The organism is Streptomyces sp. NPDC014656 (assembly GCF_043084305.1).
Lineage (GTDB): Bacteria > Actinomycetota > Actinomycetes > Streptomycetales > Streptomycetaceae > Streptomyces.
Genome location: NZ_JBIBZN010000018.1, coordinates 53958 through 109960 on the forward strand (window position 1 = coordinate 53958; position 56003 = coordinate 109960).

Consider the following 56003-nt stretch of genomic DNA (forward strand, 5'->3'; position numbering starts at 1 on the left):
TGCCGGTGATCTCCAGCGGGGCACCGACGGCGGGCAGGACGGCGGCACGGATCACGGGACTCCCTTTCTGCGGGGTCGGGGCGGGGCGCGGGCCGGGGCTCAGAACTGGAGGGACTTCGTCTGGAGGTACTCGGCCAGGCCGTGCTCGCCGAGCTCGCGGCCGACGCCGGAGCGCTTCCAGCCGCCGAAGGGGGCGAGCGGGTTGAACCGGCCGCCGTTGATGTCGACCTGGCCGGTCTCCATGCGGCGGGCGAAGGCGACGGCCTCGGCCTCCTCGCCCCAGACGGCGCCGCCGAGGCCGTACTCGGTGCCGTTGGCGATCGCGAGGGCCTCCTCCTCGTCCTCGTACCGGAGGATCGAGAGGACCGGGCCGAAGATCTCCTCCTGGGCGATGGTCATCTCCGGGGTGACGTCGGCGAAGACGGTCGGGGAGACGTAGTAGCCGGTCTCCAGCGGGGCTTCGGGGCCGCCGGTGACGAGCCGGGCGCCCTCCTCGACGCCCTTCGCGATGTAGCCGCGGACGCGGTCGCGCTGACGGGCGCTGACCAGCGGGCCGAGGCGCTCGCCGGGGACGTACTTCGCGGCGGCCTCGGCGGCGAGGGCGACGGCCTCCTCGTACCGGTCGGCGGGGACCAGCATCCGGGTCCAGGCGCTGCACGTCTGGCCGGAGTTGGACATGACGTTGCCGACGCCGACGGCGACGGCCTTGGCGAGGTCGGCGCCGGGCAGGATGACGTTGGCGGACTTGCCTCCGAGTTCGAGGGCGACCCGCTTGACCGCGCCGCCGGCGAGGGCGCCGATGCGGCTGCCGACGGCGGTGGAGCCGGTGAAGGAGACGAGGTCGACGCCGGGGTGCTCGGCGAGGGCCTGTCCCGCGACCGTGCCGAGGCCGGTGACCAGGTTGAAGACGCCCGCCGGGAGGCCCGCCGCGTGGACGGCCTCGGCGAAGAGCTGGGCGGTGAGCGGGGTGTCCTCGGCGGGCTTGAGGACGGTGGTGCAGCCGGCGGCGAGGGCCGGTGCGACCTTGGCGACGATCTGGTGGAGCGGGTAGTTCCAGGGCGTGATGGCGGCGACGACGCCGACCGGCTCCGCGTAGACGGTGGAGTTGCCGACCTTCTCCACGAAGGGGTGGGTGGCGGCCAGTTCGGCGTACGAGCCGGCCACGGCGACCGGCAGCCCGGCGTGCACCGTCGCGGCGAGCTTCGGCGGGGCGCCGAGCTCGGCGGTGACGGTGGCGGCGATCTCCTCGGCACGGGCGGCGAGGGCGTCGCGCAGGGCGGCGATCCGGGCGGCCCGCTCGGCGGGCGGGGTGGCGGACCAGCCGGGCAGCGCTGCGCGGGCGGCGCGCACGGCGGCGTCGACGTCCTCGGCGGTCCCGGCGGGGACCTGTGCGATGACCTGCTCGGTGGCGGGATCGACCACGGGGATCGTGCCGGAGGAGGCCGCGGGGCGCCACTCCCCACCGATGTACATCGCGTCGTGGGCCTTCATCCGCTTCCCCATTCCCTCTGCACTCGACCGCTCGCCTGCGGCGGGGCCGATCCGTTCGGCCCCGCCGCCCCAAACTAGCGCCGTTAGTTTTAGGGCGCCAGGGCCTGTCGGAGTGGGGCGGATCTCATCGCGGGGCGGATCGGGCGGAGCGCGCGGGAACGGCCCCGCGCCGGGCTCCGTCCGGCCCCCGACGGGGGCGGCGGTACCCGACGCGGGGCCGGCGCGGTCCCCGTCGTTCAGATCGTCTTGTCGACACCGGTGAGGTGGGCGAAGACGACGATGTTCGCGTCGTAGCCGGACGCCCGCTCGTAGGCTCCGCCGCAGGTCAGCAGGCGCAGCTCGGGCCGGCCGGTGGAGCCGTACACCTCCTTGTCGGGGAAGGCCGACTTCCGGTAGGTGCGCACCTTGTCCACGGTGAAGACGGCGACCCGCCCGTCGGCACGGGCGACACGGACGGTGTTCCCGGGGCCGAGCGAGCCGAGGTCGAGGAAGACCGCCGGGCCGGTGAGGGTGTCCCGGTGGCCGACCATCACGGCCGTGCCGCGTTCGCCGGGCGCCGGGCCGCGCGCGTACCAGCCGACCTTCTCCGGGTCGTCGACCGGGGGCACGCCCAGCTGCCCCTTCCGGTCGAGCGCGAGGTCCAGGACGGGTGCCTCGATGGTGATCGCGGGCACGGCGAGGGCGGTGGGGCGCGAGCGGGAGAGCGGGGCGGGGGCCCGCGCCGGTTTCGCGGGCCGGGCGCCGGACGCCGGGGCGGGAGGGCGGGCCTCGCCGCCGCCGGCACGACTCCGGGCGCCGTCCTTCGGGTCGGCGCCCCGCCCGCCGCCGGCCGCCGGGGCGTCGGCGGCCGCGGGGACGGACTTGGCGTCGGCCCCGGCGACGGGCCGCCGGTCAGCGGGGTCTTCGTCCCCGCTCCACCACACGCCCCCGGCCATCAGGACCGCGGCCAGTGCCACGGTCCTGGCGAGCCGGAAGAGCCGTCGTCGCCGGCGCGTGAGACGGGCCTTACGCCGCGCCATTGCTGCGGCGGCGCGAACGGCGGATCAGCACCACGCCGGCGAGGCCCGCGAGGCCGGCGGCGGCGGCCGCGCCGGCGCCGAAGGCCGAGGACTCCTCCTCGGCGGCGAGCTGGGCGACGCCACCGCCACCGGCGCCGACCGGGCCGTGCGGGGGCTTGTGGTGGCCGTTGCCACCGTTGTGGTGACCGCCGTTGCCGTTCGGCGGGTTGGTGAAGTGGTCGCAGTCGACCTTGAAGACCTTGCTCTTCTTGGCGCCCATCTGGCCCGTCCAGGTCCACTCGACCTTGTACATGCCGTCGGGGAGCTCGATGTCCGGGGTGTAGCCGTTGCCGGTGGGGTCGACCATGATCGCCCCGCTCTTGACCGTGCCGCCCTTGGGGGGCTGGGGCGCGATCGTCCAGTTGAGCGTCTGCAGGCCGTCGAAGCCGAGGGCCGCGATGTAGAACGTGCAGACCCTGGGCTCGTTGCGCTGGTCGGTCTCCGACGTCCGCGGCGGCTCGTCGGCGCGGCCGGCGTGGTGGATCTTGACGTCGCCGTTGTCACCGGGGGCGGCGTAAGCGGCCGGCATGCCCGCGAAGGCCAGGCCGCCGAGGACGGCGGTGGCGGCGGCGGTGCCGACGAGGGGACGGAAGGTACGGACAGTCATGCGGGTTCCTCCAGGAAGAGCACGGTCGGTAATCTTTGGAGATAATCCGACTATCCGTCACAAACCGTGCACACGCGGTAGCGACATGCTCGCGCCGCGCCGACATCGCCCGTCCGGCTCAGACGATCCCGAAGAGGACCGCCGCCGCGAGGACGACCAGCGAGGTGAGGGCGGCCCACTTCACGGTGAAGCGGGTGTGGTCGCCGAACTCCACCTTCGCCATGCCGACCAGCACGTACACCGCCGGGACCAGCGGGCTCGACATGTGCAGCGCCTGGCCTGCGAGCGAGGCGCGGGCGATCTCCAGCGGGGAGACGCCGTGCGCGGCACCGGCCTCGGCGAGGACGGGCAGGACGCCGAAGTAGAAGCCGTCGTTCGACATGAAATAGGTGAGTGGCAGGCTCAGCAGGCCGGTGACCAGCGCCATGTGCGGCCCCATCGCGTCCGGGATCGCGCCGACCAGCCAGTCGGCCATGTGCTTGACCATGCCCGTGCCGGTGAGGACACCGGTGAAGACGGCGGCGGCGAAGACCATGCCGGAGACGTTGAGGACGTTGTCCGCGTGGGCGGCCAGGCGCTCCTTCTGTTCGGCGGGGCGCGGGTAGTTCACGGTGAGGGCGAGCGCGGCGCCGATGAGGAAGAGGACCGGGATCGGCAGCAGTTCGAGGATCATCGCGGTGAGCAGGCCGACGGTGAGCGCGGCGTTGAACCAGTACAGCCCGGGCCGGAGCGTGGCCCGGTTCGGGTCGAGGCCCTGGAAGCCGGGCGCTCCGGCGTCCCCGGCCGCCGCGCCGGCGCCCTTCTCGGCCGGGACGTCGCCGGCCGCCCCGCCGGTCCGTCGCGCCGCGCCGCCCCCGACCTTTCCGCCGCCCGAGCCCACGAGGACGGTCTCGTCGGCGGTCTCGGGCGCGAGGGCCTGGTCGAGGGTGAGGTAGCCGATCCGCTTCCGCTCGCGGCGGCCGAGGACGTACGCGAGGGCGATCACGAAGAGCAGGCCGACGGCGAGGGCCGGGATCATCGGGACGAAGATGTCGCCGGCGTCGAGCTTGAGCGCGGTCGCGGCGCGGGCGGTGGGGCCGCCCCAGGGCAGGGTGTTCATCACGCCGTTGGCCGTGGCCGCCACTCCGGTGAGGACGACGAGGCTCATGCCGAGCCGCTTGTAGAGCGGGTACATCGCCGAAACGGTGATCATGAAGGTGGTGGAGCCGTCGCCGTCGAGGGAGACGATCGCGGCCAGCGCCGCCGTACCGACGACCACCCGGACCGGGTCGGCCTTGCAGAAGCGCAGGATGGCCCGGACGATCGGGTCGAAGAGGCCGACGTCGATCATGACGCCGAAGTAGACGATCGCGAACATCAGCATCGCCGCGGTCGGGGCCAGCTTGCCCACGCCGTCGATGACGTAGTCGCCGAGCTGCGCGCCCTGCCCGACCGCGACGCAGAACAGGGCGGGGATCAGGACGAGCGCCGCGATCGGCGACATCTTCTTCATCATGATCAGGACCAGGAAGGTCGCGATCATGGCGAAGCCGAGGACGGTCAGCATGGAGGCACCTCACGTTCACCGTTGAACAGCCGCCGAGCGGCGGTCCGGATGACCGTAGGTGCCCCCTTCCGGCCTCAACAAGGGGTCGGCCCGTGAGCAATACGAGCAAAACCCCAGGTCACAGCGGCCTCCTCAGTCCAGCGGGGTCACCTCGACCCGGAAGCCGTTGAGGACGGCGGTGCCGGAGAGCGGGTCGAGGAGGGAGCCGTCGAGGAGCTGGTTGACGTTGACGCCGGGCCGGGCGGCGGCCACGGTCAGCCGGGTGCCGGGGCGGTCGTGGCCCCAGCCGTGCGGCAGGCTGACGACCCCGGGCCGCACCGCGCCGGTGACCTCGACCTCCGCCGTCAGCTCGCCGCCCGCGCCCTTGATCCTGGCGGGGGCGCCGTCGGCGAGCCGCAGCCGGGCGGCGTCGTCCGGGTGCACCTGGAGGGTGCAGCGGTTCGAACCCCCGTTGAGGGCCGGGGTGTTGTGCAGCCAGCTGTTGTTGGACCGCAGGTGGCGGCGGCCGACCAGCCGGAGGACGCCCGGCTCCGGTGCGGCGGCGAGGGCGGCGCGCAGCCGGGGCAGGTCGGCGGCGATCGGGGCCGGGAGGAGTTCGATCCGGCCGCTGCGGGTCTTCAGCACCTCGTCCAGGCGGGGCTTGAGCGGGCCGAGGTCGATGCCGTGCGGCCGGGCCTTCAGCTCGTCGAGCGTGAGCCCGTACGGACCGAGGCGCAGCATCAGGTCGAGCCGCCGCTCGGCCCCGCTCTCCCCGGTGAGCCCGGCGGCGAACTCCTTGGGGTCGGCGCCGTACGCGGGCGAGTACGGCTGGGTGACGGCCTTGGCGAGGACGGTGTCGACGGCGAGGTCGTCGACGGCGGAGGGCGGCGCCCCGTGCATGCCGGACGCGGCGAGGACCAGCCGGGCGTGGATCTCGCACTCGTCCATCCCGCCGGGCTCCAGGGGGACGGCGGCCGGGGTGTAGCGGACCTGGTCGCGGACGGCGAAGCCGTTGAGGGCGAAGTCGAAGTGGGCGCTCTGGGAGGGCGGCGGCGGGGGCAGCAGGACGTCGGCGTGGCGGGTGGTCTCGTTGAGGTAGGGGTCGACGCAGACCATCAGGTCGAGGGTGCCGAGGGCCGCGTCGAGCCGGAGTCCGTCGGGGGCGGAGAGGACGGGGTTGGCGGCGATGGTGATCAGGGCCCGGATACGGCCCTCTCCCGGGGCGTCCGTCCCCGGCGTGTCGATCTCCTCGGCGAGGGCGGCGAGCGGGAACTCCCCCTTGACCTCGGGGTGTCCGGAGACGCGGCTGTGCCGGCGGCCGAGGAGGAAGCCGCGGCCGGGGCCGGCGGGGCGGGGCGCGGGGGCGGTGGCGGAGCGGGGGAAGAGGACCCCGCCGGGCCGGTCGAGGTTGCCGGTGAGGACGTTGAGGACGTCGACGAGCCAGTTGGCGAGGGTGCCGTGGGCCACGGTGGAGCTGCCCATCCGCCCGTAGACGGCGGCGGTGGGCGCGGCGGCGAGCTCCCGGGCGACGGCGCGGATCGTGCCGGGGTCGAGCTCGCAGGCGGGTGCGACGGCCTCGGGGGTGAACTCCCTCACGGCGTCCCGGACCTGGTCGGCGCCCTCGGTGCGGCCGGCGAGCGGGCCGGGGTCGGCGAGGTCCTCGGCGAAGAGGGTGTGGACCAGGGCGGCGAGGAGGAGGGCGTCGGTCCCGGGCCGGGGGGCGAGGTGGCGGTCGGCGAGGCGGGCGGTGCGGGTGCGGCGGGGGTCGACGACGGTGAGGGTGCCGCCGCGCCGGCGCAGCGCGGTGAGGCGCCCGGGGAAGTCGGGGGCGGTGCACAGGCTTCCGTTGGAGTCCAGCGGGTTGGCCCCGACGATCAGGAGGTGGTCGGTGCGGTCCAGGTCGGGCACGGGGATGGCGAAGGGGTCGCCGAAGAGGAGGCCGGCGGCGACGTGCTTGGGCATCTGGTCGAGCGTGGAGGCGGTGAAGAGCCTGCTCGTGCCCGTGGCGCGGAGGAGGAGCGGCGGGTAGAGCGCCCCGGCCATCGTGTGCACGTTGGGGTTGCCGAGGACGATACCCAGGGCGTCGGGGCCGTAATCCTCGATCAGCGGCCGGAGTCTCGCGGCGATCGTGTCGAAGGCCTCTTCCCAGCTCGCTTCCCGGAGCCGGCCGTCCTCGCGGACGAGCGGGACGCGCAGCCGGTCCGGGTCGCCGTCGATCTGGGGGAAGGCGGCGCCCTTCGGGCAGACGAAGCCCCTGCTGAAGATGTCGTCGCGGTCCCCGCGGGCGCCGGTGACCCGGCTGCCGTCGAGGGTCAGGACGAGTCCGCAGGTCGCTTCGCAGAGCGGGCAGATGCGCGGGGCGGTGGGCATGACGACTCCCGTGGGCGGTGGCGGGACGGCGGCTCGCGGCGAGCATACCGACCGGTAGGCACGGTGGGGAGGGGAACGACGGACCGGGATGCGACGGCACGGGAGGGGCGGGGAGCACGCCCTCGGCGAGAGACGGGGTCCGGGCAGGAGGGCGCGCCCGCGGTCAGGCGGCGAGCGAGGGGGCAAGGTAGGCGTGCAGCAGCAGCCGCGTCTCGGCGATGAGCGCCGGGTCGCCCCCGGGGGCGGCGCGGAAGGCGAGGCGGACCAGGGTGTCGGCGGTCTCGACGCCGACGAGCACCTTGCGGCGCAGGGTCTCGTCGGCGGCGCGGCCGAGATGGATGGCGAGGAGTTCGCAGATCCGCTCGGCGACCAGGCCGTTGGGGTCCTCGGCGGTCCCTCCCCCGCCCTCCTCGGGCCCGGGGACGCCGAAGTCGACGAGGGCGAAGCCGGGGACGCTCCGCTTCATCGCGATGAACTCGTCGAGGACGCCGTCGATCGCGGAGTGCGCGTCGAGGGCGGGCGTCCGCTCGAAACGGGTGGAGATCCGCTCGGCGTACCGGTCGAGGTTGCGGTGGGCGAGGGCGGCGACCATGGCCCGCTTGTTGCCGAAGAAGCGGTAGACCGAGCCGATCGGGACGCCGGCGCGGACGGCGACGGCCCGGGTGCTCAGCTGTTCGTAGCCGGTCTCGTCGAGGAGGCCCGCGCAGGCGTCGAGGATGCGGGCGAGCCGCTCGGCGCTGCGCTGCTGGACGGGCGTGCGGCGGAGTGCGGGGGGCGCGTCGTGCGGGCTGGTCTGGGGCACGGGGTCCATGATGCCGCTCCGATCCTGTTCAGGCGATGAGCAGTCCGATGCCGCCGAGGGTGTACGCGATCATCAGCGCGAAGAGCGGGAGTTGGCCGACGACGGCGCGGGCGGGCGGGAAGAGGCGGACGGACCGGTCGTGGGCGGCGACGACGCCGAGGACGTGACCGGTGACGATCGCGGCGATCTGGAGGACGGCGAGGCCCGCGGGACCCAGGGGTGGAGCGGGCGAGGGGGCGTTGTCAGTGCCCGCTGCCATCATGACGGTACGTGGTCCTTCGACCACGAGGAGTGAGAAGTAGTGGGCGGTGAGATAGCCGAGCGCGATGGGCAGCAGTGAGTGGGCGAAGGAGGTGAGGGGCGTGGTGAGTCCGCGGTTCAGCAGCCGGAGGGTGCCGGCGCAGAGCCCGTAGCAGGCGGCGGCGAGGGCGACGGCGGCGAGGAGGCCGAGGGTCGCGGTGGTGGTGGGGCCGAGGGAGGAGGTCTGGAGGGTGGTGATCCAGCGGGGGTTGTCGGAGACGCCGTCGTAGGCGGTGGTGCCGAGGAGGACGCAGACGGCGGCGGCGAGCCCGGGGGTCTCGGGGGTGGAGTCGAGGCCGTTGAAGGGGGAGCGGAGGACGAGCCGGCCGTCGGCGCGGCGGCCGAGCGGGGAGAGGCGGGCGAGGAGGGAGGAGTAGGCCTCGAAGGGGTCGGCGTGGGCGAACCAGTCGGCGCCGTGGCGGGCGGCGCCGAGGAGCTGGACGGCGAGATAGAGGGCGAGGGCGGTGAGGAGGACGGGGCGGGAGGTGTTGTCGGGGGCGACGAGTTCAAGCCAGGCGAAGAGGAGGAGTCCGGCGGCGGCGGGGCGGATGCCGACGGCGGCGGGGACGGGCCGCGGGGCGCGGGGCGGCCGGAGGGAGAGGAGGGCGCGCAGCGGGTTGAGGAGGCGCCAGGCGGGGCCGAGGAGGAGGGAGGCGGGGACGAGCCCGACCCAGAGGAGGACGTAGAGGGCGCCGGGGGCGGGATTGCGGTCGGGGTCGTCGGGGCCGAGGAGGAGGTGGGCGAGGAAGAACAGGGCGAGCGCGGCACCGAGGAGGCGGAGGGCGGTGCGGGTGGCGGGGGCGTCGGCGAGGCGCTGGAGGGCGGCGGGCAGGGGTCGGCCGGCACGGTCGCCGCGGAAGCGGGAGGCGGACCAGAGGAGGGCGAGGCCCAGGAAGGAGACGAGCAGGGCGGTGAAGGCGCCGGCGTACGCGTAGAAGGGGGAGAGCGGCAGGTCGTGCTGGGCCCCGACGCCGTGGGCGAGCGGCAGCGGCGGGGACGGGGGCAGGGACAGGGAGGGGGGTGCACCGGCCGTCATCGGACGACCAGTTGGGTGAGCACGAGTCCGGACTCGTGGGTCTCCACCTCGAAGAGGCCGGTGCGGTCGGCGGTCAGAGCGAGGGTGGCCGGGGTGCCGGGGGCGAGGGCCGCCTCGCGGTCGTAGCCGTGGACGTGCACGGTGTCGGCGCGGTCGGAGGTGACGCGCAGGGTGATCCGCTCGCCCTTCCTCAGTTCGACGCGGGAGGGAGCCGGGGTGACGGTCGAGCCGGTGACGCGGATGTCGAGGGTGCGACCGGCGGGGGTGGAGGCCGGGTCGGGGTCGACGGTGGACGAGGACGTGGCCGGAGGGGACGGGGGCGTGGAGGGGGAAGCGGGGGTGGAGTCGGGGGCGGTGGCAGGAGCGAGGGGGAGGGTGGTCTGGACGGGGGCGCCGGCGACGGACCAGGCCGTGTGGTCGTCGGCGTAGAGGCGGACGGTGAGGGTGCGGGCGCCGGGCGGGACGTGGAACCAGGGGCCGTACGCGCGGGCGGTCTCGCGGCCGTCGACGAGGAGGCGGGCGTGGCCGCGGCCGGCGAGGGCGCCGCCGCCGGTGGACTCGGGGGTGAAGCGGAACCTCTCCACGGTGAGGTGGACGTTCCAGCCGCCCTCGGTGTCCGGCCGCGCCTCGGCGCGGACGGTGGGCGCGTCGGCGGCCGGGAGGTCGCGGAGGCGGTGGCCGGAGTCGTCGCGGGCGGCGAGCAGGGTGCCGCCGGCGTCGGTGGCCTGCTCGTGGCCGGTGCCGGGCTTGTGGTGGGTGGTGGCCCGGCCGCCGCAGCCGGCGGCCAGGAGCAGGACGGCCGCGAGGGCGGCCGCCACGAGCGGGGCCGTACGGCGGCGGGGCGTGAGGCGGGGCATGGAGCGGCCGGGCACGGGACGAGCGGACACGGGGCGAGCGGACACGGGGCGGCGGGCCGTACGGCGGCGGGCGGCGGGGCGGCTCATGCGGCGGCCGCCTCGGGGTGGCCCTGCGACGGGCGGTCGGGGGTGTCCGTGGGGTCGGCGGGGCCGGTGGGGCCGGGGGCCGGGCGGGTGCCGGCGGCGACGACGGCCCAGAGGACCCAGACGACGCCGAGGAGGAGACGGAGCCAGGCGGGGCCGAGGGGGATGCCGGGGATCATCAGGACCGCCTTGTCGAAGGCGTCGAGGAGGGTGAGGAGGCCGAGGGCGACCGTGGTCCAGGCGAAGACCGGGCGGGCGGGGCGCAGGAGGAGGCCGGTGACGGTCCACCAGGTGCCGGTGAGGAGGAGGGCGAGGGCGGGGACGTGGGTCGGGGTGAGGGCGAGGGTGGAGCCGGCGACGTCGAGGGCGAGTCCGGCGAGTCCGGTGAGGAGGGCGGCGGCGGCGAGGCGGCGGCCGCGCAGCCGGCGCCACCAGAGGGCGGTGCCGACGAGGGCCGGCAGGAGGGCGGCGGCGAGGGCGATCTGGGTCTCGACGCGCTCCAGGCCGCGGGCGCCGTACCAGTCGCAGCCGGCGGGCAGGCGCCGGGCCTGGACGCTGTAGTCGGCGCAGACGAGGAGCTGGGCGAGCTTGACGGGTTCGCCGACGAGCCGGGCGGTGGCGCCGGAGACCTCGCCGCGGGCGGTGCCGCAGGCGGGCAGGGTGCGGGGGCTGGAGGCGCCGGTGTCGTCCTGCCAGCAGTTCCCGCGGCCCTGGCCGTCCCACCAGACGTCGGTGCGGTTGGGACGGGGGTTGCCGGCCTTGTCGGTGCCGAGGCGGTTGTTCGCGTAGCGGTTGTGATGGGAGGTGTCGGTCTGCTTGGCCCAGGCGGATTCGCCGCGGATGAAGGCGGGAACGGCGTTGAGGTAGAAGCCGGTCCGGTCGTGGCCGTAGATCCAGTTGTCCTCGTAGAGGTTCCAGTTGCCGCCGGCGGTGATGATGCCGGTGCCGGGCGGCATGGAGATCTGGGGGCAGACGACGCCGTTCTCGTAGCCGCGCTCGGCGGGCGGCTTCGCGCAGGTGCCGTCGGCGACGTGCCGGTAGTAGTCCTCGTTGTTGTCGTGGATCAGGTTGCGCTCGAAGCGGGCGTGGTTCTGCGGGAGTCCGGGGTGGCCGGGGAAGGCGGAGTCCATGGAGGCGCCGCCCATGTTGTGGTCGAACTCGTTGTCGTGGACCAGGACGGAGTCCCCGGCGGTGCCGGAGTAGCCGACCATGTTGTGGTGGCTGCGGCAGCCGGTGATCTCGATGGAGTAGCGGGGGACGTCGTAGCCGCGGCCGTCGTTGATGTCCGAGGCCGAGCCGGGGTAGATGCCGGAGTCGCCGTTGCCGTAGGACTCGCAGTTCTTGTAGAGGCCGTGGTCGGAGGCGAAGGTGAGGAAGCCGTACTCGTCGTTCCAGCGGGTCAGGACGTCGTCGATGACGAAGCCGTCGGCGGCGAGGACGTACAGCGAGTTGAAGGTGGTGCGCTGGGCGGTGAAGTTGCGGAAGTAGATCCCGTCGGACTTGTCGGCGCGGATCGCGTTGAGCTTGGCGTACTTGGCGTCGACGACGACGTCGAGGCGGGAGGCGCCGGTGCCCTCGATCTGGAGGTCCTTCTTGCCCAGGATCGCGACGAGGTTCTGGTTGTGCGGGCACCGGGCCTGCTGCTCGTAGCTGAGGATCTGGTAGCCGAAGGAGGACGTGGGGGCCTCCAGGGAGGCGCAGGCGCCGGTGGGGGCCGGGAGCGAGGGCTCCTCCTCGTACAGGCCGGGGAGGATCGCGATGTTCATCCCGGGCCGGTCGACGGCGTCGACGGCCTGCTGGAGGTGGCGGTGGCCGGAGCGGACGCAGCGGGCGAAGAGCTCCTGGTTGCGGGCCTTGAGGCCGGCGGGGAAGGCGGCGATCCGGCGTTCGAAGTCGGCCCGGTCCGTCTTGCAGACGAGGAGGTCGGGCTCGCCCGCACGGTGCCGGGGCACGCTGCCGGAGCCGTCGGGGAAGGTGACGGGCCGCTCCTCGTGCGCCTGGGCGCCGGGGGCGGTGAGCAGGGCCGCGGCGAGCACCGCGAGCACGACCGAGAGCACGGAGACGAACCTTCGGGTCCACGACATGGCGGGAGAGTAGAGCATTGTTCATCTTTTTGACCCCACCGTGCGGGGACGGATCGCGAGGACCGGTCCGTCCGCCCCGTTGACGGGAGCGACGAGGAATCCTACGGTCATCCATAGGATTCCTTTCAGGACAGGAGCGGGCGATGACGACCGAGCAGGCCAGGAAGACGGCCGAGGCGATCGGCTACAGCACCGGATTCGGCAACGAGCACGGTTCGGAGGCGCTCCCCGGCGCCCTTCCGGAGGGCCGCAACTCGCCGCAGCGCGCCCCGCTCGGGCTCTACGCGGAGCAGCTCAGCGGCAGCGCGTTCACCGAGCCGCGGGCGCACAACCGCCGCTCGTGGCTCTACCGGATCCGCCCCTCGGCGGCCCATCCGCCGTTCGTCCGGACCGACAACGGCGCCGTGCGCACCGCGCCCTTCGCCGAGACCGTGGCCGACCCCAACCGGCTGCGCTGGAACCCGCTGCCGGACCCGGCGCCGGGCACCGACTGGCTGGCCGGCCTGTGGACCCTCGGCGGCAACGGCGACGCGACCCAGCGCACCGGCATGGCCGTGCACCTCTACCACGCCAACGCCTCCATGGAGCGGGTCTTCGGCGACTCCGACGGCGAGCTGCTGATCGTCCCCGAGCGCGGCGGCCTCCTCCTGCGCACCGAGCTGGGCCTGCTGGCCGCCCGCCCCGGCGAGGTGGCGCTGATCCCGCGCGGGGTCCGCTTCCGCGTCGAACTGCTCGACGAGACCGCGCGCGGCTACGTCTGCGAGAACTACGGCGCCCCCTTCCAGCTCCCCGACCTCGGTCCGATCGGCGCCAACGGCCTCGCCAACGCCCGGGACTTCCGCGCCCCGCTCGCCGCCTACGAGGACGTCGAGGGCCCGGTCGAGGTGGTCAACAAGTTCTGCGGCAACCTCTGGACGGCGACGTACGGCCACTCCCCGCTCGACGTCGTCGCCTGGCACGGCAACCACACCCCGTACGTCTACGACCTGCGCCGCTTCAACGTCATCGGGACGATCTCCTACGACCACCCCGACCCGTCGATCTTCACCGTGCTCACCTCGCCGTCCGACACCCCCGGCCTGGCGGGCGTCGACTTCGTGGTCTTCGCCCCGCGCTGGCTGGTCGGCGAGGACACCTTCCGGCCGCCGTACTTCCACCGGAACGTGATGAGCGAGTACATGGGCCTGATCGAGGGCGCGTACGACGCCAAGGCCGAGGGCTTCGTCCCGGGCGGCGGCTCGCTGCACAACATGATGTCCGCGCACGGCCCCGACCGGGAGACCTTCGACAGGGCGAGCGCCGCCGAGCTGAAGCCGCAGAAGATCGACGACGGCCTGGCCTTCATGTTCGAGACCCGCTGGCCGGTGACGGCGACCGCGCAGGCCGCCGGCGCCGACCACCTGCAGCGGGGTTACGACGACGTGTGGCAGGGTCTGGAGCGTCACTTCCGGCCGTAGAGAACCCCGCTTCCCGGCCGTAGAGTCCGCTCAGCCGTCCCACCGCGCCGCCGTACGGAGAACGCCGTGACCGCCTTCGCCCCCGACTCGCTGGTCCTGAACCGCAAGCTCCCGCTGTGGTACCAGGTCTCGCAGTCCCTGCGCGCCTCCATACTGGGCCGCACGCCCGACGCCCCGCTGCGGCTGCCCACCGAGGAGCGGCTCGCCGCGCACTACGGCGTCAGCGTGCTGACCATGCGCCAGGCGCTGAAGGAGCTGGAGGAGGAGGGGCTGATCAGCCGGCACCGGCGGCGCGGCACCTTCATCGAGCCGGGCGCCCGGCGGTCCACCCCGCGCCGGCTGCTCGGCTCGATCGACGCGATCGTGGCCCAGCAGTCCGGCGAGCGGACCACGGTCCTCGGCCACGGCCCGGAGCCGGTGCCCGGCGAGCTCGCCGAGTACTTCCCGGACGTGGCCGAGGTCGCGACCTACCGCCGGCTGCGCTCCGACGGGGAGAGCGACGAGCCGACGAACTGGGCGGAGAACGCGGTCCGGCCCGAGTTCGCCACCGCGATCGACCCGGCGGACCTGGAGCGGTGGCCGATGACGAAGGTGCTGCGGGACGTCGTCGGGGTGCGGATCAGCCGGATCACCGACACGGTCGAGGCGCGGCTCGCCGACCCGGAGACGGCCGAACTCCTCAGGGTCCCGCTGCTCTCCCCGATCCTCCACTACACCGGCGTCACCTACGCCGAGGACGGCCGGGTCGTCGACGTCGCCCGCATCCGCTACCGCGGCGACCGCTTCTCCTTCACGGTGACGGTCGAGGCCCACTGACACCGGGAACCCCCGGGGCCGCCGGGCCCCTCGCGGTCGCCCGCCCCGGAACCTCTCGCGGTCGCCCGCCCCCGCCCCCTCGCGGACGCCCGCCCCCGACCGCCGCCGGCGCTGGCCCCGTACGGACGGCGCTCGTTAGCATGCGAAGCGTGACTCAGGCTCCGCGGCGGCAGGCACCCCCACCGGACGACGACGCGCCCCTGCTCGACGAGTTGATGCCGTGGGCGGTGGCGCCGCTGCGGTTCGGGCGGGCGTGGGTCGTCGCGCCCGATCCGCGGACGCTGCGCGGGCGGTGGGAGCGGCTGGTCGCCGCGGAGGGCGGGCAGCGGGAGGCGCTGTTCCGGCCGAGCCGGGCGCGGACGACGGGGACGGCGGTGGCGGCGCTGCCCGGACAGCGGACCGGGACCGGGCGGCTCGCCCGCGAGGCCGGGCCCTGCCCCGAGCCCGTGCGGGTGCTGACCGGGCCCTTCGACGAACAGTGGCTGCTGCCCGACCACCGGCTGCTCGACACCGCCCGGCCCGAGCTGTGGCGGGTGGCGGGCGGGCCTCAGGTCTTCGCCGTGGAGCAGGGGTACGTGCCGGGGGCGGCCGGGCCCCCGCTGCTGGTGACCGGCGCGCTGCCCGAGGGGCGTTCCCCGGCGGGCCGTCCGGGCCGCATCCGGCCGCTCTTCCGGCGTCCCGGCGGCCAGGAGCCGAACCTCGCGCCGGGACTGCTCGGCTTCCTCCGGGAGCGGTACGGGCGCGGGCGGCCGGTCGATCCGGTCCAGTGGCTCGCCTGGGCCGTCGCGGCCTCGGTCCCCTCCCCCGCCGGCTGCCGGGTGCCGCTCCCGGCCGGCCCGGAGGCGTGGGAGGCGGGCGTGGCGCTCGGCCGGGAGCTGGTGGACGTCCAGCTGCGGGGTGCGCTGACCGGGACGCGGCCGCGGCTGCCCGGCGGGCGGCGGCCCTATGTGCGGGCGGCGTTCCCGCCGCGCCCGGAGTCGCTCTCGTACGACTCCGGGGGCGAGGTGCTGGGCGTCGGCGGGGGCCTGGTCTCGCCGGTCCCCGAGGCGGCCTGGGAGTACCGGGTCGGCGGGGTGCGGGTGCTGGAGCAGTGGTTCGCCCGCCGGACCGCGCCGGCCGAGCCGGGTTCGCTGGAGGCGATCGGCCCGGCGGCCTGGCCGCAGGAGTGGACCTCCGAGCTCCTCGACCTGGTGACGGCGCTGGCCCTGCTCGGCGCGCGCGAGGCGGACCGCGCCCCCTTCACCGCCGGCGGCGGACCGGGCCGGGCGGCGCTGCGCGCGGCCGGGGTGCTGCCGGTGCCGGACGGGGCGCGCCGCCCCGCCTCGGTGCTCGACCACCAGGAGGAGGGCCCGGGGGGCCAGTTCACGCTGGTGTGACGGACTCCCCGGCCGGTCCGGCGGCAGCGGCGAGGGAGCCGAGCAGCCGGGTGGGGGCCGTCGCGCAGCCCTCCTCCGGGTCGGCGGGGGCGGCGGGCCGGCTCGGCGGCGCCACCTTCGCGCTGGCGCTGCTGCCGGACGCGCACGTCCCCACCGACGGCGGGCCGGGCCGGCTGCGGACGCTCGCCGAGTGGAACCCGGTCTCCGCCGTCGCCACCGCCGTGCGGGCGCTCTTCGGCCACGCGCCCGTGCCGGCCGGTGCCGCCCGGCCGGTGGCGGACCCGCCGCTGCGGTCCCCCGGCCTGATCGCGGTCCTCGCCCCGCTCGCCGTCCGCCGGTACGCGCGCCGCTGAAGCCGCCCGGCCGGCGGCGGCGTGATCCAGGTCCTGATGACAGCGGCCGCCCGGGCGCGGTAGGCAGACGGCATGAGCACTCAGCCACTCCCCCTGGACGGGATCACGGTCGTCTCCGTCGAGCAGGCCGTCGCCGCGCCCTTCGCCACCCGCCAGCTCGCCGACCTCGGCGCCCGGGTCGTCAAGATCGAGCGGCCCGACGGCGGCGACTTCGCCCGTGGCTACGACACGGCGGCCCGGGGGCTGGCCTCGCACTTCGTCTGGTGCAACCGCGGCAAGGAGTCGGTCGCCCTCGATCTCAAGGACCCGCGCGGACTCGCCCTGACCCGGCGGCTGGTGGCCGGCGCCGACGTCTTCGTGCAGAACCTCGCGCACGGCGCGGCGGCCCGGCTCGGCCTCGACGCGGCCACGCTCTGCGCCGCGCACCCGCGGCTGGTCGCCGTGGACGTCTCCGGGTACGGCCCCGACGGCCCGTACGCCCACCGGAGGGCGTACGACATGCTCGTCCAGTGCGAGACCGGGCTCGTGTCGGTCACCGGCACCCCCGGACAGCCCGTCAAGTCCGGCATCCCGGCCGCCGACATCGCGGCCGGGATGTACGCGTACGCGGGCGTCCTCGCCGCCCTCGTCCGGCGCGGCACGACGGGCCGGGGCGGGCCCGTGGAGGTGTCGCTGTTCGACGCGCTCGCGGAGTGGATGGGCCATCCCCTGCACCACGGGGCGCACGGGGGTACGGCCCCGGCGCGCACGGGGCTCGCGCATGCGGTGATCGCGCCCTACGACGCCTACCCGACGGCCGACGGCGGTCTGGTGCTGCTCTCGGTGCAGAACGACCGGGAGTGGCGGCGGCTCGCCGAGCGGGTGCTGGAGCGGCCGGAACTCGCCGACGACCCGGCCTTCGCGACCAACGCGGCGCGGGTGGCCGGCCGGGCGGCGACCGACGCGGCGGTCGGCACGGCCCTCGGCGCGCTGCCGGCGGCCGAGGCGGTGGCCCGGCTGGACGCGGCGGGGATCGCCTGCGCGCGGCTCAACTCGGTGGCGGAGCTGGTACGGCATCCGCAGCTGGCGGCGCGGGACCGCTGGCGTCCGGTGGACTCCCCCGCCGGCCCGCTCCCGTCCCTGCTCCCGCCGGTCGTCTTCCCGGACGGCCCGGAGGCCCCGATGGGACGGATCCCGGCGCTGGGCGGGTCCACGGACGCGGTCCTCGCGGAGCTGGGCGTGCCGGCGGCGGAGGTGAAGGAGCTGAGGGCGGCCGGTGTGATCGTCTGACCGAAACGCCCCGGGGGCGGGTACGACGAAGCGCCGGACGGGTGGGGACGCGTCCGGCGCTCTCGGCGTGCGGGTGGGTACGGGCGGCGGGCCGGGGCGGACGGCCGCGTCAGGGACGCGGATCCGACGCCCTGGGGCGCGCGGCGGGCGTCAGTGGCGCGAGCCGAAGAGGGTGCGGCGCAGGCGGCGGAGCGGGGCGAAGAGCGAGACGCGCGCGCGGTCGCCGTGCGGGCTCTGGACCGGCGCCTCGTGCCGGCGTGTCGTCAGTTCCCGCATGAGCAGCGTCGCCTCCGCCACCTCGCGCTGGGGCACGGCGGGACCGCCGAGCACCGCGAGATGGCGGTCGAGGCGCGAACTGGTCGCGCTGCTCCCGCAGGTGATGGCAGGCACACGCGGCCTGCTGCGCATCGTTATCTGTTCCATGTCACTCCCCACCCGTACGAGGGCACCCGGCCCGGGCAGGTTAACCCTATCGCCCCACGGTGACACGCGTGTATCCCGCCGACGGGATTCACAGCACTCGTACGGGGGTTGACGGTCACTCTACGAATCCATCTGATTCCAGGGCGACTTGGACAGGGTTCGAACACCTGCCGAACCGTCACCAACCATCCTGCACCCCGGCCCCCGGCCCGAGGCCCCGGAGGCCGGTGTGATCTACGCCACCGGACTCCGTACGGGTGGGTCGCCACCCGCGCGGACCGCGGCTACCGTGGCTCCATGACGCTGATCGCGGGCCGTTACCGGCTGCTCGACGCCCTCGCGGAGGGTGCTGCGGGGATCGTCTGGCGCGCCCGGGACGAGGCGCTCGGCCGCGAGGTGGCGGTCAAGGAGGTGCACGCCCCGCCGGGCACGCCCGAGGCGGAGGAGCGGCTGCTGTACGCGCGGGTCGAGCGCGAGGCGCGGGCCGCGTCGGCGATCTCCGGTCCGGGGGTGGCCGAGGTGTACGACGTGGTCGTGGAGCACGGCCGGCCGTGGATCGTGATGGAGCTGGTCCGCGGGCTGACGCTGGCGGAGACCCTGGAGGCCGGCGGGGCGCTGCCGGACCGGGAGGCGGCGCGGGTCGCGCTCGGGGTCCTGGCGGCGCTGCGGGCGGCCCGGGAGGCCGGCGTCCCCTATCACGCGCCGGGCCCGGACCGGGTGCTGCTGGCCAACGACGGGCGGGTGGTGGTCACCGGCGTGGCCACCGGGACCTCGGCGCCGGACGCGTCGCCGTCCGGCCCCGAGGAGGACCCGCGGTCGGTGGGCGCGCTGCTCGGCGCCATGGTCGCCGACCCCCGGTCGGGGCCGCTGGCGCCGGTGGTGGAGGGCCTGGCCGACCGGGACGCGGGGGTGCGCGCCGGGGCCGTACGGGAACTGGAGAAGGCGGCGGGAGCCGGGGAGCGGCCCCGGGGGGACGGGCCGGCCGGCGGGTCGGCGGAGCGCGCGCCGGGGCGCCCGGAGACCCGGGAGGGCGATCGGGAGCACCAGGGCCGGGGTGGTGTGCGCGGGGCGCGCACGGAGGAGCGCGCGGGGGCGGAGGAGCGCGCGGGGGCGGAGGAGCGCGCGGGGGCGGAGGGCCAGCGGGGGCCACGGCGGGGCACGGTGATCGCGGCCGGTGTCGCCGGGCTGCTGGTGATCGCGGGGGCGCTGGTCTGGCAGGCCGTCAGGGACGAAGGTCCGGGCGCCGGTCCGGGCGGGGGCGGGGCGTCGAGCACCGCTCCGGCCGTTCCCGGCGCCACGGGTACGGGTGCGGAGGTGGGGGGACCCGCCGCTACGCCGCGCTCCTGAAGCTCGGCAGGTAGCCGCCCGACTGGCCGGCGGCCGTCGGGTGGTAGGACTCGCCGATGTTGAGCCAGTTGACGCTGTGCAGCCAGGCCGAGCCGGAGCAGATCTCGTGTCCGGTGAAGGCCGGGACGACGCTGGCGAAGGCGAAGCCGTGGTCCGCCGCGCGCTTGGCGACGGCGGCGTTGAGGTGGTCGGAGGCGCCGTTGATGGCCGCCCGCTCGGTCTCGCTGAGGCCGGCGATGCAGCCGCCGCCCAGCTGGTAGAAGCGCGGGTAGCCGAGGACGACGACGCGGGCGGCCGGGGCCTTGGCGCGAATCGCGCCGTACACGGCGTCGAGCCGGGCCGGGAGGGTGGAGTCGACGTACCCCTTCGCCTGGTTCACCCGGTTGACGCACGTGGACTCCGACTGGAGCACACAGGTCGTCATGACGTCGGCGAAGCCGGCGTCGTTGCCGCCGATGGTGATCGAGACGAGGTCGGTGGCGGAGGAGAGCGGGCCGAGCTGCTTGCCGGTGACGTCGGTGGTGACGGCGCCGGAGCAGGCCGTGAAGGCGAAGGACGAGGGGGCGTTGGCGTTGGCCCAGAGGCGGGGGTAGGCCTTGGTGGAGCGCTTGCAGTCGCCGCTGGCGCTGTCGTAGCTGCCGGCGCCGACGCCGGAGGAGTAGGAGTCGCCGAGAGCGACGTAGTCGAGGGCGGCGGACTCGGCGGCCTGAGCGGCTCCCGCCCCGGTCAGGGCGAGGACGGAACCGAGCAGGAGCGAGGACGCGAAGGCCGCGAAGCGCGACAGTTTCATGGAACCTCCCTGTAGCAGGATCTCTGCGCTACCAGGAAGTAGCATCGGATCCGCCGCTGCGGAAGTGTTCATGTCAAAAGTGACCCTGGAGAGTGAGTGAACATCCCTCAGGAGCCAGCAGTTTTCGGCCACCTGAGGAACCGGAAGCTCCACTCCCGCATCCCGGTCGAACGCGATCACGACTCAGCCGTCCGGCTCCGCACAGGAGCACGACCGGGCCCCACCACCCCCACCCCGAAAACGGATTGATCGAATCCGATCGACAAGAGAGCGCTTACGAGCGACTTTCGCTCGCCAAAGTGCCAGAAACCGGGTCGCTCCAGCGGGACTTGCCATACAGTCCCATTCATCAATACCGTCGTACATCTCACCCGCATCGGTCCATCGGCAAGCGACTCAGGGGAAGACGCAGGCATCACGATGGGTCCCGGAGCGGGGCGCGGTAGGGGGGTGCCGTGCTCGGTGTGTCCATGCGCTCCGGGTCGCGGGTACCGCGCGGCCAGTCATGCCAACTCGCCGGTCTCGCAAGGAGATCGCTTCCGTGCGGGGATGGCGAGAACCCCCCTTTCGAACCGGACATTCAACCGGGCCGCCCAGGGGTGGGCCGCCCACCGGACGAGAGGGAGACCGACCGATGAGCTCGTTCCTGCGCCCGGCCGTCACGGGCCGCGAATTCACCGAACCGAGCCGAATAGCGGCCCGCTACCGGGCCATCACGAACCATCTGGCGATCACTCCCCCGGTGAGTGTCGTCATTCCCGCGATGAATGAGGCGGAAAATCTTCCGTACGTGTTCAAGTCACTGCCGGAATGGATTCACGAAGTCGTCCTCGTCGACGGAAATTCAACGGACAACACCATCGAGGTGGCCCGGGAACTCCGGCCCGACGTCAAGGTCGTCAAGCAGGTCGGCAAGGGCAAGGGCGACGCCCTGATCAGCGGCTTCGCGGCCTGCACCGGCGACATCATCGTGATGGTCGACGCCGACGGCTCGGCCGACGGCCAGGAGATCGTCTCCTACGTCTCCGCCCTCGTCGGCGGCGCCGACTTCGCCAAGGGCTCGCGCTTCGCGAACGGCGGCGGAACCGACGACATGACCGGCATCCGGCGGCTCGGCAACTGGGCGCTCTGCTCCCTCGTCAACCGCAAGTTCGGCGCCCGCTACACCGACCTCTGCTACGGCTACAACGCCTTCTGGAAGCACTGCCTCGACGAGATCGTCCTCGACTGCACCGGCTTCGAGATCGAGACCCTCATCAACATCCGGGTCGTCAAGGCCGGCCTGAAGGTGCAGGAGGTCCCGAGCCACGAATACCTGCGGATCCACGGCGTCAGCAACCTCAACGCGGTGCGCGACGGCATCCGGGTCCTGAAGGTGATCCTCCGGGAGAAGCGCGTCCCGAAGGCCGCCCGGGCGCTCCGCCGTCCCGCCGCCTTCTCGGTCAACGTCCCGCGGGGAGAGGTCTCTTGAGCGACCGGCCGGCCCCGCCCCGCTTCTCGGTGGTGATCTGCGTCTACACGGAGGAGCGGTGGGGGGACATCCTCGCCGCCGTCGACTCCGTCCGGAAGCAGTCGCTGCCGCCGCTGGAGACCCTGCTCGTCGTCGACCACAACGAGCGGCTCCTCCACCGGCTCGCCGAGGAGTTCGCGGGCGAGCGCGACCGCGCGGAGGTGCGAGTGCTCGCCAACGCGGGCCCCCGCGGCCTCTCCTCCGGCCGCAACACCGGCATCGCCGCCGCCCGCGGCGCCCTCGTCGCCTTCCTCGACGACGACGCGGTGGCCGAGCACGACTGGCTCCACCACTTCGCGGCCGGGTACGAGGACCCGGAGGTCGTCGCCGTCGGCGGGCGCACGCTGCCCGTCTGGGCCTCCGGCCGCCGGCCCGCGTGGTTCCCCGAGGAGTTCGACTGGGTCGTCGGCTGCACCTACCGGGGGCTGCCCCCAGGCCGGGTGCGGGTCCGCAACGTCCTCGGCGGCAACGCCTCCTTCCGGCGCACCGCCTTCGAAGCCGCCGGCGGCTTCGCCACCGGCATCGGCCGGGACGGCGACCGGCGCCCGCTGGGCTGCGAGGAGACCGAGCTGTGCATCCGGCTCGCCGGCGCGGTGCCGGGCGCGGTGCTGCTCATCGACGACCGGGCAGTCATCCACCACAAGGTGCCCGCCGCCCGCGAGCGCTTCGCCTACTTCCGCACCCGGGTCTACGCGGAGGGCCTGTCGAAGGCCCTCGTCGCCCAGAGCGTCGGGGCCGGCAAGGGCCTGGAGTCCGAGCGGCGCTACACCAGCCGGGTGCTGCCCGCCGGAGTGCTGCGCGGGATGCGGGACGCCCTGCTGGGCCGGGCGGGCGGCGCGGGCCGGGCCGGCGCGATCGTCACGGGCGTGGCGCTCGCCGCCGGCGGCTACGCGCTCGGCACCCTCCGCGCCCGCCGCGGCGGCTCCCCCGCCTTCTCGTGGGGGCCGATCACACCGGAGGACGCACCCGCCGCCGACCGCCGGGAGCCGGCGGCCGAGGCCGAGGGGGCGGTCGCGTGAGCGACGCCTCCACGAAGACCCCCACCGGGTCCCGCCAGGACCCCGCCCCGGTGCCGGTCCTCATGTACCACGCGGTCGCGCCCGATCCGGCGCCCGCGACGCTCGGGCTCTCCGTGACGCCCGAGGCCTTCGCCGCGCAGATGGACGTGGTGGCCGGACGGGGCTTCACCCCGGTCACCACGGCCGCCCTCGCCGCCGCCTGGCGGAGCGGGACGGCGCTGCCGCCGCGGCCGGTGCTCGTCACCTTCGACGACGGCTACGAGGGCGTCCACCGGTACGCCCTGCCGGTGCTCGCCCGGCGCTCCTTCGCGAGCACCGTCTTCGTCACCAGCGGCTGGCTGCCCGGCCGGCACACCACCGGAGGCGCCCTCGACACCATGCTCTCCTGGGAGCAGGTGCGCGAACTGGCCGCCGCGGGCACCGAGATCGGCGGGCACAGCCACAGCCACCCGCAGCTGGACCAGCTCGACGCGCGGCGGCTGCGGTTCGAGGCGCTGCGCTGCCGGGAGCTGATCGGCGAGGAGCTCGGCACCGCGCCGGACTCCTTCGCCTACCCGTACGGCTACTCCAGCCGCAGGGTGCGCGCCGCCGTCCGGGAGGCCGGCTTCGCCCAGGCCCTCGCGGTCGGCAACGCGCTCGCCCGGCGCCGCCAGGGGCCGTACGCGCTGGAACGGGTGACCGTGCGCCGCTCCACCACCACCGCGGAGTTCGTCCGCCTCGTCGAAGGCCGGGGCGTGGGGCGGAACTTCGCCGCCGACCGGGCGCTGACGAAGGGGTACGCGCTCGCCCGCAGGGCGCGCGGCGCGCTGCGCGGGCACTGGATCTGAGGGGCGGCGGGCGGCGCGTCCCGCCCGGCAAAATCCGGTGCGCCGCCCGGACGGTTGACGGATCATGGCGGCATGCCAGACACCCCCGCCGTACCGTCCGGGCCGCGCCAGGCGCTGCCGGTCGTGGTCAACCTCGACGACAGCGACTCGCCGGGCGACGTCATGGACGCGCTCTTCCTCGACCGGTTCACCACCGGGGAGCAGCCGCACTCGCACGGCCTCACCCTGGACCGGGCCAAGCCCGACGCGACCCTGCTGCCGCCGGGCGCCCGGGTGCTGCGGGGGTCGAAGGAGGAGGACCGCAGCTCCGTCCTCGCCGAGGGCGACGGCTGGACGATCCTCTCCTCGCGCTGGAAGCACCGCGCCGACGTCACCGTGACCGCGACCGACGCCGAGCTGGCCGCGCGGATCCTCGCCGAGGCCACGGACGGCGCCAAGGACGAGCCGGAGCCGGAGCCCGAGGACGTCACCATGGGCTTCTGGTACCTCGCCCCGCAGCGCGGGCCGCGCCGGATGACCCGGCGGATCAGCGCGGACACCTGGGACGGGGCCCGGCCCAACTACACCGCGCCGGTGGCCGGGGCGATGGACCGGCTGATGAAGCTGACCCCCGAGGACGTCACCGGCCGGCTCCTGCTGCTGCACGGCCCGCCCGGCACCGGCAAGACCTCCGCGCTGCGCACCCTCGCCAGGTCCTGGCAGGACTGGTGCCAGGTCGACTGCGTGCTCGACCCCGAGCGGCTCTTCAACGACATCGGCTACCTGATGGACATCGCCATCGGCGAGGAGGGCGACGGCACGGAGAAGGAGCGGTGGCGGCTGCTGCTCCTGGAGGACTGCGACGAGCTGATCCGGGGCGGGGCCAAGGAGGCCACCGGCCAGGCGCTGTCCCGGCTGCTGAACCTGACCGACGGTCTGCTCGGGCAGGGCCGGAACGTGCTGGTGGGGCTCACCACCAACGAGGACCTGGAGCGGCTGCACCCGGCGATCGTGCGCCCGGGCCGCTGCCTGGCGCGGATCGAGGTCGGGCCGCTCACCCGGGCCGAGTCGGTGGCGTGGCTGGGGCGGGACGAGGGCGTGCCCGCCGAGGGCGCCACGCTGGCGGAGCTGTTCGCGCTGCGGCGCGGGGCCTCCCCCACCGAACTCCCCGAGCAGCGCGCCCCCGCCCCCGGTCTCTACCTGTGAGCGGGGCCCGGGCCCGCCGGGGTCCTTCCCGGCGGGCCCGGACCGTCACTCGGAGTCGTACGCGGCCCTCAGCGCGTCCCGTACGGCGGCCTCGGCCTCGTCCCGGGTGAGGCCCAGGCGGTAGGCCTCCTCCGCGTACTGCGCGGCGGCGGAGGCGGCCCGGCGGCTGGCGGCGTCGCCCGCCGCCGCGACGAAGGTGCCGTGCCGGCCCCGGGTCTCGATGACCCCGTCGGACTCCAGTGCCTTGTACGCCTTGGCGACCGTGTTCGCGGCGAGCCCCAGCTGCTCCGCGAGTCCCCGGACCGTCGGCAGCTTGTAGCCGACCGGGAGTCTGCCCGACCGGGCCCGCTCCGAGATCTGGGCGCGCAGCTGTTCGTAGGGGGCGGTGGTGGACTGGTGGTCCACGGCGATTGTCAGTGTCACCCGCCCGATTCTGCCCCCACCCCACCGGAAAATGGGAGGCGGCGGCACGGCCCCGGCCGTAGCGTGCGGCCCCATGACTGTCATCGTCCGTGACGTACGGCCCGACGACGCCGAGGGTTTCGCCCGCGTCCGGCGCGCCGCCGTCCCCTTCATGCTGGCCACCGCCGAGCAGGTGGCCTTCGACTGGGCCCACGCCCATCCCGAGGCCCACTACCGGCCGCTCGTCGCCGTGTCGGAGGCCGGCGAGGTGATCGGGACCGCTCAGGTGGGCATCGCCCACGACGCCCCGAGGCCCGGGATCGGCTACCTCAACGTGTACGTGCACCCCGACCGCCAGGGGCTCGGAGCGGGCACGCTGCTGGTGCGCACGGCCGAGGAGTACCTGGCCGAGCGGGGCGCGACGGTGCTGTACGGCTGGGCCATGGACGAGCCGTCGAACCGCGCGTACGCCGAGCGGCGGGGGTACGCGCCGAGCCGTACCGCGCACTTCCTGCGGCTCGACCTGACGGCGGGGCTGCCGCCGCTCCAGGACCCGCCGGCCGGCGTCGAGCTGCTGACGGCCGGGGAGTTCGCGGCCGACCCGCGACCGCTCTTCGAGCTGGACGCGGTGACCAGCGCCGACGAGCCGGGGGACGTGGGGGTCGAGCTCGACGACTACGCGCACTGGCTGGAGACCACCTGGAACCACCCCCTGTTCGACCGGGCGCTGACGGTGGTGGCGGTGGTGGACGGGGTGCCGGCCGCGTTCAGCGCGGCGCGGACCGACGGCCTCGGCCGGTACGCGACGGGGATGACGGGCACGGCGCCCGCCTTCCGCGGGCGCGGCCTGGCCAAGCTCGCCAAGAACGCGTCGCTGCACCGGGCGCGGGCGGCGGGCTGTACGGAGGCCTTCACCGGGAACGACGCGGGGAACGGGCCGATGCTCGCGATCAACGAGTGGTTCGGGTACGCGATCGGCGCGACGGAGGTGCGGTATGTCAGGACGCTCGGTTGAGGTGGCGCTGTGGAAGGCGGGGCGGCTGAAGATCCGCTACCCCGCCGAGGTGGTGGCGGAGTCGGCGACCCGGCTGTCGGTGCGGGCGCCGTGGGCGGCGCCGGGGGTGCGGGACTTCGGCTTCGTGCGCTTCGAGCCGGGTGACGTCTTCGTCGAGCACTACTGGAACGACCGCTGGTACACCGTCAAGGAGGTGTGGTCGGCGGGCGACGGGCTCAAGGGCTGGTACTGCGACATCACCCGGCCGGCCGAGTTCGGGGCGGCCGGGGTGACGGTCGAGGACCTGGACCTGGACCTGTGGGTGTCGGCGGACGGCAGCGAGGTGCTCCGGCTCGACGAGGACGAGTTCGCGGCGAGCGGTCTGGCCCTCTCCGACCCGGAGGCCGCCGAGCGGGCCGTGACCGCCCTCGACGAGCTGGAACGGCTGGGCCGCCGGGGTCTGGTGGCGCTGCTCGACGGCCCGCGTTGAGGACCGGCTAGTTCAGGGTCACGGGGGCGTTCTCGACGGCGCGGAAGCCGGGGGCGGGGAGGCCGAGGCCGCCCTCGGGGACGAGCTGCATGAGGGTGGCCTCGACGCGGGCCTCGCCGGGCTGGTAGCCGGGGTCCTTCACCACCGCGGTGTTGGTCCAGGTGCGGACGAGGCCGTCGCAGACGGCCCGGGTGCCGCCGATGCCGGCGGAACGGTCCTGCTGGCGGAGGGTGGAGCTGACGAAGACCGGGCCCGCGCTGTCGTCGAGGCAGCGGTAGGTGCCGGAGAGGGTGACGGTGGCGTCGGCGCCGAGGAGGCCGGCCGGGTCGACCGTGAGGAAGTCCGCGAGCCGTCCGGCCGGGTCCGCCGCGGGGCCGCCGTCCCCTCCCGCGTGGGCGAGGGGGGCGGCGGTCGCGGCGAGGAGCACGGTGGCGGCGAGGGCGAGTCGGACGCGCATGTCGGGGTTCCCTTCGGGGGGTGGGGGGGAGTTGTCGCCCGCCAGGGATACCGGATCCGGCCGCCCGTTGTCCGAAACTCACTCCTTCATCGGCGCGTTGGCCGGGCGGCGCGCCGATCGTCGTACCGTCGTACGCGCCCGGGTTCAGGCCCCGGCGCGCCGGCGGGTCACCGCCTTCCGCAGCAGCGGCCACAGCAGGAGCAGCAGCACGATCGCGTACACGGCCACCGAGAACGGGGTGTTCACCAGACCGGTGACGGAGCCGTCGCTGATCTGGAGGGCGCGGCGGAGCTGCTGCTCGGCGGCCGGGCCGAGGATGACGCCGATGACCGCGGGCAGCACCGGCAGGCCGTACCGGCGCATGCCGAGGCCGAGGAGGCCGATCACCAGGAGGACGACCAGGTCCAGGGCCTCGCCGCCGACCGCGTACGCGCCGACGGCGGCGAAGAACAGGATGCCGGCGTAGAGGTACGGGCGCGGGATGCGCAGCAGCTTCGCCCAGACGGGCGCGAGCGGCAGGTTGAGCGCGAGCAGCAGGACCATGCCGACGAAGAGCGAGGCGATCAGGCCCCACACCAGCTCGGGCTCCCGCTCGAAGAGCAGCGGACCGGGCTGGATGCCGTACTGCTGGAAGGCGGCGAGCATCACCGCGGCCACGGCGGTCGTCGGCAGGCCCAGCGTCAGCATCGACACGAGGGTGCCGGCGGCCGAGGCCGAGGCGGCCGACTCGGGTCCGGCGACGCCCTCGATGGCGCCCTTGCCGAACTGGTCCTTGTGCTTCGAGAGCCGCTTCTCCGTCACGTACGACAGGAAGGTCGGGATCTCGGCGCCGCCGGCCGGGATCGCGCCGAACGGGAAGCCGAGGAACGGGCCGCGCAGCCACGGCTTCCAGGTGCGCCTCAGGTCCTCGCGGCCCAGCCACGGACGCCCGACGGGCACCGGCCGGCCCGGGGTGCGGCGCAGGTGGGCGGCGACCCACAGGGCCTCGCCGATGGCGAAGAGGCCGACCGCGACGATGACGACGTCGACGCCGTCGGCCAGCTGGAGCGAGCCGAAGGTGAGCCGCTGCTGGCCGGTGAGCTGGTCGAGGCCGACCAGGCCGATGGTGAGGCCGATGAGCAGCGAGGCGACGCCGCGGATCCGGGAGGAGCCGAGGACCGAGGTCACCGCGATGAAGGCGAGGACCATCAGCGCGAAGTAGTCGGGGGCGCCGATGTCCACGGCGAGGGCCGCGACGGTGGGGGCGAGGACGACGAGCAGCACCGTGCCGATCATGCCGCCGGCGAAGTGGCCGATGGCGGCGGCGGCGAGCGCCTGCGCGCCCCGCCCCGCCCTGGCCATCGGGTGGCCCTCCATGGCGGCGACGACGGCCGCGCTCTCGCCGGGGGTGTTGAGCAGGATCGAGGTGGTGGAGCCGCCGAACATGGCGCCGTAGTAGATGCCGGCGAACATGATGAACGCGCCGGTCGGTTCGAGGCCGTACGTCACCGGGAGCAGCAGGGCGACGGCCATCGCGGGGCCGATGCCGGGCAGCACGCCGATCGCGGTGCCGAGGAGCACGCCGACGGCGGCCCACAGCAGGTTGACCGGGGTGAGGGCGGTCCCGAAGCCCTCCATCAGGGAGTTCAGGGATTCCATGGGTCAGAGCACTCCCATCAGCGGGCCGCCGGGCAGCGGAACGCCCAGCAGGCGGTCGAAGACGCCGTAGGTGAGGAGGGAGAGGACGGCCGCGATCAGCGGGTCGCGGGCGGGGTGGCGGCTGCCGAGGGCGTAGGCCGCGCCCCAGAAGAGCAGGGTGCCGGAGACCGGGAAGCCCAGCGGGCCGATGAGGACGGCGAAGCCGAGGAAGACGCCGACGAGGAGGAGCACGGTGCGCCAGTCGGCGGGGGCCGCGAGGTCGACGTCCTCGCCGCCCTCGGCCTCGCCCCGGCCGCCGTGGAGCACGTCGAGGGTGAGGAGGACGGCGACGACCAGGAGGCCGCAGCCGACGAGGAGGGGGACGGTGGCGGGGCCGACGGGGCCGCGCGCGGAGACGTCGACGTCGAGGGTGAGGGCGTCGGTGAGGACGAGGACGCCGAGCAGGAACAGCAGGGCGCCGACGCCGAGTTCGGAGCGGGAACCGGGCCGTTCCTTCGGGTTCGTGGTCACAGTCCGAGCTCCTTCAGCACCGTGTCGACGCGGGCGTTCTGGTCGGTGAGGAAGGCGCCGAACTCCTCGCCGGGCAGGAAGGCGTCGGTCCAGCCGTGGGTCTTCAGGGACTCGCGCCACTGCGGCGAGCCGTGCAGCTCGGTGACGAGGGTGACGAGCCGGTCCCGCTCGGCGTCGGTGAGGCCGGGCGGGGCGACGATGCCGCGCCAGTTGGTGAACTCGGTGTCGAGTCCGGCCTCGCGGAGGGTGGGGGCGTCGAGACCGGGCACGCGCTCGGCGCCGGTGACGGCGAGGAGGCGCAGCTCGCCGGCCTCGATCTGGTCGAGGTACTCGCCGACGCCGGAGACGCCGAAGGCGACCTTGTCGCCGAGGATGGAGGCGAGGAGTTCGCCGCCGCCGTCGAAGGGGATGTAGTTGACGTCCTTCGGCGGGATGCCGGCGGCCCTGGCCATCAGCATCGGGGCGAGGTGGTCGGGGCCGCCGGGCGAGGAGCCGCCGCCGACGGGCAGCTTCCCGGGGGCCTCCTTCCAGGCCGCGAGCAGCTCCTGGATCGTCCGGTACGGGGAGTCCTTGGAGACCACGACGATGTCCTGCTCCTCGGTGAGCCGGGCGATCGGGGTGGTGTCGGCGAGGGTCCTGGGCGTCTTGTTGGTGTGGACGGCTCCGACGACGCCGAGCCCCATCGACATGGCGAGGCGCCCGTCGCCGCGCTCGCCGACGAGCCGGGTGAGGCCGACGGTGCCGCCCGCTCCGGGCAGGTTGAAGACCTCGATGTCGCCGGTGAGGCCGGCCTCCTCGGCGTTCTTCGCCGCGGTGCGGGCGGTGATGTCGTAGCCGCCGCCGGGCGTGTTGGGGACCATGAAGCGCAGGCCGGGGATGTCGGTGCCGGTGTCGGGGCCGCTGCCGGGGGTGAGCAGCGGCGGCCCCACGAGCACCAGCAGCGCCGCCCCGAGCAGGGCGAAGGGGGTGCGAAGACGCAACGAGGCCGCCTCTCGGTGGTTGGGGGTGGGTTCCGGGCGGGCCCGGGAAGAGTGAAGTGGCCCACATGTTGCCCGCGCGTGAGGAAGCTGTCGCGCTTCCGCAACCAACGGACGTTGTGGTCCTTGTGGTCGCGACCTACCGTGTCCGGCGTGACGAAGGTGCTGGTGGTCGACGACGACTTCATGGTGGCCAAGCTGCACAGCCGCTACGTGTCGGCCGTGCCGGGCTTCTCCGTCGTCGGTGTCGCGCACACCGGCGCGGAGGCGCTGCGCGCCGCCCACCGGCTCCGCCCCGACCTGGTCCTCCTGGACATCTTCCTGCCGGACATGGACGGCATCGGGGTGCTGCGCGAGCTGCGCGGGGCGGGTCTCGCGGTGGACGCGCTCTTCATCACGGCGGCGCGGGACGCGGGCATGGTCCGGGCGGCGCTGCGGGCCGGCGCCCTGCACTACCTGATCAAGCCCTTCCACCAGGCGGCGCTGCACGAGCAGCTGCGGCACGCCGCCTCCCTGCGCACCCGCCTCGACGGCCTGGACGAGGCGCGCCAGGAGGACGTGGACCAGATCTTCGGCACCCGCCCGCCCGGCTCCCGCGAACTCCCGAAGGGCCTGGCCCCGCACACCGCCGACCTGCTGGAGGGCATCCTCCGGGCGCACCCCGAGGGCCTCTCGGCGACCGAGTGCGCGGAGGCCGGCGCGCTCTCCCGCGTCAGCGCCCGCCGCTACCTGGAGCACTTCGCCGCGACCGGCCGCGCCGAGGTGACGCTGCGGTACGGGGGCACGGGCCGCCCGGAGCGGCGGTACCGGCCGGCGGGGTGAGGACGGCCCACGCGGAGCGGGCGGCGCTCCGCCCGTCGGTCCCGTCCGGCGCTCCCGCCCCTCGGCGCCGGGGTTGTCTGATCCGCTTCTTAGCCTCGCCTTAACGCGGTCCTAAGGATCGTCGTCTCCCGCTCCTCACAGGGCTTTTCGCGGTTCCGGAGGGCTAGCTTGCTGCTCGTCCCCCCGCCTCACCCCCGTGAAGGAGCCGTCCCCCCATGACCTCACGCCGTACGCTCGCCGCCACCGTCACCGCTCTGGCGCTGTCCGGGCTCGCCGCCTCGCCCGCCTTCGCGCACGGGTCGATGACCGATCCGGTGAGCCGGGTCGCGGCCTGTTACGCGGAGGGGCCCGAGTCGCCCTCGTCGGCGGCGTGCCGGGCGGCGGTGGCGGCGAGCGGGGCGCAGGCGTTCTACGACTGGAACGCGGTGAACATCGCGAACGCGGCCGGGCAGCACCGGCAGCTGATCCCGGACGGGAAGCTGTGCAGCGCGGGCAACGACAAGTACCGGGGGCTCGACCTCGCTCGGGCGGACTGGCCCGCGTCGGGGATGACGGCCGGGAAGCACACCTTCCGGTACAAGGGGACGGCGCCGCACAAGGGGTCGTTCGCGCTGTACGTGACGAAGGACGGGTACGACCCGACGCGGCCGCTGAGGTGGTCGGACCTGGAGGCGGAGCCGTTCGTGACGGTGACCGACCCGGGGATGCGGGACGGCGACTACGTCTTCGAGGGGACGGTGCCGGAGAAGTCGGGCCGTCACCTGATCTACTCGATCTGGCAGCGGTCCGACTCCCCCGAGGCGTTCTACACCTGCTCCGACGTGGTGTTCGGGGCGGAGCAGCAGGGCGGGGGCGGGGGCACGGCCCCGACGGCCCCGACGGCACCCGCGACCGCTTCCGCCGCCGCACCCGCCACCGCCGCGCCGGCCGCTCCCGCGCCGGCCGCCTCCGCGCCGTCCGAGGAGCAGATCGAGGAGGGCCGGGAGCACTCCACGGTCGAGCACGGCGGGCACGGGGACGCCGACGCGTCGACGGGGCCGGAGCCGAAGGCGACGACGCAGGCGCCGCCCGCTCCCGCGCCCGCGTCCGCCGGGGAGGCGGTGGAGCTGGCCGAGACCGGCGGCGACGCCGCCACGCCGTACCTCGCGCTGGGGGGGGCCGGTGTGCTGGCGGCCGGAGCGGCCGTGCTGTTCGCGGCGACCCGGCGGACCCGGCGGGGCTAGCCGACCACGGACAGGCAGGTGGTCGGGGTGGCGTGGGCCGGGTCGAGGGCGTTGGCGACCTCGTGGAAGGTGACCCGGTCCACCGTGCCGATGGCCACGTGCTCGGAGAGGTCGAGGGCGCACTTGTCCTGGATGAGGACGTTGGTGACGTCCGGCCCCGAGAGGAACTGCGTGCGGTACGGGGTGACCACCTCGTCGTACTTGGTGGCGATGACGTGGTAGCGGACGCCGGGCACGGTGTCGCCGCCCTCGTTGAGCTTCGTGAGGAAGGCCGAGCCGGCGATCTGGTCGGCGAGGCCCGGCGTGGACGCCTTGATCAGGTCCTCGGCGCCCGGGAAGTACGGCAGCAGCCGGGTCAGGCCGAGCAGGGTGGTGCCGTGGTTGTCGGGGGCGATGCCGACGAGCGCGTTCACCTTCTCGGCGCCGCCGAGGAACTTGAGGTACCAGCGGGGCATCATGCCGCCCTGCGAGTGGCCGACGAGGTCGGCCTCGGGGGCTCCGGTGGCGGCGAGGACCCGGTCGACGAAGGCGTCGAGCTGTCCGGCGGACTTCTCGATGGGGCCGAGGCCGTGGAAGAGGGGCACGTTCGGCAGCTGCCCGTAGTCGAGGGAGTAGACGCAGTAGCCGCGGTTCACCAGGTAGGGGGCGAGGGCGAGCCAGTTGTCGACGGAGTTCCCGAGGGTTCCGTGGACGAGGACGACCGGGCGGGGGTGGGCGGCGGAGGGCTTGCAGGTCCAGTCGTTCCAGCCCCGGCTCGGGGCGGCGGCCTGGGCGGTGGCGGTGGGGGCGAGGACGGCGGCGACGGCCAGGAGCAGGACGGTCAGCGCTCTGGCGAGGCGCTTGCGGAGGGTCCGGGGGCTCTGGGGATTCCGGGGGTTCCGGGGCAGCATCGGGCGATCTCCTTGCGGCTCAAGGGGATGGTGGGGGTGCTGTGCCCTGCGGTCCGGACCACAAGTGGGGATGTTCTCCAGCCAAGTTACGCACGGGTGTTACCGGCTGGGAAGTTACGCGTCGGTAAAAACTGGCGTGTCGTCAGCGGGCTTCCCCGCGGAGGCGGTTCGGCCCCGGCCCGGCTGCGCGGCCGGCGAGCGGGCAGGGACGAGGACGGACGCGCGGCGGACGGGCCGGCGGGCTTCCCCGTCAGCCGTTCGGCCCCTCCCCGCCTGCGGGGACGTCCCCACGGCCGGAGCCTGGGGGGCATGAGTCTCGTCGACGAACTGAAAAGCGCCGTCACCCCCCGAGCCGCCCTGCTCGTCGTCGGGGTCTTCGCCCTCCAGCTCCTCTTCATCACCTCGTACGTCGGGGCCCTGCACAGCCCGAAGCCCACGGACGTGCCCTTCGGCGTGGCCGCGCCCCAGCAGGTCTCCGCCGGTCTGCTGAAGCAGCTGGAGGCGCTGCCCGGGGATCCGCTCGACCCGCGGACGGTCGCCGACGCGGACGAGGCCCGGGACAAGATCATGAACCGGGAGATCGACGGGGCCCTGATCGTGAACCCGGCGACCCGGACCGACACCCTGCTCGTCGCCTCCGGCGGCGGCACCGTGCTCTCCTCCGCCCTGGAGAAGATCTTCACCCAGGTGGAGGAGGCCCAGCGGCGGGAGCTGCGGACGGTCGACGTGGCCCCCGCCTCGCCGCGGGACTTCGACGGGCTCTCGGCCTTCTACCTGGTGGTCGGCTGGTGCGTCGGCGGCTACATCTGCGCCGCGATCCTCGCCATCAGCGCCGGCTCCCGCCCGGCCAACCGGGAGCGGGCGATCATCCGGCTCGGCGTCCTCGCGCTCTACTCGGTCCTCGGCGGCCTCGGCGGCGCGGTCATCGTCGGCCCGGTCCTGGGCGCCCTGCCCGGCTCCGTCGCCGCCCTGTGGGGGCTCGGCGCCCTGGTGGTCTTCGCGGTCGGCGCGGCGACCCTCGCGCTCCAGTCGGTCTTCGGGATCGTCGGCATCGGCCTGGCGATCCTGCTCGTCGTCGTGCTGGGCAACCCCAGCGCGGGCGGCGCCTTCCCCGCGCCGATGCTGCCGCCGTTCTGGAAGGCGATCGGCCCGGCCCTGCCGCCGGGGGCCGGCACCTGGGCGGCGCGCTCGATCGCGTACTTCAAGGGCAACGACATGACGGCGTCGATGCTGGTGCTCTCCGCCTGGGCGGTGGTCGGCGCGGCGGTCACGCTGGTGCTGTCCTCGGTGAAGCGCAAGCCGGAGGGCGAGCCGATCGCCGCGGAACTGGACGAGGTCAAGGGCTGACCGCCTGCCGCACGCAGGACGGAGGCCCCCGCCTCGGCGGGGGCCTCCTCACGCGTCCGGGGCTACTTCCCGTAGTAGGCCCGGGTCATCAGCTCCTTCATCTCGTCGATCATCGGCATCCGCGGGTTGGCCGGGGCGCACTGGTCGGCGTAGGCGTTCATCGCCTGCTGCGGCAGGGCCTCCATGAAGGCCGCCTCGTCGACGCCCTCGGCCCGGAAGCCGGCCGGGATGCCGCACCGCTCGCGCAGCTCCTCGACGGCCCGGGCGTAGGACTCCACGCCCTCCTGAGGCGTCGCGGCCGGCAGGCCGAGCGTCCGGGCGATCTCCTGGTAGCGCTCCGGGGCGCGGTAGACCTCGGCCTTGGGCCACGGCACGGCCTTGTGGGTGACGGTGCCGTTGTGCCGGATCACGTGCGGCAGGAGGAGGGCGTTGGTGCGGCCGTGGGCGACGTGGAAGGTGTTGCCGAGGGTGTGGGCCATGGCGTGGACCAGGCCCAGGAAGGCGTTGGCGAAGGCCATGCCGGCGATGGTGGAGGCGTTGTGCATCCTCTCGCGGGCCTCGGGTGCCTTCGCGCCCTCCTTCACGCAGGTCTCCAGGTTCTCGAAGACGAGCCGGATGGCCTGGAGGCACTGCCCGTCGGTGAAGTCGTTGGCGTAGGCCGAGACGTACGCCTCGGTGGCGTGGGTCAGGGCGTCGAAGCCGGAGTCGGCGGTGACGGCCGGCGGGAGGTGCAGCGGGAGCACCGGGTCGACGATGGCCACGTCCGGGGTGAGGGCGTAGTCGGCGAGCGGGTACTTCCGCGCGGCCTCCGGGTCGGAGATGACGGCGAAGGGTGTGACCTCGCTGCCGGTGCCCGAGGTGGTCGGGACGGCGACCAGCTTCGCCTTCTCCCCGAGCTTCGGGAAGCGGTAGGCCCGCTTGCGGATGTCGAAGAACTTCTCCTTGGTGTCCGCGAACTCGACCTCGGGCCGCTCGTACATCAGCCACATGACCTTCGCCGCGTCCATCGGGGAGCCGCCGCCGAGGGCGACGACGGTGTCGGGGCGGAAGTCCCGCATGGCGGCGGCGCCGGCCCGGACGGTGGCGAGCTCGGGGTTGGGCTCGACGTCGTCGATGACCTGGACGGCGACGGGCTCGGCGCGGCCGTTCAGGATGTCGGTGACCTTCTGGACGAAGCCGATCTCGCCCATGGTGCGGTCGGTGACGATCGTGACCCGGTGGACGTCCTCCATCTCGCCGAGGTAGCGGATGGCGTTGCGCTCGAAGTAGATCTTCGGCGGGATCTTGTACCACTGCATGTTGGTGTTGCGCCGTCCGATCCGCTTGACGTTGATCAGGTTCACCGCGCTGACGTTGTTCGAGACGGAGTTGTGGCCGTAGGAGCCGCAGCCGAGGGTGAGCGAGGGGAGGAAGGCGTTGTAGACGTCGCCGATGCCGCCGAAGGTGGAGGGGGCGTTGACGATGACGCGGACGGCCCTGACCCGCTTGCCGAACTCCTCGGCGAGCGCCTCGTCCTCGGTGTGGATGGCAGCGCTGTGCCCGAGGCCGTGGAACTCGACCATGGCGGCGGCCAGTTCGAGGCCCTGCTCGGTGGAGTCCGCCTTGAGGGCGGCGAGGACCGGGGAGAGCTTCTCGCGGGTGAGCGGCTCCCGCTCGCCGACCTCGGCGCACTCGGCGAGCAGGATCGAGGTGCCCTCGGGGACCTCGAAGCCGGCCTGTTCGGCGATCCACACCGGGGACCTGCCGACGACGTCCGCGTTCAGCCTGGCGCCGCCGCAGTCGCCGCCGTACGCGGTGGCGCCGAAGAGGTACTCCTCCAGCTTGGTCTTCTCGGCGGCGGTGACGACGTGGGCGCCGAGCCGCTCGAACTCGGCGATGCCCTCCTCGTACACCTCGGCGTCGAGGATGACGGCCTGCTCGGAGGCGCAGATCATGCCGTGGTCGAAGGCCTTGGAGAGGACGATGTCGTGGACCGCCCGCCGGAGCGCGGCGTCCTTGGCGACGTAGGCGGGGACGTTTCCGGCGCCGACGCCGAGGGCGGGCTTGCCGCACGAGTAGGCGGCCTCGACCATGGCGTTCCCGCCGGTGGCGAGGATGGTGGAGACGCCGTCGTGGCGCATGAGGAGGCCGGTGGCCTCCATGGAGGGCTCCTCGATCCACTGGACGCAGTGGGCGGGGGCGCCGGCGGCGACGGCGGCGTCGCGGACGGTCCGGGCGGCCTCGGCGGAGCACCGCTGGGCCGAGGGGTGGAAGGCGAAGACGATCGGGTTGCGGGTCTTGAGGGCGATCAGCGCCTTGAAGACGGTCGTCGAGGTGGGGTTGGTGACCGGGGTCATCGCGCAGACGACGCCGACGGGCTCGGCGATCTCGGTGATGCCGTTCAGTTCGTCGCGGGAGATGACGCCGGCGGTCTTGAGCCCGGCCATCGAGTGGGTGACGTGCTCGCAGGCGAAGAGGTTCTTGACGGCCTTGTCCTCGAAGAGTCCCCGGCCGGTCTCCTCGACGGCGAGCCGGGCCAGCTCCCCGTGGGCGGCCAGCGCGGCGAGGGACGCCTTCTCGACGATGTGGTCGACCTGCTCCTGGTCGAGCCGTTCGAACTCCGCGAGCGCGCCGAGCGCCCGTCCGACGAGTCCGTCTACCCTCTCCTTGGCCTCCATGACGGGCCTCCTTCACCGGTCCCTTGTTTCTTCCTTGCCTCCATTCGACACCTGATGACCTGCGACAAGGGGCGCGGAAAGACCTGGGGGAGGGGGTCGGAAGTCCTTTTGTGAACGGATTCACAAGATCTCGGGAGGGGAGGCCCCCGGCCGCACCGGCCGGGGGCCTCCGGGCGGGTCAGTAGAGGCTGACCCCGTACTTGGACAGGGCTTCCGGCACCGGCTGGTAGAAGGTGGTGCCGCCGGTGGAGCAGTTGCCGCTGCCGCCGGAGGTGAGGCCGAGCGCCTTGGTGCCGTCGTACAGCGCGCCGCCGGAGTCGCCCGGCTCGGCGCAGACGTTCGTCTGGATCATGCCCCTGACCGTGCCGCCGCCGGAGTAGCGGACGGTGGCGTTGAGGCCGGTGACGGTGCCGCTGCGGGTGCCGGTGGTGGAACCGGACCGCTTGACGGACTCCCCGACGTAGGCGTCGGCGGCGGTGAAGCCGCCCGTGTGGGCGAGCGAGGCGTTGTCGTAGCGGACCAGGGCGTAGTCGTTGCCCGGGAAGCTGGAGCCGACGGTGGCGCCGATCAGCGTGGACTGGGCGGAGTTGGCGTACCAGGTGTTCACCACGTTGCCGCAGTGGCCGGCGGTGAGGAAGTAGTACGTGCTGCCGCTGCGCACGTTGAAGCCGAGCGAACAGCGGTAGCCGCTGCCGTAGATGGCGTCGCCGGCCCCGAGCAGGGGCTTGAAGACCCCGGAGTCGCGCTGGACGCGCAGGGCGCCGGCGTCGGAGCCGGCCGCCGAGCGGACCTTCGCGAGCTCCGCCTCGGAGACGGTCGAGTCGGCGGTGACGACGACCCGGCCGGCGGCCTCGTCCACGTACCAGGCGATGCCGCCGACCCCCGCGGCGTCGACCGCGGACTCGGCGCGGGCCAGCTGGGCGGCGCCGGCCGGGCCGGGGGCGGGGGCGGCCTGGGCTCCGGGGAGTCCGAGGGCGGTGACGGCCGCGAGTCCGGCGGCGACGGCGAGCAGTCGGGTGCGCTTGATCCTCACTGTGCTCCTCACATCCTTCTGGGAAAAGCGGAGGGGGCCCGGGGGGTGAGAGGCCCGTGAGGCGAGGTCAGGTGACGTGTTCCTGACATCCACCGCCAGTGATGGTGCCGCCTCCCGGGAGGACGCACAAGACCGCCGCACGCGCGGATGCCCCGGCCGCACCGGTCGGAGGCACCCGTCGTCCGGATTCCGGAAGGCCCCCGGTCAGTCCGTCAGCACCCGCCGCTCCCCCGCCTCCACGGCGAGGTCCAGCGTGTTCCCCGGCGGCGGGAACGGGCAGATGAAGTGGTCCGCGAAGGCGCACGGCGGAAGCAGCGCGCGGTTGAGGTCCACCGTCACCGTGCCGTCCTCCGCGGGCGCCTCCGGGCGCAGGAAGCGGAAGCGGAAGGTGGACCGCCCGGCGGTGGCGTCCGCGAAGACCGCCCAGAGCGTGCCGTCCTCCTCCACCGCGACCTGGAGGGCGTGCACCCGCCCGTCGAGTTCGAAGACGACCTCTCCGGAGAGCCCGAGCCCGCGCTCCCTGCCGTCCGCGTTCTCCACCCGGACGGCGCGCGGCTCCTCGTACGGCCGGTAGACGCCCGGCACCTCCCAGCGCGGGTCGTACGGCGTGGCCTCGATGCCCCGGAAGGCCCGCCGCGCCGCCGAGCCCGGGTCGAAGTCCCTTACCGCCCACAGTCCTTCGCGGCGCAGCACCATGAGCCGGCGGTCCGCCGCCGCGACCCGGGACCCGTGGACCGGCGCGTGGTCGGCGGTGAGCCGGACGGTGCCGGCGAAGGGCGCGCCGTCGACGGTGAGCCCGTCCCCGGCGTCCGCCGTCAGGACCACCTCGTCGCCGTCCTCCCGCCACTCCCCCGGCAGGCCCGGCAGCCGGCCGTCGGGGAAGTCCGCGAGCCAGTGGGTGCCGGCGAGGGAGAGCGGGCCGTACGAGGAGGCCACCGCCGCCTCCCGCCGCTCGTGCCAGTGCCGCCAGTCCGCCGCGCGGGGATCCGTGCCGTCGGTGTCGCCGGGGACGCGGCTGTCGTGCGTGTCGCTCATGGTGTTCCACCCTTCCACACCGGCGCCGGAAGCCGGGGGCGCGACGCCGTCCCGCAGGAGGGCGAGGGCGGCGCGGGCGGCGGCGTCGTTCTGCGCGAAGGCGGGGCCGCCGCTCCGGGGCCGGGTGAAGCCGCCGCCCACCCCCGCGGTGGTGTACGGGCCGAGGGCGATCCGGCGCGGGTGCGGGCGGCCGTCGCGCTGGAGGATCCGCCCGTCGGCGGGGTCGACGGCGAGCAGCCCGCCGGGGGTGGCCCGGGCGCCGTCCTCGTACAGGCCGCGCAGCAGCGGGCTGGCGGTGCGCAGGACCGTGGCGGGGTCCAGCCGGGCCTCGACGAGGGCGCGGGCCTCGGTGACCGCTCCGGGCACGGCGGGCGAGGAGGCCCGGAAGACGCCGCGCCGCTCGTCGGCCACCACGGTGGGACGGGGTCCGAGGAAGCGGACGACACCGGCCTCGGAGAGCGCGAGCAGCCGGCGGAGCCTGGACCCGGGCGGGCCGGAGGCGAGGTGGCTGTAGAAGCCGTGCCACCAGGCACCGGTGTCGACCCGGTGGGCGAGCCGGCCGAGCTGTCCGTAGACGGAGTCGAGGGCGGCGACGACGGCGGCGTCGGCGCTGTGGGCGGGGTCGTGACGCCGGGTCAGGCCGGCGGTGACGCGGGCGCGCAGCACCTCCTGGAGCGCGTCGGCGCTCGGGGCGCGCAGGCCGTCGAGGGGGTGGTCGAGGGCCTCGGGGTCGAAGCGGTCGGCGGGGTCGGGGACGGCGGCGGCGACGAGCGCGGCGAGTCCGGGGTCGCCCGGCGGCGCGGCGGTCCAGCCGGCTTCGAAGGCGGCCCAGGGGCGGGCCGTGCGCTCCGGGTGGGCGGCGAAGAGCCGGTGGTAGTGGGCCCAGCCGAGCTCCCGGGCGACGTGCGGCCACACGTCGCGCCGGAAGTCGAGCGGCCCGTCCCCGGCGAGCAGGGCGTCGACCCGGTCGGGGCCGAAGAAGCGGGGCAGCGGGGGCCGTTCGCCGTCGAGGACGTAGCCCGTCTTGGCGTGGTACGGGACGCCCCGGCGGGAGCCGGCGTACAGCACCGGTTCGCGGCCGGAGGGCACGTACACGGGCGCGTCCCCGGGGCCCTCGTACCGGCCGCCGCGCCCCTCGGTGAGCAGCACCATCAGGTCGACGAAGGCGAGGCCGAGGCCCCGGACGAGGACGGGACGGCCGGCCGGGAGGGCGGCGAGGTCGAGCTCGGCGGTGTGGCCCGGCGGCAGGTGGACGAGGCCGTGGCGGGCGGCGAAGGCGGTCAGTTCCCGCTGTTCGGCTTCGGGTTCGGCGTCGAGGTGGCCGAGGGCGAGGACGACGAGGTCGGCGGGGAGGGGTTCGGCGCGGCCGGCGAGCAGGACGCGCTGCCGGCCCTCGCGCGGGCCCTCGACGCGCAGGGCGGTGGTGCGGTGCTCGTGGAGGGTGACGCCGGCGGGCAGCGCGTCCCGGGCCCGCTCGTAGGCCCAGCGCAGGTAGGCGCCCTGTTCGCGGCGGGTGGCGAAGCGGCGGTCGTCGGTCCCGGCCCAGGTCGCGAGCGTGGGTCCGGGGCGTACCGGCCCTTCGAGGGGGACGGTGTCGTCGGTGAAGAGGGTGACGTCCCCGGCCCGGGAGTTGGTCCAGAGCAGCGGGGACCGGTCGGTGCGCCAGATCCGGCCGGGGCCGGGCGGGTGCGGGTCGACCAGGTGGACGTCGAGCGGCCGGCCGCCGTGCCGCCCGGACAGGGCGGCGGCGAGCCGTTCCAGGAAGCCGGTGCCGCGCGGCCCGGCACCGACGATCACGAGGGAGGCGGCGCTCACCGGTCGCCCCCCTCCCGCCCGCCCTCGCCGGTCAGCAGTTGCAGCCGCAGTCGCAGCCGCCGCAGCCGTCGCAGCAGCCGCCGTCCTCGCCGCCGCACGAACAGCAGTTGGAGCAGCAGTCGCAGCCGTCGCAGCAGCTGCCGCAGTCGCACTGCGAGCAGAGGCTGTCCTTGCGCTCGCGGCTCCACGGGTCCTCGTAGGTGCCGCAGCACAGCTGGCAGGTGCAGGCGAGTCCGGCCCAGACCGCGCAACCTGCGATCAGGCCGCGCCGGTTGCGGTTCGGCGGTCCCGGCGAGAAGCCGCCGCCACCGCCGCCGCCCGGGCCGGGGTTCCAGGGGCCGCCCGGGCCCGCCGGTCCGCCGGGGCCGGGGCCGTACGGGTTGCCCGGCACCGGGCCGTAAGGGCTCCCGGGGCCGGGGCCGTTCGGCGCGTACGGGTTGCCGGGAACGGGGCCGTGGGCGTGCGCGGGGGCGCCGCCGCCGGCGCCGTGGGAGCAGGTGGTGGTGCCGAAGGCGCGGTCGACCGAGACGCGCAGCTCGTGCGCGAGGAGCTGGTGGACGAGCTTGCCGTCGGTGAACTCGGCGTCCCTCAGCGCCAGCCGGATGCCGTGCAGGGCGTCGTCGGCGAGCCGGCGGGCCTCGTCGCGGGAGGTGCCGGTGGCGGTGAGCGGGTTCCAGGCGCCGGTCTCCGCGTCGGCGCCCTGGTCCTCGACGGCGTCGAGGAGATGGGCGAGCCGGCCGAAGAGCCGGCCCGCCTCGGCGAGCGGTTCGGCGTTCCCGGGCCGGCCGGCGAGGAGCGCGGTGTGCGCGAAGGCGGCGGCGGTGGCGGTCTCGGTGGGCTCGGTGACGACGAGGAGCGAAGTGCCGGGCCCGGCCAGGGACTCGATCCCGGTCTGGCGGTCCACGGCGTCGACGAGGACGGCGGTGTCGAAGCCGACCGCGTGGCCCGCGCGGGCACCGGCCCTGTCCCAGGAGCGGGCGACCCGGCGGGCCGCCGCGGCGACCGGGCGGCGGGCCATCAGGCCGTCCCGGTCGGCGACATGGTCGCGCACCTTGGCCGAGGCGAGGACGAGCGAGACCGCGGCGGCGAGCCGGGCGCCCTCGCCGCGCGCGACGGGCGCGGTGCGCATGGCGCGCAGCGGGCAGGGCCCCGCGGTGCGGCGGCCGGATGCGGTGACGCCGGTCTGAGCCTCCGTCAGGACCGAGACGATGAGCCCGTCGTAGTTGGTGACGACCCGGGCGAACTGGCCGTGGTCGGCGCGCAGGGCCAGACACAGACCGCAGAGGTGGGCCATCCACTGGGTCTTGAGGTGGTCGGTGAGCCGGTGCGTGCAGGGCCTGACGATCCCGAACAATTCCATCCCCCGTGGTGCGGTGCGAATGCGTGCCGCGCGCGGAGCGCGCGACGGACCGCGCGGGGTGCTCGGGGGCGTCCCCGAGGAACCGCCGGACGGCCTCGCGGCATCGTAGCGAGGGGTGCGTTCACCCGTACGCGCCCGGCGTCACCCTTCTGGACCGACTTTCATATTTTCAGCAACATGGCCCTTCCCCACCCCCCGCATACCCCACGTTTCCTGACGTATCGCCAGAAAACGGGCCTCACGTTCTGCACCAGTACCGTCACGAATCCTCTGCGCGGCGCCTATCCACTTGGCGCGCGATCCGCATCATGGACGACGATAGGGATATGCGGAACCACAAGTGACCGCAGTGACCGCGTGAAAGGAGGCGTCCATGGGATCGGTGCGCAAGGCGAGCGCCTGGCTGGGACTCGTCGAGGACAACGACGAGCGTTACTACGACGACGAGTACGCCGACGGTGCCGAGAGCGGCGACGCCTGGGTGACGGACCCCCGGGTCCGGGTCGCCACCGACACCGCCGAGGAGCGGGGCCGCCGGATCGCCACCGTCTCGCCGGACGGCTTCCGGGACGCCCGGGGCATCGGGGAGCTCTTCCGGGCCGGGGTCCCGGTGATCGTGAACCTCACCGCCATGGAGTCGAACGACGCCAAGCGGGTCGTCGACTTCGCCGCCGGTCTCGCCTTCGGACTGCGCGGCTCGATCGAGCGCGTCGCCACCCGGGTCTTCCTGCTCACGCCCGCCGACACGGAGATCGTCAGCGGCGAGTCCGGCCGCCGTCAGCAGGACGGTTTCTTCAACCAGAGCTGACGCCCGCTCGTCACACGGACGGGCAGACGGACAGGCACGCCCGCACCCCGGCACACCGCACCACCCGGAACACCGACCGGTCCCGCACGACGCCCCCCCGGCCCGGCGCGCCCCGCCTCAGCGGACCCGGGTGGCCGCGCCGCTCATCGTCCCCGCCGGACCGCCGTCCGGCAGCGGCCGGGAAGCGTCCTGGGGCGCGGCGGCCGGAGCCGTGTCGGCCGGGGAGGCGACCGGCTGGCCGGGCACCCTGGCCGGCCCGGCGGCCCCGTCCCGCTCCGGAGCGGGCTCGGGAGCCGCGCCCCCGGCCTTCACCGCCGCCTTCGCCTCGGCCTCCGCCGCCCTCGCCACCGCCTCGGCCTCCGCCGCCTCCTCCAACGCCGCCTCGACGTCCACCGGGCACTCCATCACCCGGGGCAGCCGCACGGCCATCGCGGCACCGGCGAGGAGCAGGCCCGCGCTGACGAGGAGCGTGAGGTGGAGTCCGTCGACGAAGGCGTGGCGGGCGGCCGCGTGCAGGGCCTCGCCGGCCGCGCCGCCGAGCCGTCCGGCCACCTGGTAGGCCTCGCCGAGCGAGTTCGCCGCGGCGGCGCTCGCCTCCGCGGGCACCCCGGGGACGTTCGCGAGACCGGGGGCGTACGCCGCGTTCATGACGCTGCCGAGCAGGGCGATGCCCATGCCCGCGCCGAGCTGGTAGGAGGTCTCGCCGATCGCCGCCGCCCCGCCCGCGCTGCGCGGCGGCGCCTCGCTGAGCATCGACTCGTAGGCCGAGAAGAGGGTCGTCTGGAGGCCGAAGCCGAGCAGCACGAAGCCCGCGGTGAGCAGCAGGGGCCGGTCGTGCTGGCCCATGAGCGTGAGCAGCAGCACCGCCGCGGCGGTGAGCAGGAAGCCCCAGCCGACCATCCGCCGGGGCCCGATCCGGCGCAGGGTGTACGAGCCGGTGGCGCCGGCCGCCATGGCCGCGAAGGTGAGCGGGAGGAGCCGCAGCCCGGTCTCCAGGGGGCTGAGCCCGAGCACCAGCTGGAGGTACTGGACGGCGATGAGCTCCAGGCCGACCAGGGCCAGCATGGCGAGGACGATGCAGCCGACGGAGGTGGTGAAGGCGGGCCGGGAGAAGAGCCGCGTGTCGATCAGGGGGTGCGGCCTGCGCCGCTGGCGCCGGGCGAAGAGGACGAGGAGCAGCGCCCCCGCCAGCAGGGGTCCGGCGGTGGGCGCGGAGAGCAGCGGTTCGCCCGCGCCGGCCCGCTTCACGCCGAGGACGCAGCCGAGGACGCCGGCGGCTGCCATCAGGGCGCCGAGGACGTCCCAGGGTCCTTCGGCGCTCCCCCGGGACTCGGGCAGGAGGCGGCGGGCGAGCGGCAGGATCAGCGCCATCAGCGGGATGTTGATGAGGAAGACGGAGCCCCACCAGTAGTGCTCGACGAGGAAGCCTCCGAGCACGGGGCCGGTGGCGGCGCCGATCGCGGCGACCGCCGTCCAGATGCCGATGGCGGTGGCGCGTTCGCGCCGGTCGGGGAAGACCGTGCGGATGAGGGAGAGGGTCGCCGGCATGATCATGGCGCCGCCGACGCCGAGCAGCGCGCGGGCCGCGATCAGGACCCAGGGCTCGGTGGCGAGGGCGGCGACGGCCGAGGCGAGGCCGAAGAGCCCGTACCCGAGGAGCAGCACCCGGCGCCGGCCGACCCGGTCACCGAGGGTGCCGAAGAGGATCAGCAGCGAGGCGCAGACCAGGGGGTAGGCGTCGACGATCCAGAGCAGCTCGGTGGAGCCGGGGCGGAGGTTCTCGGTGAGCGAGGGGACGGCGACGTGGAGGATGGTCGCGTCGAGGGCGACCAGGAGGAGGCTGACGCAGAGGACGACGAGGACGAGCCAGCGGTTGGCGTCGCCACCGGCGGCGTTCCGTCCCGACCGGGCCGTGATCGTCCGCGACATGTACGTACCTCCAAGTGACGCTCTCGCTCTCGGCAGGCGCCGCCGACCTGGGCCGATGGGCCCGCGGCGGCGCGGCGACGAGGGGCGAGTGAGCCGTCAGCGTACGCGAGGACGGGCCCCGTGAGGGTGGCGCACCTCTCACCCCGGCGAGGCTCCGGGTGTGGCGTACGCCACTCCGCCCACCCCGCGCGTCGCATGGAATTCCGCACAGACGGGTGTTTGAAGTAATTCCGTGCCATACAAACAGGCTTCCGGAATCATCCCCGGCGCCAATAGGGCTGAAGGTCATCGGATTTTCCGACGAGGGCCCGGAATGGGCGGGCCGCCGAGACCCGCTCCACATCACATCGTCATCACGAAGGGAGCGGATCGACCGGGTCGTCTCCTCACCCCCTGTAACGTCGATTGGGTGCGTACCGACATCTTTGCCCGGCTGGACCGGGAGCCGGTCCCGCCGAAGATAGAGGTCCCGCGGATGACCCGGACGCGTCTCGCCCTCTTCGGCGGGACGTCGGCGTTCTATCTCATCGTCGTGGTGGCGGTGCTGCTGTCCACCTGGCTGGTGACCCTCGACTGGAAGATCATGCTCTTCCGTCCCTACCAGCAGTGGCCGGAGCTGCACGCCTTCCTGGACTACTACGTCGTCCTCGGCCAGCGCGGTCCGACGGCGGTGATGGTGGCGGCCTGGCTGGGCTGGCGCTCCTGGCGCCAGCACACCCTGCGGCCGCTCCTCTCCCTCGGCGCGGCCCTGCTGCTCCTCAACGTCACCGTCGGCGCGGTGAAGCTCGGACTCGGCCGGCTCGGCCCCCACTACGCGACCCAGGTCGGCTCGGCCGAGCTGTTCGCGGGCGGCGACATATTCCCCTCCGGTCACACCGCGAACGCGGTGGTGACCTGGGGCATCCTGGCCTACCTCGCCACCACCCCGCGGGCCCGCCGCTACCTGTCGGCGCTCTCCGCCGTGGTCGCCCTCGGCGTCGGCCTCACGACGGTCTACCTCGGGACGCACTGGCTGAGCGACGTGCTGCTCGGCTGGGCCGCCGGCCTGCTGATCCTCCTCGCGCTGCCCTGGTGCGAGCCGGTCATCGCCGTGGCGGAGGCGTGGGTCCTGGCCCAGCGCGACCGGATCAGGGAGCGGCTGGGGGCCCGGCGCCGGCTGGTGCCGTCGCTGCCGGTGGCCTCCGGCGGGCCGCGGCTCTTCCCGGCCCCGGCGGACCGGGAGGAGCCCGCGCGGGAGGTCGTGGGGGCGGCGAGCCACCCCCGGGCGGCCCGGAGCAGGCCGTCGTCGGACCGTCTCACCGCCTGACCCGTCCGTACGCGCGGGGCCCCGGCCGCACCGGCCGGGGCCCTTCGCGTGCCGGGTCAGCCGATCCAGCAGCGGGTGACGGTGTCGTCCTCGACCTCGAAGTTGAGGCGCCCGGCGAGGTACTCCATGGTGACGATCGCACCGGGCGGGAGGGCCCGGACGACGCGCCAGCCGCGGGTCCGGGCGAGCCGGGCGGCGCCCTCCGCGTCGAGGCCCACATAGGACTCGGGCGCGTCTCGGGGCGGTTCGGGGCTGCGCGAGAAGGGTGCCATGGGGTCCACGTTAGTCCCCCCGCGGTCACGCTTGCGTCACAACTTCTCGACGGCCGGACCGCCGGCCGTGTCCTGAACGGAACGCCTGTTTCCGGCCGTTTCTCCGGTAATTCGAAAAAGCTGCCGGAGGTTCGCACGAACCGTTCGGACGAATGTGCCGGGCGGGCGGAATTCCGGCGCGAGGAGGCCGATCGGCGAAATGTGCGCGGACCCGCGCGCGGCTCCCTCACCCTTCCCTTACACAATGCTTACGCTGACCGGACGCCGGAGAACGGAACACGGGGCGGAGGCACCGATGAGCACCGAGGCGGCGACCACCACGGCGGAATCGGGCGGGCGGGAGCGGCACGGCCGGATCCTGATCGACTGGCTCACCACCACCGACCACAAGAAGATCGGCCACCTCTATCTGGCGACCTCGTTCGCCTTCTTCCTCCTCGCCGGCCTGCTGGCGATGGCGATGCGGGCGGAGCTGGCCCGCCCCGGCCTCCAGCTCCTCTCCAACGAGCAGTTCAACCAGGCCTTCACCCAGCACGGCACGGTCATGCTGCTGCTCTTCGCGACCCCGACCTTCGCCGGCTTCGCCAACGAGCTGGTGCCGCTCCAGATCGGCGCGCCCGACGTCGCCTTCCCGCGCCTCAACATGTTCTCGTACTGGCTGTTCCTGCTCGGCGGGCTGATGGTGGTCGGCTCCTTCCTCACCCCGAGCGGACCGCCCGACTTCGGCTGGACCGCCTACGCGCCGCTGAACAGCGCCGAGCGCTCCCCGGGGATCGGCGCCGACCTGTGGATCATGGGGCTCGCGCTCTCCGGCTTCGGCACGATCCTCACCTCGGTGAACTTCCTCGCCACCATCATCGGGATGCGGGCGCCGGGCATGACCATGTTCCGGATGCCGGTCTTCACCTGGAACGTCCTCTTCACCGCGGTCCTGGTGCTCATCGCCTTCCCCGTCCTCGCGGCGGCGCTGCTCGCCCTGGAGGCCGACCGGCGGTTCGGGGCGCTGGTCTTCGCCCCCGGCAACGGCGGGGCGCTGCTCTGGCAGCACCTCTTCTGGTTCTTCGGCCACCCCGAGGTCTACATCATCGCCCTGCCGTTCTTCGGCATCGTCAGCGAGATCATCCCGGTCTTCGCCCGGAAGCCGATCTTCGGCTATCTGAGCCTGATCGCCGCCACCATGACGATCACCGGCCTGTCGGTGGTCGTCTGGGCGCACCACATGTTCGCGACCGGGGCGGTGCTGCTGCCCTTCTTCTCCTTCCTCTCCTTCCTGATCGCGGTGCCGACCGGGGTAAAGTTCTTCAACTGGACGGGCACCATGCTGCGGGGCTCGCTCTCCTTCGAGACCCCGATGCTGTGGGCGACCGGCTTCCTGGTGTCCTTCCTCTTCGGCGGTCTGACCGGGGTGATCCTGGCCTCGCCGCCGATGGACTTCCACGTCACCGACTCGTACTTCGTCGTCGCCCACTTCCACTACACGGTCTTCGGCACGGTGGTCTTCGCGACCTTCGCCGGCTTCCACTTCTGGTGGCCCAAGTTCACCGGCCGGATGCTCGACGAACGGCTCGGAAAGATCCACTTCTGGACCCTCTTCACCGGCTTCCACCTCACCTTCCTCGTCCAGCACTGGCTGGGCGCGGAGGGAATGCCCCGGCGGTACGCCGACTACCTCGCCGCGGACGGCTTCACCGCCCTCAACACCCTGTCGACGATCGGCGCCTTCCTCCTCGGGATCTCGACCCTGCCGTTCCTCTACAACGTGTGGTGGACCCGGCGGTACGCGCCGAAGGTCGCGGTCGACGATCCGTGGGGCTTCGGGCGCTCCCTGGAGTGGGCCACCTCCTGCCCGCCGCCCCGGCACAACTTCACCGCCGTGCCCCGGATCCGCTCCGAGTCCCCCGCCTTCGACCTGCACCACCCGGAGTTCGCGGCCCACGACCGGATGCGGATCACGGGCCCGCCGCCCGGGCGCGGCGCCTGAACCCACGCGCCCGGCCCGCCGGCGGCGGGCCGGGCGCTCTCTCAGCGCAGGCCGAAACGGCGCAGGGCCCGGCCCGCCGCGGCCTTGGCGGCGTACGCGGTGTCGATGGCCCGGCCCGTCCGGGCGTGGCGGGCGGCGGCGGCCGGCGGGTGGGCGCGGCGGGGCGCCCGGCCGTCGAGCAGCCCGGTCCACAGCTCCTCGTGGCGCACGGCGATCCGCGCGGGGTCGAAGCGCTCGGCCGCCACGAGGGCCGCCCGGCCCGCCTTCGCCCGCAGCTCCTCGTCGGCCATCAGCTCCCGCAGCGCCCGGGCGACCGCGCCGGCGTCGCCGACGGGGACGAGCCGCCCGTCCACGCCGTCCCCGACGATCTCGCGCGGCCCGTGCGGGCAGTCCGTGGCGACCACCGGCAGCCCGCACCGCATCGCCTCCACGATCGCCATGCCGAAGGCCTCCCGCTCGGAGGTCATCGCCGCGATGGAGCCCTTCGCCCACTCCGGCTCCATGGGGTGGACCTGGCCCATCAGGCGGACCCGCCCGCCGAGCCCCCGGGCCTCGATCTGCCGGGCCAGCGGCCCGCGCAGGTCCTGCGCGGCGTCGCCGCTGCCGTAGATCCGCAGGCTCCAGTCCGGGTGCTCGCCGGCCAGTTCGGCGAAGGCGTCGACGAGGACGTCGAACCGCTTGACCCGGGTGAGCCGGCCGGCCGCGACGACGACCCGCGCCGAGGGGTCGGCGGGCGGTCCGGCGGGGGCGGGCACGCTGTTGGGCACCGCCTCGACCCGGACCGAGTCCGGCAGCCCGAGCCGCCGGTAGGAGCGCGCGTCGGCCTCGGTGACGGTGGTGACGAGGTCGAGGAGCGCGTACTCGTGGGCGATGTCCCGGCGCAGCCGGCGGCTGTGCCCGTCGAGGACCAGGTGTTCCTGGGCGACGAGGAGGGGCCCGGCCCCGGCCTGCCGGGCCAGGTGCACGTTGAGCCCCGGCCGGGTGCCGACGACGACGTCCGCCCGCACCCCGCGCAGGTGGTCCCCGATCCGCGCGTCGGTCAGCGCGCTGTACTGCTTCCACCGTCCGTCGCCGCGGGGGAAGACCCGGGCGGGGAGGCGGGCGTCGGGGTGGTCGCCGTCGTAGTCCGGCGAGTCCGCCCGCAGGTCGACGAGATGACGGAGGGTCACCTCGGCCGGGAGGCCGAGGCGGGGCCGGTCGCGGTGGCGGAAGACCGAGACGATCTCCACCTCGTGCCGTTCCGCGAGTCGTTCGGCGAGCGTGAAAGTGGTCCGGATCGTGCCGCCGTAGTGATAGCCGTTGTGGAGCAGGAAAGAGATACGCATCTGCCGGTTCCCCCCGGTCAGTTGGTAGGTCGGGCCGACTGTACTGCTCCGGCCGGGCCCGCCCTCACGGCCGGTGACCGAGCGGGGGGAAGGCCGCGCGGTTCCGGGTCGTCTCGCCCCGGCTCACCCAGCCGCTCCCGTCCCGCCGGCGGTCCACCGAGGGGCGGGTCTCGCGCTCCGCGGGCGGCCTCGCCAGGTGCTCGAAGCGGACCGGCAGCGGCAACCCCCGCGCGGTGCACGGCTCCTGGCCGTTCAGGTACGTCCCGACGCACGTCCTGTCGCGTCCGCCCCGCTGGGGCGGGCGCGACAGGAGCGGGCCGCGTCGGTGAACCACATGGCGGCCGCCCGCCCCTCCAGCTGCCACTGGGACGCCTCCCGCTCCCCCGTCGCGGCCCGGAAGGCCCGGACCGCCGGGTGCCCGGTGTCCTCGAAGTCGCGGCTCGACCCGGTCGCCCAGGGGGAGTCGCGGCAGCCCGGCGCGCCGGTGCACGAGCTGCGGCGCGGCTCCCGCGTGTTCAGCGGCGAGGTGGCGAGGCGGCGGAGCGGCGGCCCTGAGGCCGGGTCCTCCGGCTCAGAGGGGCGCGATCCGCAGCATCATGCCGACGTACAGGCGGTTCGGGTCGGGGCCGATGACGCTCTTGTTGGCCTCGTAGAGGCGCTGCCAGCCGCCCTTGACGGCGAAGCGGCGGGCGATGGCGCCGAGGGTGTCGCCGGGCTGCACGGTGTGGACGCGGCCACTGAGCCCGTACCGCTTGGAGCAGACGGGCCAGGCGCCCCAGCCCTGGACGCGCAGGACGTCCTCGGCGACGGTGATCTGCTGCTGCCGGGTGGCCAGGTCGGCGCGGCGGGCGTACTTGAGCCCGCCGTAGTCGATCCAGGTCGGCTGCCAGAACTGGAGCCCGCCGTAGTAGCCGTTGCCGGTGTTGACGTCCCAGCGCCCGCTGCTCTCGCACTCGGCGACGCAGCCCCAGGGCCACTGGTCCTCTGCGCAGGCGTACGCGGGGACGCCCACCGGTCCCGCCGACGGTGGCGGCGGCACCGCGCCGGTCTCCGCGCCGGAGCTGTCCGCGCCCTCGCCCCGGGCCGCCTCCACGGCAGCGGCGGCGGCGGCGAGCGCGTCGGCGGCCTGCCCGGCGCCGGCCTCGGCGAGACCGGCGATCCCCGCCGCGTCCGGCAGCGCCGGTACGCCGGGGGCTCCGGGGGCTCCGGCGCTGCCGGGCCCGTCGTCGCCGGGGGCGGCGGAGGCGACGGGCGCCTGGTGGAGGGCGAGCAGCGCCGCCGCGGAGGCCGCCGCGAGCGAGCCGGCTGTCCAAAATCGGATCATCGACATCGCCGCAGGCTAGGACGGCCTCCGGGGGGCCGGCTCCGTGCCGCGCGGAACGGTGTTCACTTCCCACCCGGTCGGAGGCACCCGCCTCCCGCGCTCCCCGCGCGCGTCGGCGGCAACTTGCCCGCCTTCCACGCGTGACCCCGCCCGCGCCTGACCCGTTGAACTCGGCATGAGACGCCCGGGAAAGGCCCGGGGCCCGTCCGTACCGACTCCAGGGAGCCCTCCGTGCCGCGCATGCTCGACGTCAGCGAGGACGTACGCGCCGAGATCGGCGACGAAGAAGCCGACCGGCTGCTCGCCGGCGACAACGCCCCGGGCAGCTACGACTGCACCTCCTGCCGCACGCCGGGCGACTCCGAGCAGGAGCGGACCAGCACGGTGCTGTTCGTCGGCGAGGAGACCGCGGTCCTCGCGTTCGCCCACGCCAGCTGCATCCCGTCGCAGGTCGTCCGGGTCGCCGAGGACCAGCTCCAGGGCGCCGTCGCCTCCATCACGGCCGCCGACGCCGCCGACGCGCTCACGGCCGCCCACCCCGAGCAGGCCGTGCTCGGGGTCACCAGCGGGCTCGTCCTGATCGACGGCGAGCTGCACCCGGCGCTGGTCGTGGAGCCGACCGCGCCGGTCACCCGGCCCGGTTCGGGCGGGCTCACCGACGAGTTCCTCTCGCTCCTCGCCGAGCAGGGCTTCCACCGGGTCGACGACCTGAACACCCGGCCGGCCGCGCTGCCCGGCTGGTCGGTCCTGGTCGCCATGGGCCAGCTGCACTCGGTGCTCCAGCCCGGCGCGGGCGGCGCGGGCCAGACCGCCTGGTGGCAGGCGCACCAGCCGCTCCAGGTCACCGAGGGCTGGCGCGCGGCGGCCAACAAGTCGCACACGGTGCTCGTCTTCGCCGCGCCGGTCGGCTCCATCGGCCAGCAGCCGCGCGAGGACCTGCTGCGCGACGCCCTGGAGAAGGCCGCGGTGAACGGGCGCCTGGTCGCCGCGGCGATGCCGCTGGCCGGGACCTGATGGGCGACGGGCGTCCGGGGATAGGACCGGCGCGCGGGCCGCGGGTCCCGACCGTGCCCCGTCCCCGGCGGGCTCCTCTTTCGGAGAGCCGCCCGCATCCGACGGACGGCGGGGTCGTTGGCACCTACGTGCACCCATACGACCCCTTCCCCCAGCCGCATCCGAGTCCGATCCCCGCGATGCGCCCGGCGCAGGACGGACCGGCCGGATTCTCGGCGACGCCGATCTTCGACGCCCTGTACTCGGAGTACCGCCGGTCGTTCCGCACGCTTCCGGGCGACCGCAGCGGCGAGGAGCAGCTGGCCTTCCGGGCCTTCGGGACGTCGAGGAGCACGGGCCTCTCGGGGCTCCACGGTCACCCGCACGCGGCGTACCCGTCGGCCTGGTCGGCTCAGCAGCACCATCCCCCGCAGGCGGCGCTGCCGCCGGGGCCGCGCAGAAGCCCCTGAGCGGGCCGGTGGACGGCCGAGGGCCGGAGTCGTGACGACACGACTCCGGCCCTCGGCCGTTCCCCCGCGCGGGGTCTCCCCCCGCGCGGGTCACTTCTTCTTGCCGCGCTTCTCGCGGACGCGGACCGAGATGTGGATCGGGGTGCCCTCGAAGCCGAACTCCTCGCGCAGCCGGCGCTCGATGAAGCGGCGGTAGCCGGCCTCCAGGAAGCCGGAGGCGAAGAGCACGAAGCGCGGGGGCTTGGTGCCGGCCTGGGTGCCGAAGAGGATGCGGGGCTGCTTGCCGCCGCGGACCGGGTGCGGGTGGGCCGCGACCAGCTCGCCGAGGAAGGCGTTGAGCCGGCCGGTGGGGACGCGGGTCTCCCAGCCGGCGAGGGCGGTCTCGATCGCCGGGACCAGCTTCTCCATGTGGCGGCCGGTCTTGGCGGAGACGTTGACCCGGGGCGCCCAGGCGACCTGCTGCATCTCGGTCTCGATCTCGCGCTCCAGGTAGTAACGGCGCTCCTCGTCGAGCTCGTCCCACTTGTTGTACGCGATCACGATGGCGCGGCCGGACTCGACGGCCATCGTGATGATCCGCTGGTCCTGCACCGAGATGTTGTCGGTGGTGTCGATCAGGATGACCGCGACCTCGGCCTTCTCGACGGCGGCGGCCGTGCGGAGGGAGGCGTAGTAGTCGGCGCCGGCCTGGAGGTGGACCTTCTTGCGGATGCCCGCGGTGTCCACGAACTTCCAGGTCACGCCGCCGAGCTCGATCAGCTCGTCGACCGGGTCGCGGGTGGTGCCCGCCAGCTCGTTGACGACCACGCGGTCCTCGCCGGCCACCTTGTTGAGCAGGGAGGACTTGCCGACGTTGGGGCGGCCGATGAGGGCGATGCGGCGGGGGCCGCCGACGGCCTGGCCGAAGGTCTGCTCGGGGGCCTCGGGGAGCTTCCGCAGGACCTCGTCGAGGAGGTCGCCGGTGCCGCGGCCGTGCAGCGAGGAGACGGGGAACGGCTCGCCGAGGCCGAGGGACCACAGCATGGCCGCGTCGGCCTCGCCGGACTGGCCGTCGACCTTGTTGGCGGCGAGGACGACCGGCTTGCCCGCGCGGCGGAGCAGCCGGACGACGGCCTCGTCGGTGTCGGTGGCGCCGACGGTGGCGTCGACGACGAAGAGGCAGGCGTCGGCGGCCTCGATGGCGTACTCGGCCTGGGTGGCGACGGAGGCGTCGATGCCGAGGACGTCCTGCTCCCAGCCGCCGGTGTCGACGACCTTGAAGCGGCGGCCCGCCCATTCGGCCTCGTAGGTGACGCGGTCGCGGGTGACGCCCGGCTTGTCCTCGACGACCGCCTCGCGGCGGCCGATGATGCGGTTCACCAGGGTCGACTTGCCGACGTTCGGACGGCCGACGACGGCGAGCACGGGGAGCCGGCCGTGGCCGGCCTCCTCGATCGCCTCCTCGACGTCCTCGATGTCGAAGCCCTCTTCCGCGGCGAGCTCCATGAACTCCGCGTACTCGGCGTCGCCAAGTGCCCCGTGGTCGTGCTGGTCGTTCATGAAGTCCGTTCCTTGATCATTCGTGGTCGGTGGTCCCGGCGGCCGGAGCCGTGGGCCCACTACTGAGAGTGTCGCTCAGCGCCCGGTGAGGCGCCTGGCGTTTTTCAGGTGGTCGGTGAGGTGCTCCTGGATGCGGAGCGTGGCCTCGTCCAGCGCCTTGCGGGTACGCCGCCCGCTGCCGTCCCCGGCTTCGAAGGCGTCCCCGAAGACGACGTCCACCCGGCTGCGCAGGGCCGGCAGCCCCTTCACCAGCCGGCCGGGCCGCTCGGTGCTGCCCAGCACCGCGACCGGCACGATCGGGGCGCCGGAGCGGACGGCGAAGTAGGCGAGCCCGGCGCGGAGCGAGGCGAAGTCGCCCTCGCCGCGGGTCCCCTCGGGGAAGATCCCGAGGACACCGCCCCGCTCCAGCACGCCGAGCGCGTTGCCGATCGCCTTGCGGTCGGTGGAGTCCCGGTCGACCTTGAGCTGGCCGATGCCCTCCAGGAAGTCGCCCAGCGGCCCGACGAACGCCTCCTTCTTGATGAGGAAGTGCACGGGGCGCGGGGCGGTGCCCATGAGCATGGGGCCGTCGATGTTGTGCGCGTGGTTGACGGCGAGGATGACGGGGCCGGAGGCCGGGACCCGCCAGGCGCCGAGGACGCGCGGCTTCCAGAAGCCGTACATCAGCCCTATGCCGATGCGGCGGCCGACGGCGGCGCCCTTCGCGGAGGGCTGGGTCACTTCGCGGCCGCCCGCTTCTCCTCGACGAGGGTGACGACGCACTCGACGACCTGGTCGAGGGTGAGCTCGGTCGTGTCGACCTCGACCGCGTCCCCGGCCTTGGCGAGCGGGGAGGTCTTGCGGCTGGAGTCCGCCGCGTCCCGCTTGACCAGGGCCTCCTGCGTGGCCCGCACGTCGGCGCCCCTCAGCTCGCCGGAGCGGCGGGCGGCGCGGGCCTCGGGCGAGGCGGTGAGGAAGATCTTGAGGTCGGCGTCGGGGAGGACGGTCGTGCCGATGTCCCGGCCCTCGACGACGATGCCCCGCCCGGCCTCGCGGGCGATGCGGCGCTGGAGCTCGGTGATCAGCGCGCGGACCTCGGGGACGGCGCTGACCGCGCTGACCCGGGAGGTGACCTCCTCGGTCCGGATCGGACCGGAGGCGTCGACGCCGTCGACGGTGATCGTCGGGCGGGCCGGGTCGGTGCCCGAGACGATGACGGGCTTGCCGGCGGCGTTCGCCACCGCGTCGGCGTCGGTCACGTCGACGCCGTTGCCGATCATCCACCAGGTGATCGCCCGGTACTGGGCACCGGTGTCCAGGTAGTCCAGCCCCAGCTTGGCGGCGACCGCCTTCGAGGTGCTCGACTTGCCCGTGCCGGAGGGGCCGTCGATGGCGACGATCACGGATTCCACGGTGGAGGGGCCTTCCTGGGGTGGGTGGCGGTCCCGGCGGCAGCCCGGAACCCCTACAAGGTTACCGAGTCCCCCGCCCCGCCCTCCCCCGCCTCCGCGGGGACGGCCCCCCGCCGGAAGTCAGGGGGTGCGGAGGGACCAGCCCTGGGACTGGAGGGAGTGGGAGAGGTCGGGGGCGGCCTTGGGGTCGACCATGAGCTGGACGAGGCCCGCCTGCTGGCCCGTCGCGTGCTCGATGCGCACGTCCTCGATGTTGACCCCGGCCCGGCCGGCGTCCGCGAAGATCCGCGCCAGCTCGCCGGGCTTGTCGCTGATGAGGACCGCGACCGTCTCGTACGCCGTGGGCGCCGCACCGTGCTTGCCGGGGACGCGCGCGCGTCCCGCGTTGCCGCGGCGGAGCACGTCCTCGACCCCGGCCGCCCCGTCCCG

50 protein-coding genes and 1 pseudogene (2 of these 51 cut by a window edge) are annotated in these 56003 nt (G+C 74.5%); 20 read left to right on the plus strand and 31 right to left on the minus strand.

Going from position 1 to position 56003, the window contains the following annotated elements:
- The 10 genes from ACF1ED_RS31680 to ACF1ED_RS31725 all read right to left on the minus strand — a co-directional run.
- On the minus strand, positions 1–55 hold the start of the coding sequence (locus tag ACF1ED_RS31680; protein ID WP_391766338.1) for a Zn-dependent alcohol dehydrogenase. 1025 nt of this gene lie to the left of the window's left edge; the window shows 55 of its 1080 coding nt (coding positions 1–55); its start codon is at positions 53–55; its stop codon lies off the left edge, out of view.
- A 44-nt stretch (positions 56–99) separates the two neighbouring features.
- Positions 100–1491: an aldehyde dehydrogenase family protein gene (locus ACF1ED_RS31685; RefSeq protein WP_391766340.1), complete on the minus strand. Its 1392-nt coding sequence runs from the start codon at positions 1489–1491 to the stop codon at positions 100–102.
- Positions 1492–1727: 236 nt separating this feature from the next.
- A complete protein-coding gene (locus ACF1ED_RS31690; protein WP_391766485.1) occupies positions 1728–2441 on the minus strand; it encodes a class F sortase in 714 nt (237 codons plus the stop codon).
- Positions 2442–2496: 55 nt separating this feature from the next.
- A complete protein-coding gene (locus tag ACF1ED_RS31695; protein ID WP_391766342.1) occupies positions 2497–3156 on the minus strand; it encodes a hypothetical protein in 660 nt (219 codons plus the stop codon).
- 118 nt (positions 3157–3274) lie between these two features.
- A complete protein-coding gene (locus ACF1ED_RS31700; RefSeq protein WP_391766344.1) occupies positions 3275–4702 on the minus strand; it encodes a CitMHS family transporter in 1428 nt (475 codons plus the stop codon).
- A gap of 132 nt (positions 4703–4834) precedes the next feature.
- Positions 4835–7051: a molybdopterin-dependent oxidoreductase gene (locus ACF1ED_RS31705; protein WP_391766346.1), complete on the minus strand. Its 2217-nt coding sequence runs from the start codon at positions 7049–7051 to the stop codon at positions 4835–4837.
- 163 nt (positions 7052–7214) lie between these two features.
- Complete coding sequence (locus ACF1ED_RS31710; protein ID WP_391766348.1) at positions 7215–7862, minus strand: TetR/AcrR family transcriptional regulator; 648 nt, start codon at positions 7860–7862, stop codon at positions 7215–7217.
- A 19-nt stretch (positions 7863–7881) separates the two neighbouring features.
- Positions 7882–9189, minus strand: coding sequence for a hypothetical protein (locus tag ACF1ED_RS31715; RefSeq protein ID WP_391766350.1), 1308 nt, complete (start codon positions 9187–9189; stop codon positions 7882–7884).
- Positions 9186–10046, minus strand: a complete 861-nt coding sequence (locus ACF1ED_RS31720) for a hypothetical protein (protein WP_391766487.1) — start codon at positions 10044–10046, stop codon at positions 9186–9188. The genes ACF1ED_RS31715 and ACF1ED_RS31720 overlap by 4 nt, the downstream gene beginning before the upstream one ends.
- Before the next feature lie 83 nt (positions 10047–10129).
- Complete coding sequence (locus ACF1ED_RS31725; protein ID WP_391766352.1) at positions 10130–12214, minus strand: right-handed parallel beta-helix repeat-containing protein; 2085 nt, start codon at positions 12212–12214, stop codon at positions 10130–10132.
- 143 nt (positions 12215–12357) lie between these two features.
- Between ACF1ED_RS31725 and hmgA the strand changes: the two genes are divergently transcribed.
- From hmgA to ACF1ED_RS31750, 5 genes are all read left to right on the plus strand, one after another.
- Positions 12358–13671, plus strand: coding sequence for a homogentisate 1,2-dioxygenase (hmgA, locus tag ACF1ED_RS31730; protein ID WP_391766354.1), 1314 nt, complete (start codon positions 12358–12360; stop codon positions 13669–13671).
- Positions 13672–13737: 66 nt separating this feature from the next.
- Positions 13738–14487 carry a GntR family transcriptional regulator gene (locus tag ACF1ED_RS31735; protein ID WP_391766356.1) on the plus strand — a complete coding sequence of 250 codons (750 nt, stop codon included), beginning with the start codon at positions 13738–13740 and terminating at the stop codon, positions 14485–14487.
- Between the two features lie 140 nt (positions 14488–14627).
- Positions 14628–15863: a type ISP restriction/modification enzyme gene (locus ACF1ED_RS31740; RefSeq protein WP_391766358.1), complete on the plus strand. Its 1236-nt coding sequence runs from the start codon at positions 14628–14630 to the stop codon at positions 15861–15863.
- A 50-nt stretch (positions 15864–15913) separates the two neighbouring features.
- Complete coding sequence (locus ACF1ED_RS31745; protein ID WP_391766359.1) at positions 15914–16216, plus strand: hypothetical protein; 303 nt, start codon at positions 15914–15916, stop codon at positions 16214–16216.
- Between the two features lie 72 nt (positions 16217–16288).
- Positions 16289–17485: a CaiB/BaiF CoA transferase family protein gene (locus ACF1ED_RS31750; RefSeq protein WP_391766361.1), complete on the plus strand. Its 1197-nt coding sequence runs from the start codon at positions 16289–16291 to the stop codon at positions 17483–17485.
- Between the two features lie 150 nt (positions 17486–17635).
- Here ACF1ED_RS31750 and ACF1ED_RS31755 read toward each other — a convergent pair whose 3' ends face one another.
- On the minus strand, positions 17636–17908 hold the full coding sequence (locus tag ACF1ED_RS31755; RefSeq protein WP_391766363.1) for a hypothetical protein: 273 nt from the start codon (positions 17906–17908) through the stop codon (positions 17636–17638).
- Positions 17909–18205: 297 nt separating this feature from the next.
- Between ACF1ED_RS31755 and ACF1ED_RS31760 the strand changes: the two genes are divergently transcribed.
- Positions 18206–19255 (plus strand): hypothetical protein, encoded by a 1050-nt coding sequence (locus ACF1ED_RS31760; protein ID WP_391766365.1) that lies wholly within the window; start codon positions 18206–18208, stop codon positions 19253–19255.
- Here the strand turns inward: ACF1ED_RS31760 and ACF1ED_RS31765 are convergent.
- Positions 19239–20045: an SGNH/GDSL hydrolase family protein gene (locus ACF1ED_RS31765; protein WP_391766367.1), complete on the minus strand. Its 807-nt coding sequence runs from the start codon at positions 20043–20045 to the stop codon at positions 19239–19241. The genes ACF1ED_RS31760 and ACF1ED_RS31765 overlap by 17 nt on opposite strands.
- 634 nt (positions 20046–20679) lie before the next feature.
- Between ACF1ED_RS31765 and ACF1ED_RS31770 the strand changes: the two genes are divergently transcribed.
- The 4 genes from ACF1ED_RS31770 (at position 20680) to ACF1ED_RS31785 (ending at position 24586) form a co-directional block, all read left to right on the plus strand.
- Complete coding sequence (locus ACF1ED_RS31770; protein ID WP_391766369.1) at positions 20680–21516, plus strand: glycosyltransferase family 2 protein; 837 nt, start codon at positions 20680–20682, stop codon at positions 21514–21516.
- Positions 21513–22574 (plus strand): glycosyltransferase family 2 protein, encoded by a 1062-nt coding sequence (locus ACF1ED_RS31775; RefSeq protein ID WP_391766371.1) that lies wholly within the window; start codon positions 21513–21515, stop codon positions 22572–22574. The genes ACF1ED_RS31770 and ACF1ED_RS31775 overlap by 4 nt, the downstream gene beginning before the upstream one ends.
- Before the next feature lie 62 nt (positions 22575–22636).
- Positions 22637–23401 (plus strand): polysaccharide deacetylase family protein, encoded by a 765-nt coding sequence (locus tag ACF1ED_RS31780; RefSeq protein WP_391766489.1) that lies wholly within the window; start codon positions 22637–22639, stop codon positions 23399–23401.
- 72 nt (positions 23402–23473) lie between these two features.
- On the plus strand, positions 23474–24586 hold the full coding sequence (locus ACF1ED_RS31785) for a DUF5925 domain-containing protein (protein WP_391766373.1): 1113 nt from the start codon (positions 23474–23476) through the stop codon (positions 24584–24586).
- A gap of 45 nt (positions 24587–24631) precedes the next feature.
- Here the strand turns inward: ACF1ED_RS31785 and ACF1ED_RS31790 are convergent, their stop codons facing one another.
- On the minus strand, positions 24632–25009 hold the full coding sequence (locus ACF1ED_RS31790) for a GntR family transcriptional regulator (protein WP_189953319.1): 378 nt from the start codon (positions 25007–25009) through the stop codon (positions 24632–24634).
- Between the two features lie 73 nt (positions 25010–25082).
- Here ACF1ED_RS31790 and ACF1ED_RS31795 point away from each other — a divergent pair, with 73 nt between their 5' ends.
- Positions 25083–26003, plus strand: a complete 921-nt coding sequence (locus ACF1ED_RS31795; protein ID WP_391766375.1) for a GNAT family N-acetyltransferase — start codon at positions 25083–25085, stop codon at positions 26001–26003.
- The gene (locus tag ACF1ED_RS31800) at positions 25984–26472 is read left to right on the plus strand and encodes a DUF402 domain-containing protein (RefSeq protein ID WP_391766377.1); all 489 of its coding nucleotides are present in this window, start codon (positions 25984–25986) and stop codon (positions 26470–26472) included. Before ACF1ED_RS31795 ends, ACF1ED_RS31800 begins: the two co-directional genes overlap by 20 nt.
- A 7-nt stretch (positions 26473–26479) precedes the next feature.
- Here the strand turns inward: ACF1ED_RS31800 and ACF1ED_RS31805 are convergent, their stop codons facing one another.
- From ACF1ED_RS31805 to ACF1ED_RS31820, 4 genes are all read right to left on the minus strand, one after another.
- A complete protein-coding gene (locus ACF1ED_RS31805; protein ID WP_391766379.1) occupies positions 26480–26929 on the minus strand; it encodes a DUF6299 family protein in 450 nt (149 codons plus the stop codon).
- Positions 26930–27073: 144 nt separating this feature from the next.
- Positions 27074–28567: a tripartite tricarboxylate transporter permease gene (locus tag ACF1ED_RS31810; RefSeq protein ID WP_391766381.1), complete on the minus strand. Its 1494-nt coding sequence runs from the start codon at positions 28565–28567 to the stop codon at positions 27074–27076.
- Between the two features lie 3 nt (positions 28568–28570).
- Positions 28571–29077: a tripartite tricarboxylate transporter TctB family protein gene (locus ACF1ED_RS31815; RefSeq protein ID WP_391766383.1), complete on the minus strand. Its 507-nt coding sequence runs from the start codon at positions 29075–29077 to the stop codon at positions 28571–28573.
- Positions 29074–30057: a Bug family tripartite tricarboxylate transporter substrate binding protein gene (locus tag ACF1ED_RS31820; protein ID WP_391766385.1), complete on the minus strand. Its 984-nt coding sequence runs from the start codon at positions 30055–30057 to the stop codon at positions 29074–29076. Before ACF1ED_RS31820 ends, ACF1ED_RS31815 begins: the two co-directional genes overlap by 4 nt.
- Positions 30058–30207: 150 nt before the next feature.
- On the opposite strand from ACF1ED_RS31820, the gene ACF1ED_RS31825 reads away from it, so the two are divergent.
- On the plus strand, positions 30208–30876 hold the full coding sequence (locus tag ACF1ED_RS31825) for a response regulator (protein WP_391766387.1): 669 nt from the start codon (positions 30208–30210) through the stop codon (positions 30874–30876).
- A 215-nt stretch (positions 30877–31091) separates the two neighbouring features.
- Positions 31092–32099: a lytic polysaccharide monooxygenase gene (locus ACF1ED_RS31830; protein WP_391766389.1), complete on the plus strand. Its 1008-nt coding sequence runs from the start codon at positions 31092–31094 to the stop codon at positions 32097–32099.
- Here the strand turns inward: ACF1ED_RS31830 and ACF1ED_RS31835 are convergent.
- A complete protein-coding gene (locus ACF1ED_RS31835) occupies positions 32096–32989 on the minus strand; it encodes an esterase/lipase family protein (protein ID WP_391766391.1) in 894 nt (297 codons plus the stop codon). The genes ACF1ED_RS31830 and ACF1ED_RS31835 overlap by 4 nt on opposite strands.
- A gap of 309 nt (positions 32990–33298) precedes the next feature.
- Between ACF1ED_RS31835 and ACF1ED_RS31840 the strand changes: the two genes are divergently transcribed.
- Entirely contained in the window at positions 33299–34336 is a 1038-nt protein-coding gene (locus ACF1ED_RS31840; protein ID WP_391766393.1) for a DUF3533 domain-containing protein, read from the plus strand.
- Positions 34337–34398: 62 nt separating this feature from the next.
- On the opposite strand, the gene adhE is transcribed toward ACF1ED_RS31840, so the two are convergent.
- From adhE to ACF1ED_RS31865, 5 genes and pseudogenes are all read right to left on the minus strand, one after another.
- Positions 34399–36993: a bifunctional acetaldehyde-CoA/alcohol dehydrogenase gene (adhE, locus tag ACF1ED_RS31845; RefSeq protein WP_391766395.1), complete on the minus strand. Its 2595-nt coding sequence runs from the start codon at positions 36991–36993 to the stop codon at positions 34399–34401.
- Between the two features lie 178 nt (positions 36994–37171).
- Positions 37172–38026, minus strand: coding sequence for a S1 family peptidase (locus ACF1ED_RS31850; protein WP_391766397.1), 855 nt, complete (start codon positions 38024–38026; stop codon positions 37172–37174).
- Positions 38027–38230: 204 nt separating this feature from the next.
- Positions 38231–39061, minus strand: coding sequence for a DUF1684 domain-containing protein (locus ACF1ED_RS31855; RefSeq protein WP_391766491.1), 831 nt, complete (start codon positions 39059–39061; stop codon positions 38231–38233).
- 48 nt (positions 39062–39109) lie between these two features.
- A pseudogene (locus ACF1ED_RS31860) lies at positions 39110–40876 on the minus strand (FAD/NAD(P)-binding protein); the annotation flags it as partial.
- A gap of 31 nt (positions 40877–40907) precedes the next feature.
- Positions 40908–42230: a DUF5685 family protein gene (locus tag ACF1ED_RS31865; protein WP_391766493.1), complete on the minus strand. Its 1323-nt coding sequence runs from the start codon at positions 42228–42230 to the stop codon at positions 40908–40910.
- Between the two features lie 379 nt (positions 42231–42609).
- Here ACF1ED_RS31865 and ACF1ED_RS31870 point away from each other — a divergent pair, with 379 nt between their 5' ends.
- Positions 42610–43044, plus strand: a complete 435-nt coding sequence (locus ACF1ED_RS31870; protein ID WP_391766399.1) for a cell division protein SepF — start codon at positions 42610–42612, stop codon at positions 43042–43044.
- Positions 43045–43161: 117 nt separating this feature from the next.
- Here the strand turns inward: ACF1ED_RS31870 and ACF1ED_RS31875 are convergent, their stop codons facing one another.
- Complete coding sequence (locus ACF1ED_RS31875; protein ID WP_391766401.1) at positions 43162–44973, minus strand: MFS transporter; 1812 nt, start codon at positions 44971–44973, stop codon at positions 43162–43164.
- A 409-nt stretch (positions 44974–45382) separates the two neighbouring features.
- Between ACF1ED_RS31875 and ACF1ED_RS31880 the strand changes: the two genes are divergently transcribed.
- A complete protein-coding gene (locus tag ACF1ED_RS31880) occupies positions 45383–46279 on the plus strand; it encodes a phosphatase PAP2 family protein (RefSeq protein ID WP_391766403.1) in 897 nt (298 codons plus the stop codon).
- Positions 46280–46335: 56 nt separating this feature from the next.
- On the opposite strand, the gene ACF1ED_RS31885 is transcribed toward ACF1ED_RS31880, so the two are convergent.
- On the minus strand, positions 46336–46551 hold the full coding sequence (locus ACF1ED_RS31885) for an I78 family peptidase inhibitor (RefSeq protein WP_391766405.1): 216 nt from the start codon (positions 46549–46551) through the stop codon (positions 46336–46338).
- A gap of 295 nt (positions 46552–46846) precedes the next feature.
- On the opposite strand from ACF1ED_RS31885, the gene ctaD reads away from it, so the two are divergent.
- Complete coding sequence (gene ctaD, locus ACF1ED_RS31890) at positions 46847–48532, plus strand: cytochrome c oxidase subunit I (RefSeq protein WP_391766407.1); 1686 nt, start codon at positions 46847–46849, stop codon at positions 48530–48532.
- A 41-nt stretch (positions 48533–48573) separates the two neighbouring features.
- Here the strand turns inward: ctaD and ACF1ED_RS31895 are convergent, their stop codons facing one another.
- Together ACF1ED_RS31895 and ACF1ED_RS31900 are read right to left on the minus strand one after the other, a co-directional pair.
- Positions 48574–49857 carry a glycosyltransferase family 4 protein gene (locus ACF1ED_RS31895; RefSeq protein WP_391766409.1) on the minus strand — a complete coding sequence of 428 codons (1284 nt, stop codon included), beginning with the start codon at positions 49855–49857 and terminating at the stop codon, positions 48574–48576.
- Positions 49858–50428: 571 nt separating this feature from the next.
- A complete protein-coding gene (locus ACF1ED_RS31900; RefSeq protein WP_391766495.1) occupies positions 50429–50950 on the minus strand; it encodes a transglycosylase family protein in 522 nt (173 codons plus the stop codon).
- Between the two features lie 462 nt (positions 50951–51412).
- On the opposite strand from ACF1ED_RS31900, the gene ACF1ED_RS31905 reads away from it, so the two are divergent.
- Together ACF1ED_RS31905 and ACF1ED_RS31910 are read left to right on the plus strand one after the other, a co-directional pair.
- Positions 51413–52195: a hypothetical protein gene (locus ACF1ED_RS31905; protein WP_391766411.1), complete on the plus strand. Its 783-nt coding sequence runs from the start codon at positions 51413–51415 to the stop codon at positions 52193–52195.
- A 179-nt stretch (positions 52196–52374) separates the two neighbouring features.
- Positions 52375–52644 carry a hypothetical protein gene (locus ACF1ED_RS31910; protein WP_391766413.1) on the plus strand — a complete coding sequence of 90 codons (270 nt, stop codon included), beginning with the start codon at positions 52375–52377 and terminating at the stop codon, positions 52642–52644.
- A gap of 90 nt (positions 52645–52734) precedes the next feature.
- Here ACF1ED_RS31910 and der read toward each other — a convergent pair whose 3' ends face one another.
- The 4 genes from der to ACF1ED_RS31930 all read right to left on the minus strand — a co-directional run.
- Positions 52735–54183 (minus strand): ribosome biogenesis GTPase Der, encoded by a 1449-nt coding sequence (gene der / locus ACF1ED_RS31915; RefSeq protein WP_391766415.1) that lies wholly within the window; start codon positions 54181–54183, stop codon positions 52735–52737.
- Positions 54184–54258: 75 nt separating this feature from the next.
- Positions 54259–54945, minus strand: coding sequence for a lysophospholipid acyltransferase family protein (locus ACF1ED_RS31920; RefSeq protein WP_391766417.1), 687 nt, complete (start codon positions 54943–54945; stop codon positions 54259–54261).
- Positions 54900–55565 (minus strand): (d)CMP kinase, encoded by a 666-nt coding sequence (gene cmk, locus ACF1ED_RS31925; RefSeq protein ID WP_391766497.1) that lies wholly within the window; start codon positions 55563–55565, stop codon positions 54900–54902. Before cmk ends, ACF1ED_RS31920 begins: the two co-directional genes overlap by 46 nt.
- Before the next feature lie 129 nt (positions 55566–55694).
- Positions 55695–56003, minus strand: the 3' portion of a protein-coding gene (locus ACF1ED_RS31930) for a prephenate dehydrogenase (RefSeq protein ID WP_391766419.1). 780 nt of this gene lie beyond the right edge of the window; only the last 309 of its 1089 coding nucleotides appear in the window; its start codon lies beyond the right edge, outside the window — the gene reads right to left on this strand; it ends in the stop codon at positions 55695–55697.

What these genes read in the sequence shown, in the direction of transcription:
- ACF1ED_RS31685 (WP_391766340.1), bottom strand. Translation starts at nt 1,491, where the DNA reads ATGAAGGCCCACGACGCGATGTACATCGGTGGGGAGTGGCGCCCCGCG.
- ACF1ED_RS31875 (WP_391766401.1), bottom strand. Translation starts at nt 44,973, where the DNA reads ATGTCGCGGACGATCACGGCCCGGTCGGGACGGAACGCCGCCGGTGGC.
- ACF1ED_RS31855 (WP_391766491.1), bottom strand. Translation starts at nt 39,061, where the DNA reads ATGAGCGACACGCACGACAGCCGCGTCCCCGGCGACACCGACGGCACG.
- ACF1ED_RS31780 (WP_391766489.1), top strand. Translation starts at nt 22,637, where the DNA reads ATGTACCACGCGGTCGCGCCCGATCCGGCGCCCGCGACGCTCGGGCTC.
- ACF1ED_RS31765 (WP_391766367.1), bottom strand. Translation starts at nt 20,045, where the DNA reads ATGAAACTGTCGCGCTTCGCGGCCTTCGCGTCCTCGCTCCTGCTCGGT.
- ACF1ED_RS31700 (WP_391766344.1), bottom strand. Translation starts at nt 4,702, where the DNA reads ATGCTGACCGTCCTCGGCTTCGCCATGATCGCGACCTTCCTGGTCCTG.
- hmgA (WP_391766354.1), top strand. Translation starts at nt 12,358, where the DNA reads ATGACGACCGAGCAGGCCAGGAAGACGGCCGAGGCGATCGGCTACAGC.
- ACF1ED_RS31750 (WP_391766361.1), top strand. Translation starts at nt 16,289, where the DNA reads ATGAGCACTCAGCCACTCCCCCTGGACGGGATCACGGTCGTCTCCGTC.
- ACF1ED_RS31835 (WP_391766391.1), bottom strand. Translation starts at nt 32,989, where the DNA reads ATGCTGCCCCGGAACCCCCGGAATCCCCAGAGCCCCCGGACCCTCCGC.
- ACF1ED_RS31740 (WP_391766358.1), top strand. Translation starts at nt 14,628, where the DNA reads ATGCGAAGCGTGACTCAGGCTCCGCGGCGGCAGGCACCCCCACCGGAC.
- ACF1ED_RS31785 (WP_391766373.1), top strand. Translation starts at nt 23,474, where the DNA reads ATGCCAGACACCCCCGCCGTACCGTCCGGGCCGCGCCAGGCGCTGCCG.
- ACF1ED_RS31715 (WP_391766350.1), bottom strand. Translation starts at nt 9,189, where the DNA reads ATGACGGCCGGTGCACCCCCCTCCCTGTCCCTGCCCCCGTCCCCGCCG.
- ACF1ED_RS31760 (WP_391766365.1), top strand. Translation starts at nt 18,206, where the DNA reads ATGACGCTGATCGCGGGCCGTTACCGGCTGCTCGACGCCCTCGCGGAG.
- adhE (WP_391766395.1), bottom strand. Translation starts at nt 36,993, where the DNA reads ATGGAGGCCAAGGAGAGGGTAGACGGACTCGTCGGACGGGCGCTCGGC.
- der (WP_391766415.1), bottom strand. Translation starts at nt 54,183, where the DNA reads ATGAACGACCAGCACGACCACGGGGCACTTGGCGACGCCGAGTACGCG.
- ACF1ED_RS31910 (WP_391766413.1), top strand. Translation starts at nt 52,375, where the DNA reads ATGCGCCCGGCGCAGGACGGACCGGCCGGATTCTCGGCGACGCCGATC.
- ACF1ED_RS31810 (WP_391766381.1), bottom strand. Translation starts at nt 28,567, where the DNA reads ATGGAATCCCTGAACTCCCTGATGGAGGGCTTCGGGACCGCCCTCACC.
- ACF1ED_RS31755 (WP_391766363.1), bottom strand. Translation starts at nt 17,908, where the DNA reads ATGGAACAGATAACGATGCGCAGCAGGCCGCGTGTGCCTGCCATCACC.
- ACF1ED_RS31895 (WP_391766409.1), bottom strand. Translation starts at nt 49,857, where the DNA reads ATGCGTATCTCTTTCCTGCTCCACAACGGCTATCACTACGGCGGCACG.
- ACF1ED_RS31710 (WP_391766348.1), bottom strand. Translation starts at nt 7,862, where the DNA reads ATGGACCCCGTGCCCCAGACCAGCCCGCACGACGCGCCCCCCGCACTC.
- ACF1ED_RS31705 (WP_391766346.1), bottom strand. Translation starts at nt 7,051, where the DNA reads ATGCCCACCGCCCCGCGCATCTGCCCGCTCTGCGAAGCGACCTGCGGA.
- ACF1ED_RS31795 (WP_391766375.1), top strand. Translation starts at nt 25,083, where the DNA reads ATGACTGTCATCGTCCGTGACGTACGGCCCGACGACGCCGAGGGTTTC.
- ACF1ED_RS31870 (WP_391766399.1), top strand. Translation starts at nt 42,610, where the DNA reads ATGGGATCGGTGCGCAAGGCGAGCGCCTGGCTGGGACTCGTCGAGGAC.
- ACF1ED_RS31695 (WP_391766342.1), bottom strand. Translation starts at nt 3,156, where the DNA reads ATGACTGTCCGTACCTTCCGTCCCCTCGTCGGCACCGCCGCCGCCACC.
- ACF1ED_RS31840 (WP_391766393.1), top strand. Translation starts at nt 33,299, where the DNA reads ATGAGTCTCGTCGACGAACTGAAAAGCGCCGTCACCCCCCGAGCCGCC.
- ctaD (WP_391766407.1), top strand. Translation starts at nt 46,847, where the DNA reads ATGAGCACCGAGGCGGCGACCACCACGGCGGAATCGGGCGGGCGGGAG.
- ACF1ED_RS31720 (WP_391766487.1), bottom strand. Translation starts at nt 10,046, where the DNA reads ATGCCCCGCCTCACGCCCCGCCGCCGTACGGCCCCGCTCGTGGCGGCC.
- ACF1ED_RS31805 (WP_391766379.1), bottom strand. Translation starts at nt 26,929, where the DNA reads ATGCGCGTCCGACTCGCCCTCGCCGCCACCGTGCTCCTCGCCGCGACC.
- ACF1ED_RS31830 (WP_391766389.1), top strand. Translation starts at nt 31,092, where the DNA reads ATGACCTCACGCCGTACGCTCGCCGCCACCGTCACCGCTCTGGCGCTG.
- ACF1ED_RS31725 (WP_391766352.1), bottom strand. Translation starts at nt 12,214, where the DNA reads ATGTCGTGGACCCGAAGGTTCGTCTCCGTGCTCTCGGTCGTGCTCGCG.
- ACF1ED_RS31885 (WP_391766405.1), bottom strand. Translation starts at nt 46,551, where the DNA reads ATGGCACCCTTCTCGCGCAGCCCCGAACCGCCCCGAGACGCGCCCGAG.
- ACF1ED_RS31800 (WP_391766377.1), top strand. Translation starts at nt 25,984, where the DNA reads ATGTCAGGACGCTCGGTTGAGGTGGCGCTGTGGAAGGCGGGGCGGCTG.
- ACF1ED_RS31770 (WP_391766369.1), top strand. Translation starts at nt 20,680, where the DNA reads ATGAGCTCGTTCCTGCGCCCGGCCGTCACGGGCCGCGAATTCACCGAA.